This window comes from Neorickettsia sennetsu str. Miyayama (genome assembly GCF_000013165.1).
GTDB lineage: Bacteria > Pseudomonadota > Alphaproteobacteria > Rickettsiales > Anaplasmataceae > Neorickettsia > Neorickettsia sennetsu.
The window spans coordinates 576715-634385 of sequence record NC_007798.1 but is presented as its reverse complement, the minus strand read 5'-3'; the positions used below and the strand labels follow the sequence as shown (position 1 = coordinate 634385).

The following is a 57671-nucleotide window of genomic DNA, read 5'->3' as shown; positions in this document are numbered from 1 at the left end:
GGGAATCGAAATCCATCGTGACTGTTTCTGCAACTTCCTTAGTGATCATTGGTACTGATGATCCGCCTGGTATCACTGCAAGAAGGTTGTCCCAGCCACCTATGACACCACCTGCGTATTCTTCAATAAGAAATTTTAGTGGTATTCCCAATGCCTCTTCGACGTTACACGGCTTGTTTACGTGACCGGAGATGCAAAATATTTTTGTACCACAGCTATTTTTGACGCCAAGATTTGCAAACCAATCGCTTCCCCTACTGAGTATTGTAGGGACCGATGCAATACTTTCCACGTTATTTATTGTGGTGGGCTTGCCATATAGCCCACATCCAGCAGGGAAAGGAGGTTTCATTCTCGGCATGCCTCGCTTTCCTTCAAGTGATTCGAGTAAAGCTGTTTCTTCACCACAGATGTAAGCTCCAGCGCCTCTATGAACGAAAATCTTGAGTTGCTCAGGAATAAGATGCGCATCCATCGCTTCCTGTATGACCTTTTCTAGAACAAGAGATTCGTTGTAGAACTCCCCGCGTATGTAAATATACGATACGTCTATGCGCATCGCATGACTTGCTAATACTATTCCTTCGATGAGTTTATGTGGCTCGAACCGTATTATGTCTCTATCTTTACATGTGCCTGGCTCCGATTCGTCTGCATTTACTACTAGGTACGACGGTTTGCCAGCCTCTTTCTCTTTTGGCATGAAGCTCCACTTTATTCCTGTTGGGAAACCTGCACCTCCTCTTCCCCTTAGACCGGATTTTTTAATTTCTTCTACGATCCATTCAGGCTCCTTATCAAGAAATTTTTTGGTGTCCTTCCAATCACCACGTCTGAGCGCCTCACTTAACGTGATACCTTCTCTTTTTTGTATATTACTAAAGATTCTATCTTCTGGTTTGAGCATGATTCTCTTTGTTTTACAGCGAGATTATACAAAAGGTTAGAGAGAAAGTCATAACATCAAATGTCTTTTTTATGTTCAGTGTCGGGGCGAAGAAGGTGATTTATTTTTGGTAGATCCTTTTGTAATGCTTATGTATGTATACCTGCAGAGCTTCTGCCATGTGAGATTTAACATTCCTGGATGACTTAATTCAAAGTACTGAATCCATGCTCACAGCGCTTATTTTATTATGTGAGCTTAGTGTTTCCATATGACATGATGCTGTTGGGTCGCGCTAGAGGTTGATGTAATGCATATGTATCTAGATAGCACTGCTTTATCTCCCAATTTCTTTCCTTCGGAGAAGTGCACTGGATATAGAGCGGTACTTGATTATTTAAGTTGACGCATCTTCTATGATCACCTGAGGTTTGTTGCTGTATCCCAGGCTATCAGCTTTTATCTTTACAAGAAAATTTGTGACTTCACAATTTAGAATTGCCTCTTTCAGTATAGGGTCTGCTCTAAATGCAATCCCGCGGATGACTGTGTGTGTCCTTACATCTCTCAGTGTACAGGCGATGTGTCCATCCTCTCCGATAATCTTGCTAGTGACGACCCTCACATCCTTGAGCACAAATTTAGGTTCAGGGTTGCCCGCGCCGTGAGGTGCTAAAATTTTTAGGTCATCGCAAAGATCACTGGTGATTGTATCGATGTAGAGCTCGCTATCAATATGGATGGTTTCTTGTGTGTTCACATCTTTGAAGTACTCTTCAAAGAAATCTCTTATTGCTGGAATTTTTCTTGTTTCACATGAAAACCCAGCTGCCATTTTATGACCCCCACCTTCTATTATTAAGCCACTTTCTTTTGCGGCTATAACCGCCATTCCTATGTTTGCGTCCCTTATCGAACGTGCACTTGCTTTGGCTATATTGCCGTCAATGCTGAGAATGATTGTTGGAAGATGGTAACGATCCTTAATCCTTGAAGCAACTATTCCTATTATTCCCTGGTGCCAATTTGCGCTTGCTGCAAGAATTACCTTTTTACTTGTCTTCTCTACTTGGGTAATAACCTCTTGGAGTGCTGCTCTTTCAATTTCTTTTCTTTTTAGATTTAAAACACAGAGAGTTGTAGCTATCTCTTCTGCTTCAGCTGGGTTTTGTGTTGATAGCAACCTACTTCCTAACGAAGATTGGGATATTCTTCCTCCTGCGTTTATATGTGGTCCTATTACATAACCTAAGTGATAGGCCTCCAGGGTACTGAAGAGCTTCAATTCTTTGGTAAGTATACTTAATCCTAAGTTTTTTCTTTGGTCGATAACTTTTAGCCCTTGCTTAACAAAAGCCCTGTTGATTCCGGTAAGTCTAACGACGTCACAGACTGTACCTAATGCAACGAGATCTAGGTAATTTATAAGATTGGGCTCCTTTTTATTATCAAAAAACCCTTTAGCTCTTAGGACAACATTTAATCCTATAAGTAGTAGAAACGATACTCCGACGGCCGCTAAGTGTTCAGTATTAATCACATTAGGTTGATCAATTCTATTTGGATTAATTACAGCCGTGGCAGGAGGTATCACATCCGTGCTTATGTGATGATCCACAACTATTATGTCCAGGCCAATTGTATTTGCTGCTTCTATTTCAGCGTGAGCTAGAATGCCGCAGTCTACTGTAATGCAAAGTGTGTATCCTTCTTTTTTTAGTTGAGTGAAAGCGACTTTGTTTGGGCCATAACCTTCGGTAATTCTATCTGGAATATATATGTCAACCTTTTTGCCTATCTCCCTGAAGTAATTTTTCAAAAGCGCGGATGAGGTTGCGCCATCAACGTCGTAATCACCATAAATAACAATTTTCTCATCTTCAGATATTGCTCTCAGTATCCTTTCTATTCCCTCTTTCATTCCAAGCAGACTGAATGGATCCGGTAAAGTATGCTTGAGTTTCGGGTCAAGAAAAGTTGCGATATCGTCATCTGCTCCAACGCGATTATATAAAACCGATGCAACTGTTAGTGATAGCCCAAATTTTTGTCTTAGGAAGAGTAGTTCTTTAGGTGGTACGTAATTGTGAATCCAGACACTTCCTTTAATTGATTTTCTAGGATGTTGCATTGTCTTTTCAATTTATTTCGATGAAGTGACTTTCCTCTTTATTCTACATAGATCATCCAGGATTTTCGACGCTGTTCTCGGGTCTACAAGTCTTACGCGCTAGAATGAACCCATAGGAGTTTTTTCCTTTTTTCAGTTTAGCTTCTTCTTAGGTGATCACACTCCTGTTGTGTTACACTATGATCCGCCGGTAAATTGTGATTCCCTAATAAAGGCATTTTATGTTTGCCCTGTACATAGTTTTTGTACCATAGTTATTTATTGAACACCTTAGAGCACAATGTCTATCATATCATTGCTGGACATGACCTTGTCATGCTGTGTGATTTTTTAAATGGTTTTAATACTCCCCCACTTACCTAAGGCAGCTATGCAGCCTCTTAATAACATTATGATAGGTTGTGTGCACTACGGTAATTGCTTATAGATGCTATGCTTCCTATCTTGTGGTCCGAGTTATAGGACTGAATTTTAGATATTTACCGCATTGCATCATTTAGATTCTGAAATACGTTTGTACCATTCATTCTCACTGCGAAGTAAAGTTGACGAAATATCTCTCTTTTTAACTAGTACAGGTGAGACGCGTTTTCTATCTACACATGAAATAAATCGGGATCTCATGCATTTGTGGAAGAAATTTTCTCTGTCAAAAAGTGCAAATCTGACTTTTCGAATAATTTCTTTCCAATTTTCCCATGCATGAATTGTCATAATACTGTCCATTCCAGCAATCCATGTGAAATCATAATGCGGATATTGAGAAGTCAACTTCCTAAGAGTCTTATAGGTATATACGTCATCACTATTGATGAGCTTAATTTTCTTATTAATGCCTATCAATGTGCGAGCCATTTCAACCCTAATGTCGCAAGGAATATAATAAATCTGCTTTAGTGGATTCTTCCTACAAAAGAGCCACCAAACTTGATGCAAATTCAGGCGTTTTAACGCCTCCAAAGAAATATATAAGTGTCCAGTATGTGGTGGATTGAAGGATCCCCCTAGTAGACCTATTTTCAGTGACATCGGAAAAGATTATGGTCGGGAAACGATAGGTAAACGTTCGAAAGCGGAGAATATTATCGAAGGTCTGTTTTTACCAAATCCTTTTTAGCGACAATGATAGGTAATGAACATTAGAGCAAAACGGGGTCGATATACGCTAAAGATGCCGAAGAAGTAGCTATACAATTGGTGCTCACGCTTGAAGCATCTAAAGCGCTTGGAACCGTATCATATTTTCTCACATCAATAAAGAAGCTCTTTGTGTCGCTAATGTGATTTTTAAGAAACTCTACTTTGATTGAGTAATGCCTGTAAGGGAGAAGCCATCCGTTATTGCTTTGTTGATGAGAGGTTCGTGTCGTGACCCAAAACAAGATGATAAAAAAGGAAAAACCGCGATTGAGAGTCTTACGTCTCTATTGAGGTAGAAATGACTCAGTTATATCAAAAATGTGCCTATCAAGATCGGCATTATAGCACACATCACTAAGAACCATTCTAGTGACTTGTTTAGAGTCGTCCTCGAAAAGTATTTCCCTTATTTCAGCGGGAGAATGGCTAAGTACTAAGACGTACTTTTTGTTTTTCGAGGATCTCCCAAGATATAAGAGTTCACCACTAATGGATTGTTTATACTTATGTAAGGCTCCGAGATCCGATATTGCTAATAACAGGGGATCCGACTTACCGAGGAAGAAGCTCCTTGATTCCTTTAAAGTAGCATCGCGGTAAGTCATCATGCCCTTGTTCATCACGACAGAGACACCTTCCTTGTGATAGTCAATCCTGAATTTATGAGGGACGGCAAGAAAAAGAGTTCCGGTACTGAGTGTGCCGTCAGGATTATACTGAACGAAGGTAGCACAAAGCGTCCTGAGCGAGGCCAGATAACTGACCAGCTCAGCATTTGCAAGGGCGCAGGACGCCCGCATACAGCAAAAAGCGAGGACACAGAACAAAACCGCAAATCCCCTCACTGACACTGCACACTCAATTCAAAAGAAAAACTAAAACTGTCGGTACTACTTCTTAGACAAGAGCGCCATAATCTCATCAAGCCTTTTATCCATTTTTGCAAGACGTGCGCGCAGTTTTTTCAGTGATTCCTGAACCTCAGTCTTAAATGTATCTTCACCTGCTCCTTCTATCCCAGACATGAGACTACCAAGCTTTTCAGGATCCTTCATATACTCACTCTGGAGCTTCATGAAAGGAGCCAAAGCCTTCTGGAGAACCTCTGGATTTTCAGTGAACTTTTTAATTTGTTCCTGTACGGAATTCATATATTCTTCGGACAAATTCTCAAGATCTAAATCTAGATCCGCGTCATCATTTTTTACATTATCAGCCATGAAACCTCCCTGGATGTTTGAACAGCTAAGATGTTATGTATCAAAACTTCCGCGACCATGTTAACCTTTGGAAGGGTGACTAGTCAATCAGATGTCTATACTTAACAAGGATTGTAAGATTCAAAGTATACTGAATTCATTAATTTCTAGTGTTTTTCATGATCTTGGTAATTGCGTTTCTCTATTGAGCTTGTTGGTCGAGGTTAATAGAGATGACCCAAAAGCCTTTGATTTTAATGAGTTGCTTGAGGTAAATTCTCGAATGCTCATAAACTTGCGTGTTCTGCAGTATATGTTCCTCAGAGGAAGTAAAGGTGCGAGGGCATTAGCAGATATTGAGCAGTATTTGCTCTATAAGGGAAAAAAGGCGGTTTTCCACTTCGGTATTGAGTCTATCCAGGATGAATTCTTTGTTCTGATGCTGCATTCGTTGCTCCTCCTGAGCAGATTGTTTACTGACTATGCTAAAATTGATGTTTTTGCAGCCGATATGGAACTGAAGTTCATTGTAGTTTCTGATACTCCAATAGATGAAGAGCGACTTAAATTGTTTGATATCATTAGTTCTGGTTCTGAGGATGAAATAGAACTTCCAGAGCACTATAGAGCTCACTTGTACTACATAAAGGGGCTTTTGAGGGATTTAGGATTGCATATTAATACCACCTTTAAGCCTAAAGAGTTCATGTTGCGTATTTTTCCTCGTAATTGATGCAATACGTTGTCGTGATCGGCGGGGGTCATGCTGGAGTTGAAGCTGCTGCTGCATCTGCAAGGCTTGGTGTTGAAACGCTCCTTGTGACAAACAATGTAATGAACATTGGTGAGATGTCCTGCAATCCTGCTATAGGTGGTATAGGGAAGGGTAATGTTGTCAAAGAAGTAGATGCCATGGGGGGCGTCATGGCTCTGGCGATAGATAGAGCCAGTATACATTCTAGGATGCTTAATCGTAGTAAAGGGGCTGCTGTTTGGGGCCCTCGTGCTCAGGCTGATAGGAAACTTTACAAGTGTGCGGTACTTGAGCTGCTTACTAAATACGAGAAGCTCAGTATTCTTGAAGACCATATCACTGATCTTATTATTGAAAATGATCGTCTTATGGGTGTGGTTGGAGAAAAAACTGGAACTATCAAATGTAGTGCGGCTGTCTTAACTACCGGGACTTTCTTAAATGGTATCATTCAGACCGGTAGTGAAAGAGTCGAAGGTGGTAGGTTCGGTGAAAAGGCATCCCAGTGCTTGGGAAATACATTAAGGCGACATTTCAAAATTTCTAGGTTAAGAACAGGAACCCCGGCGCGTCTTTACAAAGACTCTATCAATTATTCTGCGCTTGTTGAGCAGCCAGGTGATTCGCCGCCTATACCGTTCTCATATATGAATACTGAAATAACGGTACCACAGGTTTCTTGCTATATAACTCATACAAATGGTAAGACTCACGAGATAATAAGAAATTCACTTAAATTTTCTGCAATTAGAAACGGTGTATCTGCTAGGGGGCCACGCTATTGTCCATCTATCGAGGATAAGGTTGTCCGTTTTGCTGAGAAAGATAGCCATCAAATTTTCCTAGAGCCAGAAGGTTTGGATTCAGAGCTTGTATATCCAAATGGGATCTCCAACTCACTCCCTAAGGAGATCCAGGAAGAATTTATTCGCAGTATCGCGGGTCTTGAAAAAGCAAGTGTGGCAAGGTACGCGTATACGATAGAATACGACTATATTGATCCAAGAGAATTGCGTTCTACCTTGGAGAGTAAGCGGGTAAAAAATCTCTATTTTGCTGGTCAGATAAATGGAACGACAGGTTATGAGGAAGCGGCTGGTCAGGGTATTGTTGCTGGAAGTAATGCCGCGGGTGCAGGTCTGATAATTAGTAGATCTGAGGGTTATATTGGTGTGATGATAGATGATCTCATCACGCTTGGTACCAACGGTGAACCATATAGGTTATTTACCTCCAGGGCAGAGTATCGGCTTAATCTGCGTTCTGATAACGCGGATTTTCGACTCACTGAAAAAGCATATAGAGTAGGTTTGGTCGATGAGGAACGCTACGCAGCGTACAAGAAGAAATACGACACTTTTCATAACTACAAAAGTAAGCTCAATGAGCTTTCAACCACTCCTTACGAACTAGCAAAGATTGAAGGTATTTCAATCGCTCAGGATGGAGTAAGGAAAAGTGCGTGGAATCTTATAACACAACCGCTTTTTGTTTTTGAAGATTTGTTGAGAATTTGGCCTGAGTTATCTGAGGTGCCAGAAAAATATAGAGAAATGCTTACTATTAACGCTAGATATGAGCCGTACTTACTCAGGCAAGAGCAGGATGTCAAACTACTTCGAAATAATGAGAAGGTCGTTATTCCTTCAAACTTTGATTTTGGTGCTATAAAGAGCCTTTCATCGGAAGTGATAGAAAAGCTTGAAGCTGTACGCCCGGAAACACTCGCTCAGGCTAAGAGGATCTCAGGTGTTACACCTGCTGCAATTGTGTCAATTCTGATCCATTTGAGAAGATTAGGCGCTGAGGGATCCCAGCCTTTTCCTAAGGATCTGGATCAGGCTCTTAGACAGCTAAATTAGTTTCAAAAAGAATCCACTTGTTAATGGAATGGCAATGTTTATCAGAGAGAGCGCCGACATTGATATGTGATATAGGATCGAATTTCCTGCTTCAAATTTATGTAATGCATTGAAAATCTTCCAGCTATAGATTGCAGTGATAATGCTTCCAATTATCAGGATCAACAGAGTTAAATAGTGGTGCATGTGTACCGTGAGAAGAAGGAGCTCGAGCTTTCCTAGAAATCCTGATGTCAGGGGGATTCCAGCTAAGCTGAGTGTCGCAACAAGAAGATAGATCTTTCTCATGGCTGACTGCTTGTGTCTTCTTTCAGTCTGATGTATTGCTCCTCCGGCTAGCATGAACAGCCCTGATTTGGTTACTGCGTGTGCAAGCATCTGGAGCATTGCAACTGAAACGGAGTAATCAGATCCAAGTGAAAGTGTCAAGGAGATGTAACCAATTTGTGAAATGCTGGAGTAGCTGAGCATTTGCCTTACATCCTGTGTTGTTATTGCCTGCAGACCGCATACGAAAATTGCTAATGTACTTAAAACCAGTATCACTATATTCAAAGGAAATCCAGAAAGGACTAAGACACGTGCACCAATAATTGTGTACACAAACTTAGCCAATAGATACAGCCCGACTTTTGAGCTCACTCCCGACAAAAATGCTGCTACGGTTGTGCTTGTAGAACTATAACAACGTACCAACCAGAAATGTAGAGGAAATAAAGCGCATTTGCCTATTATGCCAAGTACTACGAGCGTTGCACCTGCCCTACCGATATGTGAACTCAGTATTATGTCTGACATGGAGGTGATGATTCCAACATTTAGGTGTCCAGTGACTGCGTATATGAGTCCGATTCCAATCAAGTAGAACGTTGCAGAAATTGTTCCGATTATCAGATATTCAAATGCTGCTTTATATGATTCTTGTGTACCTTTAGTCGCAACAAGCGTGTAGCTTGCGAGTGAGGACAGTTCGAGAAAGACATAAATATTGAATAGATCGTTCGATATTACCATCCCCGAGAGACCAGCATGACACAGCATCAAGATGCTGTAGAAAAAACTTTCTCTATCTTTCTGGAATGAGTGCAGTACCGTCAGGGCTGTGACCGTATTGAGGAGAAGTAGCATAATTGCCGTGTAGTGATTGGCTGCAACTTCGATTCCGTAGATGGAGTCCCATCCACCAACCGTGAGTGATATTCTTATTCCTTGTGAGGTGTGTGCAAATATCGCGATTGAGCTGCCAACACCAAACGTCTGTGCGATAGGCAAGAGCGTACGCTTATAGACTTTCGCATTTGAGAAGATTAACAGGAGCGCGGCAAGCAGTGGTGAAATCACCTCTAGGATTAAAAGAGTTTGGTACATTCTTAGATCAACTCTTCTTGCATGTGCGATATGTTAAATCAACTTTGAGAAGCAATATACTTATGTCCACCGCTACACTCTCTAAAATCAGTGACTCCTACTGCAGCGTGGATGAGATAGCTACTATCCAATTAACCGCGAAGCTGCACAAACCAATCCGACCTCAATGGGTCTGTTCTATGCAGATAAGAATGCAAATACACTATCTGTCATTCGGACTTCGACAGCTTATCCAGGCAACGCTCTAATACAGCTGCAACAGTCAAACCAAAGTGATTATACACCTTATCATACGGTGCAGATATACCAAACTCCGTGATATTGAAAAGTGATTCTGAATCCACACCAAACATGGAGCTAATCATTAAACCCGAGCTCGCTTCGACAACAAATGGTATGCTTTCAGGTTCAATTAGTTGTTTCCTATTTTGGTTAGTGGAGTTTCTTTTGAGGATGGAAATGCAGGGCACAGATACCAGATCTGTTGGATAGCCCAATTTTTCCAATGCACTTTGAACTTCAGCGCAGATGCTAACTTCGGAACCGCTTGCCAAAAGGGAAACTTTTGCTTTTTTAGATGCTTTCTTTATCAGGTACGCGCCTTTACAGCACATGTTTTCTTTGGGGAATTCCCTTTGCAAGTAATTTACCTTCTGCCGAGACAAAACTATTACTGACGGTGCATTTGTAATGCTCAAAGCAGCTTGCCAGGATTCTGCTACCTCTATATGGTCGCATGGCCTAAAAACATACAAATTTGGAATAAGATTTAAACTATCTAGCTGTTCAACCGGTTGATGAGTCGGTCCGTCTTCACCAACACCTATTGAATCGTGTGTCATCACATATATGGTTTGTAGACCCATCAACGCAGACATCCTGATAGAAGGTCTCATATAGTCCGAGAAGATAAGGAAAGTTCCGCCATATGGAACAAGGTTTCCGTGTAAAGCCATACCATTCATACATGCTCCCATGAAATGTTCTCTGACACCGTAGTGTATGTAATTGCCATTATAATTACTGGCACTTATTGGTTTAAATGGTTCTGGGACCACGTTATTGGAGCCAGTAAGATCGCAGGAGCCCCCAAGCATTTCAGGTATTTTGCTTGTGAGAAATTTTACTACTCTTCCGGAAGACTGCCTTGTTGCTTCAGAGGAAACGTCTTGAGTGTGATTCCTCAGTTCATTGAATATCTCTGTGTACTTTAGTGGATGATATTTTTGGGGTTCAATGCATAAATCTTGCATTGAGTTTTCTGAGTTGAGCTTACCAATATTGCTGTCTGAAGTTGTAGTATGACACAATTCTTGTTTATCTCTGGGTATCAGTAGTTCAGGACTATTACACACACCACTTACATTGTTCTGTTTTTGAGGTTGTCCATTCGAATTGCCCATACCCTCTAAATAAGGTGTTCCTGATGCAGGAATATAATCTTCTTCATTTGTAGGAGTACTGTGTGTTTTGGTTGAGGCTTTGCTACTGCTCAAAAGAAAATCAGTGTTATGATCGGCTCCTGTTCTTCCCAAAGCTAATGAAACTTCCCCAGGAAGATTATTGTAAGCGAGTTGCCATTCCTTATATCTTTCTAGACTGCCCAAGGAGCGCCACTTCCGTAGGACGTCTTCGGGGATAGAAAATTCTTCTAATGGGTATTCCAACCTTTTCCTAAATGCGATTACTTCTTCTCGAGTTAGGCCACCACTGTGGGTCTTACTGGTACCTTCTTTTGGCATGGATTTGCCTATCACTGTTTTTGCCGCAATCAGAGATGGCCTATCAGATGATCGGGCATTTGCTATTGCATTCTCTATTGCAGCAAAGTCGTGGCCATCTATTTGTTGTACATCCCATCCATAACTTTCAAAACGTTTTAGATTATTATCTGATAAGCATAATGATGTGCTCCCGTCGATTGAAATTCCGTTGTCATCAAAAAAAAGTATTATCTTACGGAGTTTCATGTGGCCAGCAAAAGATGCTGCTTCGTGGCTGATTCCCTCCATAAGACATCCATCTCCAGCAATGATATAGGTATAGTGGTCTATGATGTTCCCGAAGCGGCTGTTTAATGTTGCTTCCGCCAGTGCCATTCCTATGCCCGTTGCAAGACCCTGTCCAAGAGGTCCAGACGTATTCTCTATCCCTTTTGCAATCCCGTACTCAGGGTGTCCAGGAGTTTTCGAGTGCAACTGCCTGAAATTTTTGAGTTCTTCAATCGTATAGTCTGGATAACCGGTTAGGTACAATAGGGAATATAACAGCATCGAGCCATGCCCCGCTGACAATACAAAACGGTCTCTATCAGGCCAGTCAGGGTGGTTAGGACAAAACTTGAGGAACTTTGCAAATAGGACAGTTGCGACATCTGCCATTCCCAAAGGCATCCCAGGATGCCCAGAATTTGCACGGCTCACTGCATCTATAGTCAATACGCGTATTGCTGCAGACATTCTCCTCATTATCCTTTGAGCTAGTCACGAGAAAAACCAATTGTAGCACATGCTAATCTCTGAGTCCTTAGTTTTAATACTTGGATAATATTCAGGTATATGCATTTCATTGTTATGCATTTTAATGTGAATACAGAAAAATTGTGAGCGACTATGACGCAAATACCGTATTTCTGGTCCCTGAGTCGTCATTAAAAGGCAGATTTTCACCTGGAATCTTACCACAAACGGGTTAGTTAAGTTGATTCTACCTGCCAAGCTGGTTTTCTGACTTACCTACATTAAAGGTAACTGACTGAATGGTTGGATTGTACAGACGCACGTTCATTGCTGGACCACATCTAGCTTTTGATGTTGGATAAGTCATTGACAGAAAGTGCATAAAACTTATCACGTGGGCTAGCTGTTTTTGGTTCTTCTTGCGTCTTCTCTCGAATTCTTGTTGTTTTTCGGTGTTTATAAACTGATATAAGTAGTAGTGCTGGAATGCGCTTTCCTCGTCGGCTCCACTTAACTTTTCATCTTTCTCATCACGAACTTCAGGCAAAGTAACTTTTGGGAGAGGTATTTTCTCTCTTTCGTACTTTATTAACTGGAGAACTTTGGAAAAGGAATTTTTCTTCCCCTCAACTTTCACAGAAGATATTTTCGACGGCGCAACCGCATTGTAGAAACGTACAAAAATTTTTTTTACAAAAACATGAAGCTTTTCCATATCTTACAAGCTAGCCTACGTTACCGAAGTATTACTGGTTATTTCGTTCTGTAAAGTGCCCAATCTACATTAAGATCTTACGATTAATATCAACTTCGCCGCAGCAGCAGCGGAATTGTTCAATTTTTACGATTGGTAAGTGTCTCAAAACAAAATCACGAAGCACACTTCTTCTCTTTTTTATTTTCATTCTATCTAAGAAGCATCCTCTTTACTGGAGCAAATTTCCTTCTATGGTGATCTGTAACTCCGTATTTTGCTAGTGCTTCAAGGTGTTCCTTTGTTCCATAACCTTTGTTAAACTTCCAACGGTAATATGGATATGTCAGGTCTAATCCTTCCATCAACCTATCCCGAGTAACCTTTGCAACAATTGAGGCAGCCTTTATTTCTCCATAAATCTTATCACCAGAGACTACACTTTTTACTTCTTTATATTTTGCTGCATTATTAATGATATCTCTACCGTCTATGAGTACTGTTGTTGGTACTACAGGAAGTCTTTCAAGTGCTCTTTCCATGGCCAGCAAGGTTGCATTCAGAATGTTCATTGTTTCTATTTCTTTCACACTGCTCATTCCTATAGCATTATAAGAGTTACTAATAATTTCCTCATACCAGGAGAGCCTAACAGCGCGTGAAAGGACTTTTGAGTCCCCTGGAATTGCTAGATTTTCTGTTAAAATAACTGCACATGCCACGACCGGTCCAGCTAAGCAACCTCTTCCTACCTCATCTACTCCTGCGATGAGTCCATTTTCTGATTTTCTGTATACCATGTACTAGATTTGGGTATTGAGCTATTTTCGCAATGACAAATTTGTGAGTGTTCAGAGTATAGTAACTTCGTGATTTTACTTTACAGAGAGTGATTTTAAAATGGCAAGCTGGGCAATCTTTGGTGTGGTGATATCATTTTTTGTTAGTTTAAACCGAGAAGATGGAAATAAAATATGCTCTTGATGAAATAAACCAAGTTGCCAAGATGATCGTTTCCATGTTAGAAGGCAAGCGAACTATCTTGTTATATGGAGACCTTGGTGCTGGTAAGACACACCTTTCTGCCGAAATCATCAGATGTCTTTTTGCAAAGATGGATTTAATCGTGCAAAGTCCGACCTACAGTATCGTAAACATATATCGATCTGATGCTTGTGATATAGCTCACCTTGATCTCTACCGTGTTAAGAGTACAGAAGAATTGTACGAACTTGGGTTACAGGAGATTCTTGAAAACTACTTTTGTCTAATAGAGTGGCCTGAAGTGATGAAGAATTTTTCCCTCAATGCATATGGAATTCTTCATATTACAATCACCATGGTAGGAGACGAAAAGAGAATACTCCGCTTAGATTGGTGAAGTATTGCTGTTTTGGTTTTGCAAGCGCGATTCTGATGATGCTATTGTGTACCGTATTTCTGAGAGATTACAAAGCGCAGCCATGTCAATTGTGTGAATTTTAGAAGGGCGCGTTTTGAGTCCTGTTTACTGGAGGATCAGCTTAGCTCTAATCTGGTTATTTTTTTATCATCGATATCCAATTCATTATGGTGCACGAGAAAAATAATTCCATTGCGTGCTAGTCTTAAATCGAAGAGTTCTGTGAATAGTGTTATACTTTTCTTGTCCAAATGGATAAAAGGTTCATCAAGTATCCAAATCTTTGAGTTGAAGAGCAGCAATTTTGATAGACTTACTCTTTTCTTCCAGCCGCTAGAGAGTTTTCTTACTTCTACGTTCGATATTTTCGTCAAGTCGAAAAATTCTAATGTAGCTTGTAGTAAATGGGTACAATCCCTGAGCTTCGCCCAAAAATATAGGTTCTCTAGTACAGTACGCTCCTCATCACAGGCTAGTTTTTCTCCAATATAAGTGATCTCACTATGAGGCTGAATTTTTTGAGTAAAATTTTCTCCAACACCTGTGCTTATAAACTTCTTGGTTTCTCTTTTCTCATCATGCTTGTCTTTATTGCACAAAGTGTTCTTTACCACATTCGTAGTTTCTAGTGTGTTGTACGTGTCATCCAGGTTTTGATTGTTGGTAACTTTATAAGAACAGTGCGCGTATTCTGATTGTCTAACTGACTTGTTTTCTACCTCAGGGTAGTTTCTGGCTAGGTTTTCCTTTTTTTCAATTCTGTCTGTATTGAGCGTCTTATCGTGTTGTTTTGCTTCTTTATCATAAATATCTTTTAGCTCATTGGCTCTTGCGTCTCCCTGTGAATAAAATGATATGCTTCCAGAAAAGGTTTTGAGCACCCCCGCAATGATGCGTAAAAGTGTTGTTTTCCCCGTTCCATTATCACCTCTAATCCACAAAATCTGGCCACTTTTCACGGAAAAGTTTATATCTGAGAGAATCTGTATTCCCTCCCTAGCAAAACCGATATTTTTTCCATCTATTCTAAGCATATGACAAAAAGTTTTTTATGTGTGGATTGTCGCTGGCGTCTAATGAACCCGTGTTTCCTTGCCATATGATCTTCCCCAAGTGTAGCATAGCAACTCTATCTGAAATTTTTCTGCTGCACTTAAGGTCGTGTGTCACGATTATACTAGAGATCTTTTCTTGCGTGGTATATTCTCTGATCATCTCTGTTATCTTTTTAGCAGTTACCGGATCGAGTCCAGTTGTTGGCTCATCAAAGAAGATGATTTCTGGTTGTGTGATAATCGTTCTTGCGACGGCTATCTTCTTTTTCATTCCTCCAGATAGTGCTGATGGATATGATGTCAAAATCCTGAGCGGTAGCTCAGTCTTGCAAAGGACTTGCTTGGATAATTCAATTGCTTCTTGTTTGCTTATTCCATTCCTTTTGGTCAGCGGGAAACATAAGTTCTCCAGGATCGTCATGCTGTCGAAAAGACAGTCGTTCTGAAAAGAAATTGCTATATTATGTTTGTGCATAATTTCTTCCACATTCTCTTTGATCTCCTCACCGTCGACACGGACTACACCTCTATTTCTCGGTATTAGTCCGATAATTGATTTGAGTAAAACAGACTTACCTTCACCAGACTTACCAATTACGGATAAAGTTTCACCAAAAGAGAGATCGAGGTTTACGTCATTCAAGACACTTCTGCCGCAAAGAGATACTGAAAGGTCACGAACACTGATCTTATTTTTCATGGAATATCGCTAATGTGATCAGATAGTTTGACAACAGTATTAAGACAAAGGATGCCACCACCGAATTTGTTACGGCAATTCCAACCCCTTTTGCGCCATGTGTGGCTCTCAAAGCATTAAAGCAGCTTACACTTGCTGTAATAAAGCCAAAAAAGAACGATTTTGTCATTCCAGCAATAAGATCCTTGGATGTAAGAAAGGTAAGTGTATCTGATACATAAAGCATTTTGCTAAAGGCAAATTTGTATGTTCCTATAAGGTAACCGCCCAGCATTCCAAAGAGTGTAGAGACTATCTCTAACACAGGAAAAGAAATCAGCGCTGCGATGATCTTGGGAAGTACAAGGTACGCATGCACATTGATCGAGAGTGACCTCAATAAGTCCACTTGTTCTGTCACTCGCATTGTTCCTATCTCTGCTGCTATTGTTGAAGCAACTCGTCCTGCAACTACTATACCAACAACAACGGGTCCTATTTCCCGAGTGATCGATTTTGCTAAGATTTGCGCAACCATCGTTTGTGATTGAAAAAGATCAAGGCCAGTATAGGTATGGAACGCCAACATTGCTCCTATGAACACAGCAGAAAATGCAACGATTGGCATCGAGTAATATCCTATCAAGAATAGCTGTTTTATTATTTCCGAAAAATATATCTTCCTACCGCTCAGGAACGTGCTTAGGCTGAAGAGCGTAAAATCGCCGAAGATCTTAATTGTATTTTTAATATGATTATACATTGTGCAATGTCCATATGAACGCGAATGTTCTTTTCTATTTAGAAAAGTAGAAAGAATCGTCCTGCTCTTATATCAATTGAAGATAAGGTAATCAAGTTCACTGTGTTCTAGATGAACTTTCAGATTCGAAAGATATAGGTGATAATTGCGTGAAAATGTAACTAGTATGACTCTGGCAACTCTGAATGAACAGTTTAACTTTGGAATAAAATTAGGGATCGAATTGGAATTCTACAGTAGTGAAAAAATCGGGTTTTTTAAGGAGTTGGTTTCGCAGCACTTTAGTTTGATCGAAGGTGTCTCTAAAGAAAGAGGGGATGGGCAGTATGAAATCTCGACACTTCCGACAGGTAACATATCTCTTCTTTTAAATGAGATAAACAGCTTTAAGAGCCTTGTACGTGGAGTAGCAGATTTTTCGGCCAAACTACGCTTGGACCAGCCTGGAAGTGCCTTGCATGTTCATGTTAGTTTGCACGATAAAGGGTCTCAAAAAAATATCACCAGGTTGGAACCTAAGCTAAGAAGCTTTATTGTTGGTGGATTTTGTCATTTAATGCGTTCTTCTATGCTGTGTTTTGCTCCTAGTATTGAGTCCTATAGGCGCTTCCAATATTACGATAAGTTCACACCTAGGTTTATAAATTGGGGTTTTGAAGAGAACAAAAGTAATGCTGTACGGGTTACTTATGACACGATAGAGCATAGAGTAGCGGGGGCAGATGCAGTACCCTCAAAAGTATTAGGACAAATAATGCGGGCGATCAAGTACGGCATTTGCAATGAGGTCGTTCCAAAGGCGCCAAATTTTGGAGAGAGTCAATATGCAGAGGCATTTCAGGATAGGCTGCCACTTTCATACTCTGAAGCTATAATTCATGGCGGTGAGCACGGTTGTTTCGAGGGTATGATGTGTATGAATAGTGTTGGAATTCAGAACCATGCAGGCGAGGTTGGTGTGGGAAAGTGTTTATGCTGCCATTAGCTAAATTCCTCAGAATCGCTGCTGGATAAACTTGGTTTGTAAGGTGTGTTTTTCTTCAGAGTGTGACCGGTAGATGAAGTAAAGCGTGCGGGACACAACAGGGCGGTGTGTTCATAGAAATAAAGAATATCAAGCTGGTGCCGTAGGAACAGAAGAAGGCGTGCCAGCGGAGGGACTCGAACCCCCAACCTACTGATTACAAGTCAGTTGCTCTACCAATTGAGCCACGCAGGCAGCACTTGGAATCTTACTACAATCTTGCTTTGCAAACAATACTAACTTCCTAAGGTATACTGGCCGGGTTGTAGCAGGGGCAATTAATGTATATAGCTGAAGTGCCTCACTTATCTTCGAAAATATGTTTTGAGGTTCACTTTGGTCGTAGTCGCGTTGGTGTTTTCTGTTGAGTGTTTGTGTCCAATTGGTATCAAGTATTTTTGGTTTTAGGTCAGTTAGATCATGTTCTGATGACTCACTTAGCCTAAAAACGGATTCTATGAGTTAGCACTTTTGCTTTGCGGATTCTTAGAGCGATCCGTTGATAATTAAGGTAATTAGTTCGTCTATAAGTGTCTTTTTTTCAAGCAGAAATGTTGTATCAATAATTCTCTTAATTTTTTTTAGAGAAACAGTGATACTCCTTTGAGGGTCATTTTTAGCGTCTCCATCTTTTATGTCATCCACAGCTTGAAAAATTATGCCTATTTCGTACCCAAATGCTTCTAATACAGTCAGCTCACTTTGTCCACTATTCGCGAGGTGACCAACGCTAGAACAACTCAATGCAAAAAGTGAGCCAGATTTCATTTTATTGATTTCATCCGCGGTGAGTGTAGAACTGCCTATGACGTCATGAACCTGTCCTGTGATCATTTCTAATACATATTTGGAAGTACATTGTACAAGCGGTGTGCCATAACGACTGAGCATCTGATAAGCTAAAACTAGCAAGGCATCTCCTGCGAGTATGGCGGTGCTCTCTTGGAAAGCAATATGGCATGCAGGCTGATTCCTTCTTTCATCTGAGTTATCCAGGGCAGGGAGATCATCATGGATGAGTGAAAAAGAGTGGATCATTTCAATTGCAGCAGCAACTTCTATAGTGTCCACGTATGGGATATTGAATAATGTGCCAAGTTCTAACACTAAAAATCCACGAATATGTGAGCTCTCTGCAAGGAGGGAATATCTGATTGCTTGAAAAAGTTTATCTTCACTTGGAAATAGAGACAGATTCTCTTTTAGAGTCTCGCGAATCAATCTTGATGCTTTTTGCAATTTCTTTTTAACTGTCATATCTGATTTTGGTGTGCATTACGAATAAAAAATGTGGAGAATAGGGTAATCTAACAGAGCAATCTCTTACTGTCGATGATCAAGATCACGCAGCTTTCGTTGAGAATCAATGTATCGCTGTATGATTCTCCAGCTACACCAGCCTAATAATCCAATGTATACAAGGTATGCGGTAATTACGTAGTACATATAGACCCCGAATAAAATTTTTTTTGCTCTTTAGTGTAGAGATCTTCAAGCACGAGAGCTCCATCTGGTGCTACATCAATGAAAAGACCTCTTTCTAATTTTCCGTTTGTATTAAAGTCGATTTCTTTTCCCAGTAAGAATGCCTTGCTTCTCAATATTTTAATGATTTGTTCAATTGGTTTGCTCTCGTGTTCTCTGAGTGAGGCTAGGATCTGCAGTGAAAGTTCATCGAGTGAAATCTGGTGGTATTTATCTAAACAGGTAGTCCATTCATATGGTGAATGTAATACATTCATCCCTATCCCTATAACTAATTTGCCAGAATTATATTCCAGTAATATTCCGCAAATCTTCTTTCCATTGACTAGGATATCATTAGGCCACTTATATTGAATATCCTTTATCCAGTTTGAGAGTAGCTCACCTACTGCAACAACCACCTTAAGAACGATTTCTCCAGTTTTTACATCTTCGTTGAATAGACCGATACTCATGAAAAGATTACCTTCCACGATTTTCCAATCTCTTTTCCCATTTCTTGTTTTTCCAAAAAGCGGTTTTTCTCCAATGAGGAGTGTACAATTGTCTTTCGAGATGAAGTCTTTTACAGCATCATTCGTATTTTCTGGAGACTTGAGGCGTATTAGGTTAAGAGGGCGCGAAAACATTAGAGGAGAGCAAATTAGTAGAATAGAACATACTTAAGGAGTGTCCTTAAAATAGCTTAATATCGAACCGATGCTGCTGCAACGAACAGACCAGTCACGACGGAACGTGTGAAGAGAGAATGTTAGGTATGTACGCGGTACAATTGTAATCCTGGCTACGACCATACAGACGCAGTAGCAACTCCTGTGTACAAGAAACTGATGTTAGGAATGATAATGACACGGATTAGCAGATCAGAAGTACAAACCCAAATGTTGAGAACAGTGCACACAAAACGACTATCGACGTGAGAAGTGTATTATGTCCCAAGCTTACTTTGATGCCCTCTTCTGCTATGTTTGTAAAGTAGGTTTCCTTAGCTATTCTTGCGTAGTAGAAAGCAGAAATCACGCCAGCAAGCATTGAAAAAAGGGCTGTGGGAACATGATCTGTTTCAACGAGAGTCTTCACTACATATGCCTTGCTCCAGAACCCTATAAACGGTGGTACTCCAGCGGAGGAGAAGAGCAAGAGCACAAATGCGAGAGCAACCAAGTTATTCGAGCATCTAAGCTTTTTCAGAGAAGTGATATGTTTGTCTTTTAGCATCAATACGACAGAAAGAATGCCAAGGTTTGTAAAGGAATATACCAGAGCATATGCAACTCCTGGATTTCCAAACGATAGACTTGCTGAGCTACTTACCCCAAGCAGCATATAACCCACGTGTGTGACAGATGCAAATCCTATAAATCTCTTGATATTCTTTTGTCCAAATGCAGAAAAAGTACCAAAAGCAATGGATAGAATGCCAGAAATAAATAATATGTTCCTAAGATACTGAGAATTCTTTATTAGCTCAGTAGGGTGAGTAGATCCATCGTATGTAATAGGTTCTAAGTTAGAGATAAGTGAAACTAACACCACGATGAGTGAAAGCTTCGGTAGTACAGCAAAAAATGTTGTAGAAACCGTAGGAGATCCCTCGTAAATGTCACCTACCCACGAATGAAAGGGTGTAGCAGCAATCTTAAACATCAGTCCTGAAATGAATAGCAGAACTCCTATAGAGTGGATCTTATTGTCCGCTATAAAAAGGCTTTTTAGTGAAAGGTCACCGGAGACCATGAAGATTAACGATATTCCATATATCATTACTGCTGACATGAATGTTCCCAGAAGTGTATACTTCACACCAGCCTCTGCACTCTTAATCGATTTATGTTTTATACAAGCTAGTATGTATTGTCCTATGCTATGAAGTTCTACAGCTAGATATAGGGATGCCAAAGTGTTGGACGAAACAGAAAGCAGCATTCCAAGGAGTGAAAGCAGTACCAAAACCGAAAAGTTTTTTGAATATGACTGCTTTACAGCGATGGCCTGTATGAAAAAGATACATGCAAAAGCGAGTATTACAAGTTTGACAGTTTGTGTGAAAGGGGAAATTAGTAGCATCCCGTTTAAGATTTCGGCTGATGCATAAGTTTGACTGAAAAATGTAGCTGCTAAAGCGATCAATACTGCAATTAGTCCAAATTCATTCCTGCTCTTTAAGAAAAGCAGTAAACAGGAAAGAGTAAAAAGTGTAATTTCAGGTAGTAAAAACAGGTATTGATTCATCTCAAAAAATTAAGAAGAAAGCTCGGGCGGAGACCCAGAAACATCACTAGGATGATTAAAGTAATGAGTGGTATAGACTCGTGTAGGTGAATATCTTGAAAGATTTTGCCTTCAGGAGTGCCCCATATGATTCGTTTGCAAAGGTAGAGCATATAACAAGCTCCTAAAACTACACCAGTAGCACAGAGTATCGCAAACGTCTCCATGCTTTGAAATAGCCCTGTAAATGCTAGGAACTCACCCACGAAACCTGCGGTACCAGGAAGGCCAATTGCCGCAAGTGAAAAGATCATAAATGCAAACCCTAGCCTGGGAGCAAAATTCATTATACCGGAGTGGTCGGCGATTTGTCTTGTTGCACTGCGGTCGTAGATGTAGCCTATGCAAAAAAATAACCCTGAGGAGACCAAACCATGACTTAGCATTTGAAATACCGCTCCTTTGTATCCCTCAATATTGAATGCGAAAAGACCAGCAGTCACGATTCCCATATGTGCAATCGACGAGTATGCAATGAGTTTCTTTATATCTGTCTGTGCAAGTGCAACTAACGAGGTATAGATCACTGCAATTGCGCTTAGTGAAAGTACTAAAGTAGAGAATTCTCTGCTAAGTGAGGGAAAAATTGGTAACAAGACTTTGAGCATTCCATATGCCCCTAGTTTTATCAGTACACCCGCAAGCATCACTGAACCTTCAGTTGGTGCCTGAACATGCGCATCCGGCAGCCAAGTATGAAATGGGAACATCGGTATTTTGACGGCAAATGCCAGGAAGAAGGCAATCCAAATAAGTTTTTGTGCTGCAATCGGGATTGTGTTCTCTACCAAATGTACCAAGGAGCTAATTTCGAGTGTCCCTAGTTCTGCAAATAGATACAAAATCGATATCAAAAATCCAATCGATCCAAACAGTGTGTATAAAAAGATCTTAAACGCTGCATATACTCTCTTCTTTCCTCCCCAAAGACCAATAATGAAAAAAATTGGGATGAGCGAAAGCTCAAACATTATGTAGAAAGTAAGTAAATCCGTTGCTAAGAAGAACACCGTAAGGACGAATTCAAGCAAAAACAACAGGCTAAAGTAACCAGGGGGTTTATCCTTTGCCATGATCATGCAGAGCATCGTAAGCAAGGACGTCAAAAGCAGCATTACGCAGGAAAGTTCATCCGCTTTGAGTGTGATCGTCCCCAGTTGAAAGACTATAAACTCAGAACCAGCACGCGCGGTTACGATGACCGAAGCCAAGAATGTGGATACAGAAAAGAGAATGGAAAAATAGTATTTGCTGTTCGACACAAAGAACGGTACAAGCAGTGATGCAAACAGGGGAAGCAGTAGAAACAGCGGTGTCATTATTTGGCTAGGGATAACACCTTTTGAACAACGAATGAGCATAGATTGTACCATCCTTGATATTGCAAGTAAATAAATTCTGTCATCTCAAATGTGGTCTTGTTTGGGCTGTAGTCATTTTGCTTTGGATTGAGTGATACTCTCTCTTGCAGGAAGAGCGTTTCTTACATTTGATCTTGAATGCATATAATGTCTAAATCCGTTTATCGGTGGCGAATCACATGGCCAACTTGTTTGATCCAATAGATAAGATTTTTCTACTCGAAGAGAGAATGCTTGAGGTGGTACGTAACCTTGTTTCTGGGAGTAGAGTTGTCGATCTGTTGCTGCATAAGCCAAGGGGATTTGTCAATAGGTGTAACTTTAAGGCGATTGCAAATTCAGTCGAGGGAGAATTTGTAACGATCGAGGCAAGGTACGAGGGATCAAAAGAGCATTTTCATAGATCTAGACGAGTAAAGCGACTTCATAAGTTTTTCTTCAAAGATAAAAATGAAGATTCTTTAGAAGTGATTTTTTTCACAAAAACTTACTTACAGAGGAAGCTAAAAGTAGGAGAATGGTATCTCATAAACGGGAGAATGGGAGTGAGTGCTCAGATGTTTCATCCCGACAAGATATTAAAACTTAGTGAGCGAGATAAACTGTCGGCGTTTGAGCCAAAATATCGCCTTTCAGACGGTATAACTAACTACCAGTTTTTATCTTTGGTTGACAGTTTACTTAAGTCGTCTAAACCTCCAAAAGAGTGGCTAGAGCAAACATCTGTAAGAAAGAGAGGGCTAATATCATGGGGAAAAGCAATTGAGCAGTTACACCACCCATCATCCGAGGTTGAGTTCGAACAGGCATGCAAAAGGCTTGCTTATGATGAGATTCTTGCAATGCATTTGGTGAACAACAGTCTGCATACTCAAGTCTTAAATCAGAAGAAGGAGCCTATAAAAGGAGATGGCAGAATTACAGCTCTTTTGCGTTCACGGTTGCCATTCAGTTTAACAGAAGGTCAAGAAGAGGTGATAAAAAAAATATATGCGCTGCAGGGGCAAGATGTAAGAATGGTAGCCCTACTACAAGGTGATGTTGGAAGTGGAAAGACACTTGTTGTGATTTTTGCCATGCTTAATGCAGTGGAGGTGGGTAAGCAAGTTGTTCTACTGTCACCAACCATCGTGTTAGCTAAGCAACATTTTGAGGTTCTGCAAAAATTACTTCCGGAACTCAAACCTGTGCTTCTAACCGGGGAAAAGATTGCTTGTTCTAGGGAGCAATTCTTACAAGACATTAGATCTGGGGATGCGAAAGTCATTGTTGCCACGCATGCAATTTTGGCTGTTGGGATACTTTTCTTTGATCTGGGGCTCTTGGTCATAGATGAGCAACATAGGTTTGGAGCAAATCAAAGGACGAAGTTGATCAGAGAGAATCCTGGAGCTGACCTGGTGCTTGTAAGTGCTACCCCGATTCCCCGGACAATAGGACAAGTGTTGTTTGGTTCAATCACCTTGCTGAACCTTAGGGAAAAACCCAAATCTAGACCAGTCGTAACTACCTCTACAGTAACAAAAAGCAAAATTGCAAAGCTCATTGAGAGGATTAAAGTGATTCTCGGAAAAGGGTCCAAAGTATTCTGGATTTGTCCCGTGATTGAGGAAAGCGAAAATTTAAAAGTTATTTCTGTAACAGAAAGGTTTCGACTGCTTAAAAAACACTTTGCCGATGAAGTAGATTGTGTTCATGGTGTGTTATCGGCGCAAAAAATGGAGGAAAAACTCACTGCTTTTCGCAATGGTAAAACGAAAATACTACTTGCTACAACCGTTGTTGAAGTTGGTGTAGACATTCCTGATGTAGACGTAATAGTTATTGAAGATGCAGATCATTTTGGATTAGCTCAGCTCCATCAACTTAGGGGTAGAGTAGGTCGCGGAAACAAAAAGTCTTTCTGCATTCTCCTTTATGATTCCCAGAAAATCACCGAAAACGGAAAGAAGAGGCTAAAGATACTTAGAGAGTCCAGTGATGGTTTCTTCATAGCAGAAGAAGATTTTAAACTACGGGGTGTTGGTGATATTTTCGGGGTCAGACAATCCGGATTTTACAAGTTTAAGTTTTTAGATAGACCTTTCGAACACTCATTTTTTGATAGCGCATCAATGGAAGCACAGGATGCTATAAATATGGGCAGGATAGCTCAATATGAGGTGTTGATAAAAGTATTTTTTTCAGATAATAATTATTACCTGTAGCTCGGCCCGAGTCCGCGCTGTGTCTTATTTTCGGAAAAGTTTTGTTTTCGGTCTAAATTATATTTGATGCCTACGATCAATCAGTTGGTTAGGAAACCCAGGAAGACTCCTGCTAGGATAAACAGGGTTCCGGCGCTTAATAAGAATCCATTGAAAAGAGGGATATGCTCTAAGGTTTACACGACAACACCTAAGAAGCCGAACTCTGCGCTTAGGAAGGTTGCAAGGGTGAGGTTGTCCGGTGGTGCTGAGGTGATTGCGTATATTCCTGGTGAGGGGCATAATCTTCAGGAACACTCTGTTGTTTGCATACGTGGTGGACGTGTAAAGGATTTGCCTGGTGTCCGCTACCACATAGTCAGAGGGGTTTTTGATACCGAGGGTGTCAAAGGAAGAAAAAAAGGAAGATCTAAGTATGGTGCTAAGAAGAGTTGACAGGAGTTTAGATGTCTAGGCGGAATGTAGCCAAAAAACGTGAGGTCTCTGCGGATAGAAAGTATAACAGCAAGATCGTCGCGAAGTTTATAAATCACGTGATGAAAAAAGGTAAGCGTGCGCTAGCGGAAAAGATAGTCTATGGTGCTATGGAGAAAGCTGAAAAGCAACTTGGTGTTCCAGCGATGGATGTGCTAACGGGTGTGCTGGCGAATATTTCTCCGGCTGTCGAGTTACGTTCCTTCAGAGCTGGGGGTGTGAACTATAGGATCCCAGTTCCAATAAAAGAGGAGAGATCTCGGTTTATTGCATTTGGGTGGTTGCTATCTGAAGCGCGCAAGCGCAAAGGTATGTGTTCAAGAGATAGGATAGCGCTGGAGCTCTTGGAAGCTCATTCTGGTCACGGCGGTGCATTCAGAAAATTTGAGGAGAATGTGAAGGTTGCTGAATCTGGCCGCGCGTTCTCACATTTTAGATTTTTCAATACTGGGGGTGCTAGAAGAAGCAATCCTAGTAACAATATTGGTGGTAATAGGTAGGTGTTTTCGTGTCGGCTTCGTCTGTTGAGTTAGAAAAAATAAGGAATATAGGCATCATGGCTCACATTGATGCTGGTAAAACCACCACGACAGAAAGGATACTCCTTTACACTGGTGTAAATAGGACCGTTGGGGAAGTCCACGAGGGCGCTGCAACGATGGACTGGATGGAGCAGGAGAAAGAACGTGGCATTACTATCACTTCTGCTGCGACCACGTGTTGGTGGAAGGGCGCGAAGATTAATATTATTGATACACCTGGCCACGTTGATTTTACGATCGAGGTTGAGCGTTCGCTCAGGGTCTTAGATGGTGCCGTTGCAGTTTTTGACGGTGTAGCGGGTGTGGAACCTCAGTCTGAAACCGTCTGGAGGCAGGCTGATAAGCACAATGTGCCGCGTCTGTGTTTCGTCAATAAAATGGATAGAATGGGTGCGGATTTCTATCGTTGTGCTGAAATGCTAGTGAGCAAGCTCAGTGCAAATCCGGTAATACTACAACTACCTATCGGTGTGTCCGAGTCCTTTGTTGGGGTTGTAGACCTCGTAAAGATGCAGGCTATCTACTGGCAAGGCGATGATTTCGGCGCAAAATTTGAGTACAGGGAGATTCCTGCAGATTTAGCCGAACAAGCCGCTTTGTATCGGGAAAAATTAATGGAAAAGATTGCCGAGACAGATGATAAATTCATGGATAAGTACTTCGGTGGAGAGGAGATTTCTGAGGAGGAGATAAGGGCTGCAATTCGGGCTGGGACGATTGGTTATCACTTTGTACCTGTTCTTTGTGGCTCTGCGTTTAAAAATAAGGGTGTGCAGCCATTACTTGATGCGGTTGTGGATTATCTTCCCTCTCCGGTTGATACAAAAGATATCATTGGTGAGAATGAAAAGGGTGAGGAAATAAATATAAAGCCGGATCCGAAGGCTCCCTTTGTTGGGCTCGCGTTTAAGGTGATGAACGATCCTTATGTTGGTTCGTTGACATTTGTGAGGATTTATTCGGGCACCCTGAACAGCGGAGACGTAGTGATTAATTCTCATGGAGATAATAAAGAAAGGATCGGGAGAATGCTTCTGATGCATGCTAACTCGCGAGAGGACGTGAAAAGCGAAACAGCCGGCAATATTGTCGCGTTAGCAGGACTTAAAAATACGAGTACTGGTGATACACTTTGTGCTTCTGGGAAGGTACTGACATTAGAGAGGATCTCTGCGCCTGATCCAGTGATTGAGATTGCGGTTGAGCCGAAGTCCACGGCTGAGCAGGAGAAAATGGCGCTGGCTGTAGCTAGGTTATGCGCAGAGGATCCTTCTTTGAAAGTTGCAAGTAACGAGGAAACAGGACAGACCCTACTTAGGGGTATGGGGGAATTGCATTTAGAGATCATTTTGGACAGACTGAAGCGTGAGTTTAATGTCAACGTGAATGTTGGTGATCCTCAAGTTGCTTATAGAGAAACCATCACGCAGTCCTACGAAATAGATTATACCCATAAGAAGCAAACCGGTGGTGCAGGTCAGTTTGCTCGTGTGAAAATGTTGTTTGAACCGTATGATGATGGGGAGTTTCTCTTTGAAAGTAAGATTACTGGGGGTGCTATACCAAAGGAATACATACCTGGTGTTGAAAAAGGTTTGGTTTCTGTAAAGAACAAAGGGCTGTTAGCTAATTATCCAATCATCGGATTTAAAGTAACGCTAATGGATGGAGCTTTCCACGATGTGGATTCTAGTGTGCTTGCATTTGAGATTGCAGCAAGAGATGCGTTTAAGGAAGCGGCTAAAAAGCTAGGGCTTAAGATTATGGAGCCGCTTATGCGTGTTGAAATCGTCACACCTGAGGAGTATACTGGTACGGTTATTGGTGACCTGAATAGCAGAAGAGGAAAAATAGCCGAAATGGAGGCTAAGGGTAATGCACGAGTTATCTCTGGTGTTGTGCCGTTGTCTAGGATGTTCGGTTATGTCAATGATTTGCGTTCGTCTACCCAGGGGCGCGCTAGTTACTCGATGGAGTTCAAAGAATATGCAAAAATGCCCGACCATATAGCTGCTGAGCTGGTTGACAAGCGTGTTGCTAATTAGATGTTGTAAAGATAATAAGGAGAAGTAGAAATGGCTGTTAAACAGAAGCAGGTCTTCGTCAACGATAGACCGCATTTAAATATAGGTACGATAGGGCACGTTGATCATGGAAAGACGACCTTGACTGCTGCGATTACCAAGTTTTGTTCAGAGGAAGGTGGTGGCTATGAGGCTGATTTTAGGGCGTATGATAATATTGATAAGGCCCCAGAAGAGAGGCAGCGTGGTATTACCATTTCCACTGCGCACGTTGAGTATAAGACTCCGGAGCGTCACTATGCACACGTGGACTGTCCGGGACACGCGGATTATATCAAGAATATGATCACGGGTGCTGCACAAATGGACGGTGCTATACTTGTGGTTGCGGGTACAGATGGTGCCATGCAGCAAACAAAGGAGCACATCCTTTTAGCAAAGCAGGTTGGTGTCGGGAGTATAGTTGTTTACATCAACAAGTGTGATTCTTCTGAGCTTGATGAGGAGCTTCTGGAGCTTGTTGAGAGTGATATCAAGGATCTTTTGATATCACATGGATTCGATTTGCCAGAGGATGAGGAAGATGGAAGTAATCCGGCAATCATAAGGGGTTCCGCACTATTGGCGCTTAATGGCGAGGAAAGTGAGCTTGGCAAGGGTTCTATTCGCAAGTTGCTTGCTGCGTGCGATAAGTATATTGCGCTTCCTGAAAGGGCGGTTGATGGTGATTTTCTCATGTCTATTGAGGATGTCTTTTCCATTTCCGGACGTGGAACTGTTGTTACAGGAAAAATTGAGCGGGGCTGTATCAAAGTTGGTGATGGGGTTGAGATTGTTGGTATAAGGGATACACAAAAAACTACCTGTACTGGAGTCGAAATGTTTAACAAGCTTGTTGAACAAGGTGAGGCTGGATTTAATGTTGGTATCCTTCTCCGTGGTTCGAAAAGAGAAGATGTATGTAGGGGACAAGTTCTCTGTAAGCCGGGTTCGATTACTCCTCATAGGAAGTTGAGGGCGAGGATCGTGACTCTTACAAAAGAGGAAGGTGGCAGAAGGACAGGGTTCGTGTCTGGGTATAAGCCGCAGTTTTATTTCCGTACGACAGATGTTACTGGCACGGCGTACTTGCCTGTAGATGGGGCTGAAATTGTCATGCCAGGTGATGATTTGGAGATTTTTGTGGAGCTCTTGAATCCGATTGCGATGGAGAAAGGGTCTAGGTTTGCAATCAGAGAGGGGGGAGTGACAGTAGGCGCTGGTCAAGTGTTGGAGATTATGGATTCTAAGACTGATGCCGAAATAGCAAAGATGTTCAAAATTGTGAGAGCTGTGAAGAATTGAGTCTTAGGAGCGTAGCTCAATTGGTAGAGTTTCGGTCTCCAAAACCGATGGTTGTAGGTTCGAGTCCTATCGCTCCTGTTCTTATGTGTATGTTTTGGATAAGTTTTTTTCGCAGCGTCTTCGCGGAGTTTAGAGGTATAACTTGGCCTTCTAGGAGGGAGGTTGTCTCTTTTTCCCTTTTTGCGCTTTCCATTACGTCGATTTTTGCACTGCTTTTTGCATTTGTGGATTATGTTATCTTTTTGATGATCCGGTTTTTTTACTAAACTTTTGGCTTGTATGAGTAGTAGTTCCGATCATACTTGGTGTGTTCTGCGTGTAAGGTCCGGCAGTGAATCGAAGGTGTGCGACCTTATCAAAAGTCGCTGCAGTGATGAGGTTGTTGATCTCTTCTCGCCGGCTCTTGTAAAGTTTGATGCTTCTGCTTCCAAGAGGTTTCTTCCAGGTTATGTGTTTGTTAAAGTTGTTCCGGGTTCAGCTTTTCTGAGCGAGATCTCCGTAATGCGCAGTTTGTATGGCATTCCTTGTAGATTTCTCAATCAGGCCGGCTCTCCGAAGTTTTTGTCAGATAAAGATATCGACGAAATGAGAAATTTTATGCTTTCTCCTGAGGTTACACCAGAATCTGGGAAAATATCGGTTGGTTCGCGTGTTGCTATTCTCTGCGAATACTTTGAGGCGTGTGTGGGCGAGGTTGATGAGATCGATGAAAGAACATCGAAGGCTAAAGTAAAGATAGTGTTTTGTGGCCAGGATGTGGTAGTGTCTTTCAATCTGGATCAGCTAAAATTGGTTGAATAGTGTTGTTCTTTGTGTTTGGTCTTACTATATGAAGAAAGTTGTTGCTAGGTTAAAGTTACGTGTTCCAGCGGGTAAGGCTTCTCCGACCCCTGCTATAGCTTCGTCGCTTGGACCAAAAGGGGTCAATCTTATGAAGTTCTGTCAGGCATGTAATGAGTTGACTGGTGCGCTCGCAGGTAACATAAGGGTAAGGGTTCTTGTATATCAGGATAAAACTTTTGATGTTGTCGTGAGGGGTAAAAATTCTACGGATGTTATAAAATCTTTCTTGCAGTTTAGTAAAGGTTCTGCTGCTCCAGGAAAAAGTTTTGTGGCTTCGGTTGGGCAAAGTAAGATATCTGAGATTGCAAGGGAATTGATTGGTTGCATGAACACTAGGAATTTTGATGCTGCTGTTCGGATGGTTACGGGAAAAGTGGCCTCGATGGGCATAAAAGTGTCAGGAGATTAGAATGAGAGAGATAGTAAGTGCAGATGATGCTCTAAGAAAGTTGCTTGAAAAAGCGTGCAAGTTTAATGAGTCAGTTGACGTTGCGGTTCACTTTTTTTCAAAAGATTCTGTTAAAATAGGTTGCGTTTTTAAGTATCCTTTTTATTTTGGGCGTGTTCTTGTCTTTTGTGGTGAACCGCAGATGGCTCAAGTGATTGATGAGAACGTGACGTACGGTGGCGAAGAGCTTATAGAGAGGATTAAGGCCAAGAAGAATTTTGTTAAGGGGTATAAGTATTCTTTAGCTAGTCCTCCGATGATGTCAAAATTAAGTAAGATAGCTCGAATTCTGGGTCCGCGTGGTTTGATGCCGGACAGTAAGTATGGTTTAGTAACGCACGATATTGCTGCTGCGGTTACTGCGATATTAGGGGGCAAAGCACTCTTTAAAACCAACAAGGCGGGTGTTATGCACTCTAAAATTGGAAATTTGGGTATGGGCTTCGACAAGCTCAGGGAGAATTTTCAGATTTTTTGTGAATCTGTCTTTGCGACTCGGCCTAAGAATGTTAGCTTGCAGAGTTATGTGCGTAGCATTAGTGTGAGTAGTACCATGGGAGATGGGTGCTTTGTAGATTTTCTAGCATTATAGTGGGATTTGTTATGAACGAGAGAAAAGCGGCTTTTTTGGCGAAGCTTGAGATGATACTTGAGCAGAAGGTTGTACTTGTCGTGAAAGTTTCCTCGCTTAGTGCTCAGGAAGTGTTTAGTGTCCGTGAAAGGTTGTGGGATTTTGGGGGTAACTTCAATTTTGTAAAGAATTCGCTCGCTAGAATTGCTGTTGAAAATTCGAGTTTGTCCTTTCTGTCTGAGTACTTTTCTAAGAGTGTTGCTTTTGTCCACTGTAGTCAGAATGTTCCGGAGTTCCTACGTTGTATCCTTAAGTTTTCCGGTGAGTATGGGAAAGATAGATTGGAAATTCTTGGTGGCAAGTATGATAAGGTCGTCTTTGGGCGTCGGTTGATGGATGAGTTTTCTAAACTGCCTAACGAAACGCACGTGTACTTGTCGCTCATCAATGCTATAAATGCTGTTCCTATTGCACTAGTGAACTCTCTTGATGGTCCCGCAAGGCTTTTGGCAGGTTATTTTGATTCCTATGTGAAAAGTGCTAATGTTAATTGCTGATTAAAAAGTTGTTGTCCTTACCTGTTTTTTTGGAGGTTTTTGTGTCTAAAGTTGAGTGTTCTGAAATTGCTCAAAAGATTTTATCTTTGAGCCTTGTTGAAGCAGCTGAGCTCGCTGCTGAGTTGAAAAAGGTTTTAAACTTGCCTGATGTTGCTATGGCTCCTGCTGCTGTGGCTGCTGCACCTGCAACATCTGAGTCCGTTGAAAAGAAGGGTGAGGCGTCCAAGTTTACCTTGATCTTGAAGAGTTACGGTGAGAAGAAGACAAACGCCATCAAAGCATTGAAGACGATCTTTAAGCAGGAGTTAGGTCAAGATATGGGTTTAAAGGAGCTTAAAGATAAAGTTGAAGCTGTCCCTGTGGATGTTCTTTCCGGTCTCACAAAAGAAAAGGCTGATGCATATGCAAAGATCTTAAAGGAAGCTGAATGTGAGCCTGAATTGAAAGGAGAATAACTCTTCTGCGTAGATCGTTTTCTTGTTTCTTCTCTTATGTCTGAATTTCACAGGTTATACTTCGATGAGCTGCTTTTTGACTTTCCTGATCTGGTGAAAGTCCAAAAGGATTCTTATGCTTCGTTTGTAGGTGGAGGTGATACTGTATTTTCAATCAGCGATATTTTTGCATCCGTTTTTCCGGTGAATGATGGATATGGTAGGGCTTCCCTTGAGTTTGTGAGCTGCAGGATGGGTGAGCCTAAGCATGACGAATATGGCTGTGTTGAAAGAGGTATTACGTACTCGGCGCCGCTCAGGGCAATACTTAGGCTAGTTGTTTTTGGTGATGAGACATCTGGCGAAGGTAGTGAGGGGGTGTCAACTGAACCAGCGGTAAAGGATGTACGAGAACAGGAGATATACATGGGTGACATACCCATTATGTCTAAGAACGGGACGTTCATAATAAATGGTGTGGAAAGGGTTGTCGTATCTCAGATGCATCGTGCACCTGGGGTGTTTTTCGATAATGACAAAGCTAGGTCAATCTCCGGCAAGCTCAATTATATTGCGCGTATCATACCTTATAGGGGTTCTTGGTTGGACTTTGAGTTTGATGCTAAGGACGTATTGTATTTTCGAATAGATAAAAAGAGAAAACTTCCAGTCACTTTTTTGCTTAGGGCTCTGGGGTTGTCGAATAAGGATATTTTTGCTCAGTTTTGTGAGGTCTCGGAGTGTCGCTTAACGAAAGATGGTAAGTGGACTGTTTGCTTTGTTCCGGAAAAGTTTAAGGGGGTTCGTCTTCAGTATGATCTTATCAATGCGGAGACAGGTGAGTTAGTTTTGGCAAAGGGCAACAGGATTTCCATAGTATTGGCGCGAAATCTATATGCGAAAGGGTTACGTTATTGCTACATGGACTTAGAAGTCATGAAGGACATGTACCTTGCTGATGATCTTGTCTCGACTAAAGGAGAAGTTCTTCTTCCACATGGTACGAAGTTGACCAAGGAGCATGTTGCAAAGTTGGAATTTCTTGATGTGGATTCTATTAAGTTGGTTGAACTGAAGGGTAATTATGTATTCAGTACTGTTTTGCAGTACGATTGCTCTTATGAAGAAGCAATGCTCTCGATATATAGAGTTGTTCGGCCAGGTGAGATTCCTTCTGTTGAGTCTGCAGAGAAGCTGTTTGAGTCGCTCTTTTTTTCTCCTGAGAGGTACGATCTCCTGAACGTCGGTAGGATCAGGCTAAATGCCAAGTTTAATCTAAGTCATGATGAGAGTCTGACTGTTTTGACTAAGGAGGACATTTTTTGCACGGTAAAGGAGTTGGCCCTTTTACAAAGAGAAGTTGGGGACGTCGATGACATAGATCATCTTGGCAATAGGCGGGTTAGGTCTGTTGGGGAGTTTATGGATAATCAGTTCCGCATCGGGCTTGTGAGGATGGCCAAGGTTATTGTCGAAAATATGGCGACTGCCGACTTTGATACGGTGATGCCGTGTGAAATGATAAATTCTAAGATTCTTGGGGCTGTCATTCGTGAATTTTTCATGTCTTCGGCACTTTCGCAGTTTATGGATCAGACTAACCCACTCTCGGAAATTACGCATAAACGCCGTATATCAGCTTTAGGTCCTGGGGGATTGAATAGAGGTAGGGCGGGATTCGAGGTGCGAGATGTGCATACCACGCATTACGGTAGGATCTGTGCAACGGAGACCCCGGAAGGTGCGACTATTGGGCTGATAAATAGTCTTGCTATATATGCAAAGATTAATAAGTATGGCTTTATAGAGACCCCCTACCGCTATGTGCGTGATGGCCGTGTTACCGACGAAGTCACATATCTTTCTGCGATCGATGAAATAAAGGCAAATATTTGTCAAGCTAGTGTTCGTGTCGATGAAGAAGGCTATATAGTCGACGATTTGGTGTACTGTCGTAGGAATTATGAGAATGTTTTTATTCCGCGTAGTGAGGTTCAGTTTGCGGATGTATCGGCTAAGCAAATAGTCTCGGTTGCTGCCTCTTTAATTCCTTTTCTGGAAAATGATGATGCAAATAGAGCTCTCATGGGTTCCAACATGCAAAGACAAGCTGTACCACTTATCATGCCTGAGGCACCATTGGTTGGGACTGGGATGGAAGGCTATGTAGCGCGTGGTTCTGGTGCCGTAATAGTTGCCAAACGTGCAGGTGTTGTGCAGTATATAGATGCCAGGAATATCGTTGTTGCGTCGGAGTCGAAGGACGATTTCTGGATTGATTCTTATACGTTGTGTAAATTCAGAAAGTCGAATCACAATACATGTATACATCAGCGTTGTGTTGTCCATCAGGGACAGCGTGTTAAAAAAGGTGATATTCTTGCTGATGGACCAGCGATTCAAAAGGGTGAACTAGCTCTTGGAAGGAATTTGGTGGTGGCTTTTCTCTCGTGGCGTGGCTACAACTTTGAGGATTCCGTTGTCATTTCAAGTAATGTTGTCCGTGATGATCTTTTCACTTCAGTGCATTTAGAAGGTTTTGAATGTGTTGTTCGCGATACAAGGTTAGGTCCTGAGGAAATAACAAGGGATGTTTCTGGTGTGGCAGAAGAGTTTTTACACTGTCTTGATGAGTTTGGCATAGCATGTGTTGGGGCAAACGTCGAGGCTGGAGATGTTCTGGTAGGAAAGGTGACGCCTAAAAGTAGTTCACCTGTGACACCCGAAGAAAAGTTGCTTCGTGCTATATTTGGAGAGAAAGCGATTGATGTGAAAGATTCGTCTCTGTACTTACCACCTGGTGTATCTGGTTGTGTAGTGGATGTAAAAGTACTGCAGCGTCGGGGTATAGAAAAGGTTGGTAGGGCATTGTTAATAGAGAAACAGGCGATCGATGCCGAAAAAACGAGGCGTGACCATGAGCTTGCGGTGTTGACGAACTATATTTACTCGCTCCTGAAGGAGATGCTGGTTGGTAAGGTTGCTCTTAGTACTTTAGCACCAATCTCAAAGGGTGATTTGATTACAGAAGAGGCTCTTGAAAAGATAGATAGGGAGAATTGGTGGAAGATTAGTGTTGATGGAATCTCTTCGATAAAGCTTTTGAGGCAAAGGTTTGTTGATCGCTTTGACGAAATTAACAAGACCTATGAGGAGAATTTCGAAAAAATTCGAGGTGATGATGATTTGGCGCAGGGTGTCCTGATGGTGGTAAAGGTTTTTGTCGCTGTGAAGCATACCCTTCAACCAGGTGATAAGATGTCTGGTAGGCATGGAAATAAGGGTGTTATTTCCAGGATAGTCCCAGCTGAGGATATGCCTTACTTAGCTGATGGTACGCCTGTGGATATCATACTTAACCCTTTGGGTGTGCCTTCAAGAATGAATGTGGGTCAAATTCTCGAGACACATCTTGGTTGGGCTGCATACAATTTGGGTAAGAAAATCTCGAAATTGCTTGATGAAGGTAACTACTCTGAGGTGAAGTCATTGGTTCTTGAGATTTACAAGAACGATAGGAAAATGATGGCAAGACTTAATGAGATGACGGATGCTGAAATAGTCGAGTATTCGCGTTCTTTGAGAGGCGGAGTTCCTGTTGCGGCTTCGGTTTTTGAAGGTCCTAAAACAGACGAGATAGAAAGGCTGTTAGTTCTCGCAGGAAAAGATCCTTCGGGTCAGGAAGTCTTGTATGATGGTGTAACTGGAGAGAAGTTTGATAGGAAGGTCACTGTTGGGTGTAAGTATATGCTGAAGTTACATCACTTAGTGAATGATAAGATTCATGCGCGTTCTATCGGTTCCTACAGTTTGATAACGCAGCAACCACTCGGAGGAAAATCACATTTTGGTGGACAGCGTTTTGGTGAGATGGAATGCTGGGCGTTGCAAGCTTATGGTGCAACATTTGCATTACAGGAGATGCTTACTATCAAATCTGACGATGTGGTAGGTCGCGTCAATGTATATGATTCGATAGTGCGTGGTGATAATGATTTTTATTATGGTGTTCCCGAGTCCTTTAATGTAATGATGAATGAGTTAAGGGCCTTATGTTTGAACGTGGAGTTTTGTTCCGATTTGGAAAAAAAGAAAGATTTTGGTGATCTTGCATTAGCAGCATCGGGACAATAGGTGGTTAAAAAGAATATTTGCTTTCGGTTTCTATAGGGGTGGTCCTTTTTGTTTATGGGAGATTTTAGGAGTTTTCGCCAGAATGGGGGCAGCTCGGTTGATTTTGATGGTATCAAGATTTCCCTTGCGAGTGCTGATAAGATACGGTCTCTTTCTTATGGGGAGGTCACTAAGCCCGAGACTATCAATTACAGGACATTCAAGCCAGAAAAAAATGGTCTTTTCTGCGCAAAAATTTTTGGTCCTACAAAGAGTTACGAGTGTCTTTGTGGGAAATATAAAAAGATTAAGTACAGTGGGGTAATTTGCGAGAGGTGTGGTGTAGAGGTTACTTCCTCAAGAGTACGCCGTGAGCGTATGGGGCATATAGAGCTGGCTAGTCCTGTTGCACATATATGGTTTTTAAAATCTCTTCCATCGAAGATTTGCATTTTGCTGGACTTGACGCTTAAAAATGTGGAGAAAGTGCTCTACTTTGAGTTGTATATAGTAATCGATCCGGGTGTTACTACATTTACTAAAAACGAGCTCATCACTGATGAAGCCTATATGAATGCAGTTCGTGAATACGGTCCCGACTCGTTTACTGCGATGATAGGTGCCGAGGCTATTAGACATATGCTTGCTTCACTGGATCTGGAAAAGATGGCAGTGAAATTACGCTCTCAGGCAGCTGCAACGAATTCTGAAGTAAAGAAAAAAAAGATCATTAAGACGCTCCGTCTAGTAGAACAATTTCTTGGATCAGACAGTAGGCCGGTTGATATGATTTTAGATGTCATACCAGTAATGCCACCTGATCTTAGGCCGCTTGTTATGTTGGATGGTGGAAGGTTTGCGACCTCTGATTTGAATGCGTTGTACAGATCAGTGATCAACCGGAACAATAGATTGAAGAGTCTGATCTATCTGAAAGCGCCCAATATTATCATAAATAACGAAAGACGGATGTTACAGGAAGCTGTAGATGCACTTTTCGATAATGGGCGTCGTGCAAAAGTTATTAAGGGTAGTAACAAGCGACCTTACAAATCCATTAGTGATATGCTTAAGGGGAAACAAGGTAGGTTCCGGCAGAATCTCCTTGGCAAACGCGTAGACTATTCTGGGAGATCCGTGATAGTTGTTGGTCCGGCCCTAGAGCTTCATCAGTGTGGGCTGCCTAAAAAAATTGCGCTGGAGTTGTTCAAACCTTTCATATATTCCAAACTGGAACTTTATGGAATTGCTCCGACGATCAAGACTGCTCGGAGGATGGTACAAAATGAACAGCCAGAAGTCTGGGATGTACTTGCTAAGGTTATTCATCAGCACCCTGTTTTCTTGAATAGAGCACCTACCCTTCATAGGCTGAGTGTCCAAGCGTTCGAGCCAGTTCTTATTGAAGGTAAAGCAATACAATTGCATCCGTTAGTTTGCACTGCATTCAACGCTGATTTTGACGGTGATCAGATGTCTGTGCACGTTCCTTTGTCTATTGAGGCACAAGTTGAAGCTAGGTTGCTTGTTATGTCGACGAATAATGTCCTCAATCCAGCCAATTCACGCCCGATTATTGTCCCATCTAAGGACATAGTTTTAGGCGTGTATTATCTTAGCCTCGAGGAGAAAGGGGGCGTTGTCCATCCGGTGACTTTTTGTGCTACATGGGAGGCTGAGCATGCTTTCGCAAATGGTGATATTGGGCTTCATACTAAGATCAGATGCGGAATTGAGCTAGAAGATGGGGTAAAAGTTTATACAACGACTTTTGGTAGATTACAGTTGCTCAAAATTCTTCCAAAGGGTGTGCCGTTTGAAAGTATAAACATGGTGCTTACGGTTAGAGATATAAGCAATCTTGTTGATTTGGTATATAAGACTTGCGGTCATGGTAAAACTGTTGAGTTTGCAGATGGCATCATGGAATTGGGTTTTAGGTATGCGACGCTCTCGGGTATTTCCTTTGGGAAAGATGATATGGTTGTACCTCCAACAAAATCGGAGCATGTGAGAAGAGCAAACGAAGAGGTTAAGGAGTACGAATTTCAGTATCAAGAGGGTTTGATCACCAAACACGAAAAATACAATAAGGTTGTTGATGCGTGGCAGAAATGTACGGACCTTGTCGCAAAAGACATGATGGATGGAATTTCTGGGTATGAAAGCGTTGCGGAGATGAATTCCATCTTTATGATGGCACAATCTGGTGCTAGGGGTTCCGCCGCGCAGATAAAGCAGCTTGCTGGAATGCGGGGGCTGATGGCGAAGCCATCCGGTGAGATTATCCCGAATCCAATCATATCAAATTTAAGGGAAGGACAGGGCGTTTTAGAGTACTTTAACTCTACGCATGGCGCACGTAAGGGACTTGCAGATACAGCATTAAAAACTGCGAACTCTGGTTATCTGACTCGTAGGCTAGTTGATGTAGCACAGGATTCTATTATCGTTGAAGAGGATTGCGGCTCCTCCAATGGGTTAGTGGTTCGCGCCACCGTTGAGGGTGGTGTGGTGATTATACCGCTCAGTGATAGTATATTTAGTAGAGTTTCTGCGACTGATATTATAGACCCATCGGATGGTTCCGTGATAGTGCGTGCAGGAGAGATGTTCGATGATAAGTCCATTGAAAGAATAGAGTCGCTTGGTATAGATTCGGTTCGGATTCGTTCGGTTCTCACATGCAAAAGTAAACACGGTATATGTCGCAAGTGCTATGGTGCGGATCTTTCAAATAGGAAGTTGGTTGCCCTTGGTGAAGCAGTAGGTGTAATTGCTGCCCAGTCGGTGGGTGAACCTGGCACACAGCTCACAATGAGGACATTCCACGTTGGTGGTGCAGCGACGCGCAGAGTGGAAAACTCGAGTATGGTTGCGTTTTGTGGGGGTAAGGTTAAGTTTACGAACGCGAACTTGATTACGGACCGTGATGGCAACTATGTTGTCTTGAGTAGGTCGTTTGAGATCTTGCTTGTTGATTCTCTTGGTATAGAGCACTTTCAAGGTAGGGTGCAGTATGGTGGGACCGTATATGTCAAAGAGGGTGAAGTTGTTCCAATTGGGAAGAAGTTAGCAGACTGGGATTTGTACACTGTACCTATAGTAGCAGAGGCGTCTGGCACGGTATCTTATGCGGATATGATAGAAGGTGTCTCGTACAATGAGGTTCATGATGAAAGTACCGGCATTCTAAATAGAATGGTTGTTGATTGGCGTCAAGCAGAGTCCTCTTCGGGGTTGCGTCCACGTGTTGAGATACTCGATGAGAGTGGTTCAGTTGCAAAGTGTCAGTACTCTAAAGATGCGGTTTATCTACTGCCGCTTGGAGCGATACTCAATGTGTCGAACGGCGATGTTGTTAAAGCTGGGGATGTGATTGCGAAGATCACGAAAGAGTCAACAACTACCCGTGATATTACTGGTGGTCTGCCTCGCGTGATCGAGCTGTTTGAAGCAAGGAAAGCTAAAGTTAACGCAGTGATTAGTGAAATTGATGGCTACGTTGAATTCGCAAAGGATTACTATAAATCAAAAAGAAAAGTTATTGTCAGGTCGCGTGAAGATAAGGAACGGATTTATGAGTACCTTGTACCAAAAGGTAGACATTTGATTGTTAGTGAGGGGGATTTTATTAGAAGGGGTGAGCCCCTTATGGATGGTGATCCAGATTTGCACGAGATTCTCAGGGTGCTTGGTTTGGAGGCCCTTGCGGAGTATATGATTAGCGAGATACAACGCGTCTACAGGTTGCAGGGGGTTAAAATCAATAATAAACACATAGAAGTTATAATTCGTAAGATGCTGCAAAAAGTTGAGATCACTGATGCTGGTGATACAACTTTCCTTATTGGGGAGCAGATTGATAAGTCTCGTGTAGAGCGGATCAATGAGGTTATGGCGTCACAGGGGTTGAGATGCTGTTCTTATGTACCGGTCCTGTTAGGTATTACAAGGGCAAGTTTGCAGACAGAGTCGTTTATTTCAGCAGCCTCATTCCAGGAAACTACTAAGGTGTTAACTGAGGCTGCGGTTGCCGGTAAGGTTGACAGACTAAGAGGTCTGAAAGAGAATATTATAGCAGGCAGGTTGTTACCTGTTGGCGCTGGGTATTTTATCGATAAATTAAAGCGCGAGTTTACTGGCGAACGGCAAGGTAAACAAGTGTCTGTTGGCGTAGGTGGTGATTTGACCTCCACCTAGTGAGCTGTTTATTGTTTTTCGAGGTGTAGTTGAATATGAGTAAAGGTGCTTTCCATGTTTTGAGTCCTAGTCCTTGGCCTATTTTTACAGCTGCTTCTTCTTTTGGGATGCTTGCATCGGCTGCGTTTTTCATGCATTCGTTCCCCTATAGCCAATTTGCGCTTTTTTCTTGCACGGTGCTCCTTTTGGCTTGTATGTTTTATTGGTGGCGTGATGTTATAGCTGAAGGTGTCACAGGTAAAGCGCATACCTCCGTTGTTCGGAGAGGATTGAGGATAGGAATGGTGTTGTTCCTCTTTACGGAGGTGATGTTCTTTTTTACGTTTTTCTGGTCGATATTCAAGGCTTGGCTTGACCCAGCGTATGTTATGGATGGTCCGTGGCCGGGAGTCAGATTAACTTGGCCTCCCGAAGGTATAGTAGCTGTTAATCCATGGAATTTACCACTTCTCAACACGATGGTTCTTCTTCTCTCAGGTGCTTCTATGACGTGGGCGCATCATTCTGTACTTAAGGGTGATAACGATGGTGTGGTCAAAGGGCTCTTGTACACTGTGGTGCTTGGTTTGATTTTTACTTGCCTGCAGGGCTACGAGTATTACCATTCTGCTTTTGCCCTTGCTGAGGAAGGTTATAAGGCGATTTACTCATCTAACTTCTATATAGCTACCGGTTTTCATGGTCTTCATGTGATTATTGGTACGATCTTCCTTGCAGTTTGCTACTTTCGTGCTAGAGATGGGCAGTTCACTGCTCAGAATCATTTAGGGCTCGAGTTTGCTGCTTGGTATTGGCACTTTGTTGACGTAGTCTGGCTTTTTCTCTTTGTCTTTTTGTACTGGCTGAGTGTCGCTTTTTAGTCTGCACTGATGGATCAGGCGCTGTATACGTGTTCTCTAGTTCATCCTCCTTGCCCTCCCTGTTGTGGGGCTTGGCTTCTTTCGAGTTTTAAGTCCTCCAGTTCTCCGAGGTTTGGTCCGTGTTTCAGCTCTACTAAGAGTGGGATTCCGTGAGATTCTTCCATTATTCGCTTTATTTTTTTTGCTAGTTGTTGGATTACGTCTGTTTCAAGCTCGAATACAAGTTCGTCGTGTACTTGCATTACCATATGTGAGAGTAGTTCTTTTTCTTGTGCCATCCTAACCATTGCTGTGCGTATTATATCCGCGGCAGTACCCTGTATAGGAGCATTTATAGCAGACCTCTCTGCTACGAGTGAAATCGTACGATTATTGCTATTTATATTTTGAATAGGGCATTTACGGTTCATCATCGTTTTAACATAAGTATCTTTTCTTGCTTGGTTCCTTATGTGATTCATATAGATTTTGATTTCTGGGTACTCATCGAAATATTTTTGTATGTATGAGGCTGCCTCCTCTTTTGAGATCGCGAGCTGTTTTGATAATCCGAAGTTTGTTATTCCATAGACTATGCCGAAATTAACTGCCTTGGCTTTGTTGCGCAAATCTGGTGTAATTTTATCCGTTTTAAAAATCTGACTTGCTGTAAGTGTGTGCAGATCTGTGCCACTGGCAAGAGCGCATTTCAAACGCTCTACGTTTGCTATGTATGCAAGAATCCTTAGTTCAATTTGAGAGTAATCTGCACATAAAAAATGATGTCCTTCTTTTGCTGTAAAAATTTTTCGTATTTCTTTTTCTCTTGGTATGTTTTGAAGATTTGGATTGGACGAGCTCAGCCTGCCAGTGAGTGTAAGTGTTGCAGAATAAGTAGTGGAAATACGATGTTTTTCTTCGTTGGGATTTACCTTCAGAAGAAGTGGATCTATGTACGCAGTTTTCAGTTTAATATAATGTCTCCACGAGAGAAGGTAATCTGCTATCTCATATCCCTGAATGCTCAGGCTGGTTAACACTTCGTTGTCTGTACTGGACAAACCACTTTTTAGCTTTTTCTGCACAGGTATTTGCATTTCTTCGAATAACACCTTCCCGAGTTGCTTCGGTGATTGCAGAGAAAAAGTCTTTCCGGCAATATCAAAAATCTTGCTTTCTATCTCCTCTAATTTACCTGATATTTGCGTAGATAGTGAGAGGAGTTGTTCTACGTCCAGGGATATGCCATTTTTTTCCATGTGTTTTATGGCATTAATCAGAGGTTTGTCCACCTTATAGTAGAGGGTCAATACCTTTTCTGTGAACATTGCGTTGCATAGTTTTTCATAGAGCTCATTTAGTCTTTTATGGAACGCTTCTCGGGAAGTTTCTCCAAGGTAGTGTGAGAACAAGTACTCAAGATCCGTGTTCAAGGTATTCAGAGGATAAGCGATTACCTTTAGATCCTCAAAAGAGTCATTTGTAGGGTCGGGATGTGGTATGTTGTCGCTATGAAAAATTTTCTTTATTGATCGATCTGTAAATAGATCTTGGAGCATGTTTAGGTCACCTATGATTGAGGCTTCTCGCGTACTAAAAATGGTTTTCTCACCATTTTTATAAATGGTTATCTGGCCTTCATATTTGGCACTAAGACTAAAATCATTAATTTTATTTGTTGATTTTGTAATATGTAGTAACTGTTTAGGAGTACTTTTGACTAGCTTTGGAATAAGGTTTTTAAAGCCATATTTTTCTAGAAAGGCTAATAGTTTTGTACCGTCTTGTTGCTGATAGCGTATGCAATCGAGGGAACACTGAATGTTTATATCATCTACAAGCGAGACCAGTCTCTTTGATAGTGTAAGCTGATCGTGATGTCTAAGAAGACTTTCTTTAATTCTTGCTGGGGAAATTTCGTTAAGTCTGAAGTTTTCTATTGCACCGAACGTGTTAAGAAGTTTTGCAGCTGTTTTTACACCAATTCCAGGCACTCCTGGAATATTATCAGATGTGTCACCAACAAGGGAGAGAAAATCTGTCATTTGTGTTGGAAATACACCAAATTTTTCCTTAACTTCGTTAACCCCTATGATCCTGTTCTTTATTGGGTTTATGACATGTACATTCTCATTGACAAGTTGCATAAGATCCTTGTCGGTTGAAAGTATTTTTATTTTTAGGTCACTTTTAGAAAACTTTCTTACCAGAGTTGCTATGACATCATCAGCTTCAAAGCCTTCAATTTCGAGTGGATTAAGATTTAAAACGTCTACACATTCCCTAAGAAGAGCGAACTGTGGGGTCAGGTTTCCAGGAACTGGAGGTCTGTTTGCTTTGTAGTTGTTGTATATAGTCTCCCTAAATGTCGATTTGCCATGATCCAGCGCAACCACTAAATATTCTGGTTTGGTTCGAAGGTGTTTTAGCAATATGTTTAGGAAACCGTATACTGCTCCTACGGGCAGTTCATTATGTGTAAGGTTTGGTAGAGCAAAGTACGCACTAAAAAGGAAGTTATATGCGTCTATTATCATCAAGGTTTCAGACATTGAGTACCTTTCCCTAGTATCAGAGTGTGAATTGTACTACATATGGATGGTTAGTCACGTTTTATATTGTATAGGATTCTCGGCTTGTACTGTTGGCTCCTCACTTGATGGAATTGCCTCAATTTTAGGAAGGTTTTCTTAGTTTCTTAATTAATTTGATTCTTCGTTGTGATGAACTGCGTGTGGTTTTCAAGATTTGCTGTGTTCTCAAGTTACTGCATTTTTTTATAAAAAAAATAGCATCTTTATATGAAACCTCGATGTTCTCAAGATTATTTGATGCTATAATTCCGCGAGTAGCCCTGGGTTTATATGAATAACAAGACTCTAAACATAGCCGTAATTGCTCACGTGGATCACGGAAAAACAACGTTAACTAATAATCTGCTTAGGCAGGCCAATGTTTTGGATGAGGTCGGCATGGACAGAAATCCATTGGAACAGAAACGTGGTATTACAATGTTCTCGAAGGTTGCTTCTGTATCTTATGGGAATGTGAAAATCAATCTTATAGATACACCAGGACACTCGGATTTTGGAGGTGAGGTAGAGCGCATCCTGTCAATGGTAGACTCTGTTATGTTACTTGTTGATAGTGCAGAAGGTGTTATGCCGCAAACAAAATTTGTCCTCTCAAAGGCGCTTAAGGTAGGATTGAGGCCTATAGTGATAATAAACAAAGTTGATCGTCCAGATAGGAGAATTGAAGAGGTCATCAATGAAATATCTGACCTTTTTCTTGCTCTGGAAGCGAATGATGAGCAACTAGATTTTCCTGTTCTGTATGCCTCCGGTAGAGATGGTTGGTGTGTCCGTGATCTCAATGATCAGCGAGAAAGCCTCGTACCACTGTTGGAAACAATAATAGGGTACACTCCTGTCCGGAAATATGATAGAGAAGCACCTTTTTCAATGCTCGTTACGATGCTCGAAAATGACAATTTCCTTGGAAGAATTTTAATTGGAAAGATAGAGCAGGGTTCTATTTCAGTGAATGCACACGTAAAGGCAATAAATTTAAGTGGGGAATTGTTAGAGAATTCCCGCATAACTAAGTTGCAAATTTTTGACGGTATGGTGAAGAAGGTTGTTGAGAATGCAGAAGCAGGCGAAATAATTGCTATCGCTGGTTTAGCAGATACATCGGTCACTGATACTGTATGCGATCCATCGGTGAATACACCAATTGATGCTATTCCAATTGATCCCGCTACTATCTCTATCAACATTTCCGTTAATACTTCCCCTTTCACTGGTAAAGAGGGGAATAAACTAACTTCTCGTATGATTTTGGCGCGCCTCCTACAAGAGGTGAAGACAAATGTTTCCATAAAAATGGAAGAAAGAGGAGAAGGACAATTTGAAGTGATGGGACGTGGAGAATTACAGCTCGGTGTTCTGATCGAGAACATGAGAAAAGAGGGCTTTGAATTATCTGTTTCACGGCCAAAGGTAGTGATAAAAATCGACGAGAATGGTCAAAAAATGGAGCCGATCGAAGAGCTTACAATCGATATGGATGAAGAATACGCAGGGATAGTAATGGAGACCCTAAACACAAGGAAAGGGATCATGCAATCTATGGAAAACTACCCGGGAGGAAGGGTAAGGTTGGTATATCATATTCCTGCACGTTCGTTGATTGGATATCATGGGAAGTTCTACTCAGATACCAGAGGAAGTGGTATACTGAATAAAGTATTTTATGGCTACGCACCATACTCTGGGAAGATAGATAGTAGATCGAATGGTGTTTTGGTATCGAATGGACAAGGGGAAGCTGTTGCTTATGCACTCTTCAATTTACAGGATAGAGGCATAATGTTTGTAAAGCCACAGGATCCGGTCTACTGTGGAATGATAGTAGGTGAACACAGCAGGGGTAATGACCTTGATGTAAATGTCCTCAAGGGTAAGCAGCTCACAAATATTCGTGCTGCTGGTAGTGATGAGGCAGTCAGGCTTAGTCCACCCTTGCTAATGACGTTAGAAGAAATGATGGCTTATATTAATGATGATGAACTTGTTGAAGTGACACCGTTGTCTTTGAGGTTGCGTAAAAAGGTATTGGATTCCAACATGAGGAAAAAACAGAACGTCTAAAAATGAAGTGTACAAAGGGCAAGAAAAACGTACGGACTAAGTATTGTGGAGTGTTCGTAGAAGTCCTACTTATAGCAATATTGAGGGGCGCAGCCATGGCCTTAAGCATGGTTCGGGGGCAAAAGAAAGTTACTTATATACTCCTGGTAACGAGCATTTTGCTGCAGGTTTTTATTTCTTTTTCTGTACTATACGTAAGTTATACAAGAAGTAGCACGTGTAATAATATAAAAACTGCATACGAAAAAGCTTGTATAATTTTGTCTTCCTCAGAAGATAGCGGTATTCCATCTAAAAAGCTAAACAAATTCACTCAACCTACTTTCGTTGCTGAAGTAGCGGCTCAGGTGGCCAGTACTGTTGGTGTTACAGTTGTTACCTTTTTTTACAAAGAGGGAAGGCTTGCAGTCCCCGGCTACGCTACCTTAATGGTTTTTTTCTTTATTTTAGGATCATTTTCTTCTTTCCCTTCGGTTGTGGACCGTAGAGAGTCGTTGTTCTACGCTACCAAACTGAATTCAGTTCTAGACAATGTGCTCGCTAGCCAAAGTTCTGTAACGGAAACACTTTCTACGATGACAGATAGAGGAGAAATTGCTCTACGACACGCAACGAACAAACGCACGCCAGGCGAGTGGATTATAAAACAAACATATACCAGGTAATTCTGACCTGGAATGATTAGAAATGTATTGGCTTGAAAAATGCTCCTAGAGCGGCTTCTTTCATTGCTTCGTTTAGGTCTGGGTGAGAGTGGCAGGTTCTCGCGATATCCTCCGCTGAAGCACCATATTCCATTGCCAGGACGGCTTCGGCTATAAGTGAAGAAGCAGATGGTCCGACTATGTGCACACCGAGTACGGTGTCGTGCTCATCAACTAACATCTTTACAAAACCTCCTGTGTCGTTAGTCGTTTTAGCCCGACTATTAGCTGCAAACGGAAATTTGGAGGCTTTGTATTTTATACCTATGACTTTCAATTCTTCCTCGGTTTTTCCTACACTTGCAACTTCTGGGTGAGTATATATTACAGATGGAATCCATCCAATGTGGCCTGTCCTACCTGCTAGGATTTCTGCTACAGCTACCCCTTCTTCCTCGGCTTTGTGAGCTAGCATTACCCCCGGAATTGTGTCCCCTATGGCATATACTCCAGGAACGCTGGTTTGGAAATTTTTATCTACCTTTATGAAACCAGACGGGTTCCTCTCCAGCTCAACACCAATATTGGCTGAGTATGGACGCCTGCCAACGGCGACTAGAATTTTTTCTGCTGATATACTTCCTATTTTTTCATCTTTCTCAAAGGTTGCAGAAAGAAGCTTTCCTTTTTTTATCTCTGTAATCCTACTGGAGAGATGGAACTTTATACCTTGTTTTGTTAGTGATTTCAGAAGATAGTCGCTGACTTCACCATCTGAGGCTGCTGCGATTCTGTCCGCGTATTCCATAAGGGTGACCTCAGTGCCAAGTCTTGACCAAATGGAAGCCATTTCCAGTCCTATTGCTCCCCCTCCAATGATAATCATGCTTTTAGGGACAGCGTCCAGCTCTAATGCGCCACGTGATGATAAGATGCTTTTCTCATCACACTTCGCGAACGGAAGCTCAGCTGCCTCGGAACCAGTTGCAAGAACAACATACTTTGTGTGTATGGTCTCAGTTTTGTCAATAATGACGGATTTTTTTTTTGTATCACCATTGGCTAGTATGCTGCCCGTTCCAGTAAACCGAGTAACCTTATTTTTCTTGAATAAAAACTCGATGCCTTGGGATAATTCCATCACTATTCTGGATTTATTTCCCATCATTTTTGTTAGGTTCAACTTTACATCAGAGCATTCTACTCCGAGAACATCAAAGCACTTTTTAGCAGAATAGTAAGCGTAGGATGAGTGGAGTAACGCCTTGGAAGGGATACATCCTTCGTTCAGACATGTCCCACCGAGAGAAGGGCGTTTTTCTACACATGCAACCTTCATACCGAGTTGTGCCGCTTTTATACTACACACGTATCCAGCGGGGCCGCCGCCTATGACAACTACATCAAACTCTTTCTCGGACATTCTCACAAAAAAGTGACACAAGCCTAAATGGTATTACAAAAATTTTGTGCTGGAAATCTTTTTCTATTCTTTATTATGCCGAAATTACTTTTTGGGTAGTTCTCTGCTGCGCAGACTTGCTCTAACAATGGCAAAATCCCTGGTAGGGAAACTTGTGTACCATCCCTTTTATTGAGTATTTTGGTCCAGGGGAAATCCATGATTTGTGTACTCTTAGAGGATTTTGGTGTAGAATCACGGCGCTTGCTTTTATTTTGTTGGCATAATATTTGTCTTTGGGAGGGTACAAGATGAGAAAGTTACCTATCACTAGGGAGGGGTATTGTAAACTTCAGGAGGAACTAGAAAAGCTTGTCAAAGTGGTGAAGCCGTCAGTTGTAGCCGCAGTTGCTCAGGCTAGAGAATTAGGTGATCTTTCTGAGAATGCTGAATACCATGAAGCACGAAAAGAGCAAAGTTTTGTTGAAGGGAAAATACGGGAATTGCAGTTATGTCTTTCAGAGGCAGAAGTGATAGATGTTTCTCAATTTACAGGCGAAAGGGTAAAATTTGGTGCCTCCGTGACGCTAGAAAATATGGAAAGTAAGAGCGTGCTAATCTACCAAATTGTAGGTAACCTCGAGTCTGATATAAAGGAAGGAAAAATATCTGTGTCCTCACCAATCGGAAAGGCAGTAATGAATAAGGAAGTTGGTGAAATCGTGGAAATAGATCTCCCGAGTGGTAAGAAAACCTATAAAATCTTGGGTGTGGAATTTAGACAAAGTTGAAGCGTCTCTTCGATACAAGAGCTATAATTGCTCGCAGGAAGCGTTTTGCGGGGGTGGATGCGTCCCATTATTATCTTTTACTGGAGATATATGCCCTTCTGCTTGAGAAGATAAGTGGTAGCTTCAGTGACGTGCTCAATTTTGGTGCCCACAGGGGAGAACTTCTTGTCAGTTTGAAAGAATTTGAGGATCTTTCTTTTGCAAATGTTGTTCACCTGGACGTGTGTCACGAAATGCTAGCGTCCGTATCTGGTAAGAAAATTGTCGTCGAAGATGATAGTTTTGAGCTTGGGGAGAATAATTTTGATCTTGTCATAAGTGGCATGTTTATGCACCATGTGAACGATTTGATAGGCGCCTTTTCAGCTATATACAGGTCTTTGAAGGTTGGGGGTATGTGTCTTGTTAGTCTTTTTGGTCCTGAGACATTGATAGAACTCAAACAAGCTATCTTCAATGCAGAGGGTGGGGATGGTTTTGTGCCTAGAGTTTCTCCTTTTATTCACATTAAGGATGCAGGAAGACTTATACAAAGAGCTGGGTTTGTGCTTCCCATTGTGACAAGTGAAAAAGTAGTCGTCGAATACTCGAGTGTATATAAGCTTTTCACTGACATACATGCTACTGCGCAAAGTAGTGCAATCTCAGGGATCAATTATGGTATGACTACCATGGGCACTCTCAAGAGAATCATAACGGAATATGAGAGACTTTGTCTTGATGGAATCAAAGCCACATTTGAAGTACTAGTGCTTGTCGCAATGAAAGGTGCCTGAATGTCTGCTTTCATTACTTGCCCTGTTACAGGTGTGGGTCATACGGGTGATCTAATCAAAATAGGACACAATGTGTTAGGATAGTGCAGAAATAGATAGCGTCAGTGCTGTTGTCGAATTAGACACGTAGTTCAATCCGAATGGGCTACATATATTTAGAATTTAGACAGCGCAAAAAAGGATAGTGTATAGACTGCTGTTGTTGAGCTAGATGAATAATAATTCTAGCCCGAATGTGCTGCTCATTTGTTGAGACACCATGGGATGGAGGATAGTATGTTCATTTCAAACGATATTTTGTCAGTGCTGAAAAAGCTATGTACTTGTTATGGTGTGGGTGAGTTATCAAGTTATGCACATGAAAAAGGATAATTCGATATCATTGTTCATTCCGAGTTGATAAGATATTGACGATCTAGGGTTTTAAGTATGGAAGAATACGTGATATACACCGACGGTGCATGTTTAGGTAATCCAGGTCCTGGTGGTTGGGCTGCAGTGATAATTCAGAGAGGTACCAACGAAAAGATAATTTCCGGGAGAGAGGCAGATAGTACAAATAACAAAATGGAGTTGCTTGCAGTAATAAAAGCTCTGGAGTCGTTTGAACAAAAAGGAAAAAGAGTCACTGTATACACCGATAGTACTTATGTCTACAAAGGTATCACTGCTTGGATAGAGAGTTGGATGAAAAATAAGTGGCGTAACTCATCAGGAGGAGCTGTAAAAAACAAGGAAATGTGGGTCAGGCTACATGGAATTGCAGCCGCACATACTGTACGATGGTTGTGGGTTAAGGCTCATAATGGTGATCATTATAACGAAATTGTTGATAGAGTAGCACGAAAAGAAGCTGCCTCTTTTACGAATTGCGAACCTGAATAAAGTTTTTGTTGTGTTAAGTGTGTCGTTGGTAATTAATTTCTTCTAATGTAGAGACTACGGCGCCCTATTGGGACTTTCCAGTGTTCAGAATTGCAGTCTGATTTTATGTGGTGTGGATGATGAAACGGTCTTTTAATACTATCTCTGCGTAGTCTTTGAATGGGGCAAGGTTTCAATAAGCAAAGTGTGCAAGCTATATGAATTAGATGTCTATAAATGGTGTAAAGCAGTAGAAAGGATTTGACGACCTATGATTGCTACGGATGGTTAGTTTACGTGATTGGAACTCGCCCAAAAGCTATTTTGCTTTTCCAATGGTTTGTTAATATGAAGTTTTGTAAGCAGTTGTATATAATTCTCGATTTGTTCTTGTTTTTCGCGCACGCATGGTGCTAAACTGCCTCCTGGTTCTATTTTATTAGTCTTGAGATGGGTTTTAGTCTCCGTGATAAGCGCATACTGGTCACCGGGGCATCTGGAGGTATAGGAGAAGCTTTAATTAGGTATCTTCATGCCTTGGGAGCCAGACTTGTTATTTCGGGCACTAAAGAGGCGAAATTGCACGCCCTGAACGCAAGTATTGATTGCGGAGCACATGTTATTGTGCAGGACCTTTCAGATTTGGAGAATGTGCACCTGCTCATAGAAGGCTGTAAGGAAAAACTAGGTGGTCTGGACGGCTTAGTTTGTAATGCTGGAATCACGGATGATAAATTGTCCTTACGTATGGGGCTAGATTCGTGGCAGAAGGTTATCAATGTCAATTTAACGTCAAGTTTTATACTCAATAAAAATGCTGCAGTGCTGATGATGCGTCAAAAATATGGGAGAATAGTGAACATTTCTTCAGTCGTTGCGGTTATGGGTAACTCAGGTCAGGTGAACTATTGTGCCGCAAAAGCTGGGATCATAGGTATGTCAAAAAGTTTTGCTCGTGAGTTTGCATCTAAAGGGGTACTGGTGAATTGCATTGCGCCTGGCTTCATCAAGACTAACATGACGGATAAGCTCACCGAAGAGCAACTTGCACAAGTACTTCCTACCATTCCGATGAAGCGGGTTGGATTACCTGAGGAACTATGTGGTATTGTCGCTCTTCTACTCAGTGATATGGCAAGTTATATTACAGGGCAGACTTTCCACGTGAATGGCGGAATGTTGATGGTATAGTTCTGTGTGCCCCTGAGGACTTTCGCTGTTTAATCCAAGTTGTGCATTAAGTCTGGCTTCCCTCGCCGTCTGTGCTGGCTTTTTCTAATAGAAAGTTACCTGTTGTTTTCTTGGGAAATTGTTTTTATTACGAGTGGTTTTGGATGATATTATCGTGTATACTTCCACCTATCTTTAAATGTCCCTTGTGTGATGCGTAAGCTTCATTTTTTATTCGTAGCTTTTTTACTGTCTGCTAATTCAGCGCTTGCCGATCTAAAGATTGCAGTGGCCGATATAAATGTCATCTTCGAAAGCTCTTCGGAAGCGTCGGCACTTATGGAAAGCATAAAGGCGAAGCAGCGCGTTGTCAGGGAAAAGTTTATTTCTACTAGGGCTGCAATAGAGGAAAAATATAAAGAGCTTGAGAAACAGAAAGATGTCCTTTCAAAGGAGGCATTTGATGAGAAGGCAAAGGCTCTTTCAGACGAGGTTTCTTCAGCTGAAAAGGATGCTGCCAAAAGCGCTTCCGATATTGAGAATGAGTATATGTCACGTATAGAGGACATAGGAAAGAAAGTGAAGCTATTTGTGGATGACTATGCTGTCAAAGAGAAATTCGACCTGATCTTGAGTGCAAATCAGGTGTTATACCATTCTGGTGCAATTGCTGATATCACAGGTGAGCTTGTTGCAAAACTTGATGCGAAGAAAGCTGATGAGGGCGGTGTGAAATCTAGCTCTGCACCTTCTGATATAAAATCCGATGTCAAAGGCAGTCCCTCTGAGCAGGCTGATTCAGGAACGAAGTCAGCTAAATCTAAGAAAAAGTAGACTGTGATGGGTGCTGGGGATGTCTTGTTATCTCGTGAGGAGATAAAAAAGAGGATCCCTCATAGGGATCCTTTCCTTTTTTTGGACGAAGTAGTTAAAATTGACAGGGAGTCTCAGTCTATAGTTTGTCGTTGGAAGCCTGCTTCTAATGCTTGGTTTTTTCAAGGGCACTTTCCTGGTTTCCCAATCACCCCGGGTGTATTGCTCATTGAGGCGCTTGCTCAGGCTGCTGGTGTATACGCTATGATGACTGTCGAGGAGAAATACCATAAGAAGCCGTTCTTTTTTGCCTCCATTGAGAAAGCGAAGTTCAAGAAGCCTGTTTTGCCGGACACTCAACTTCTCCTAAATGCAACTTTATTAAAGAAATCAATGAATTTCTGGAAGTTTGAAGCTGGGGCTTATATAGCTGATGAGCTCTGTGTAGAGGCGACAATTATGGCGACAATCCAGTCAGAATGATGAATGCAATAAATTGTTCGTTCTCTTAATTTATTTGAACAAACAGGTATGTTATTCAGGTGCGCTTCTTCGTTTGAGCGAGCTTTTCACAAGTGTCTGACTGTGGTTTTCCTTTAGCTATCTTCTTGCTAAAGATGTGCAGATTTTACTGTGAGAGCATTATTTTCCTGACTTAAGCAGGAAAGAGCGCTGTGTTAGAGTTTTGAGGAGTGCTACACTGGAGAAGCTGATTGAACGTTTTTTATTAGCACGAATTTTTTCTTCTAACTGTAATGTCTTTTGGGCGCAATCTTCCAAAGGTTGATGAACTGTATGATACCGAAAGATTGGCAGTGCTACATGCGAAATTCTTATCTTCACTTAAGAAGCCAGTGGGAGATACAGTTTTACTTGCATCTGCTTTAGAAGCCTTTATAGTGAAACTCTTCTGTATAGAAGAGACATTTGAAGAAAAATCTAATTCCATAAAAAGAGCGAATGTAATACATCTCTGCAAGCGAAGTTTTATTGAGAGGATCGCTTTAAGAGAATATACAAAAACAATACCTTTTCCTACAGTAAAACAAAAACTAAAAACTATTCTAAACGTACCCAAGTTTGATGGACTCTTGTATGCAGAAAAAGCACTTGAATGGCTTAGGGAGCGAGAAAAATATTCAGTAGAGTTGAATCTTGCTGCTCAGTATGCACTCTATATGGTCGAAGCCGTAGACAACGCAGATGGTGCTTTCTGTGCTCTAGGGGAAACTTGCCAGTGCCACGGTACTGTATCTCTATCAAACTGTTCTTCCAGAGAATATTGTGGTGCTCTATTTCATTTGCCTAAAAAACTTAATTGCGAATCGCTTATACAATTCGAGCGTGCTGAAAGGGATGGATTAGTTATTCTAGAAAAGAGAGGGTATCAACCACGTGATGGTTTCCAGCTAATTGATGCTGGATTGGATGAGGTGTCCAGTGTGGATCAAGCTTGTTATTGCTTAATATGTCATTTCCGTAAAAAGGATACCTGTAGGAGCGGATTTTCTTTGCCAGAAGTAGGATATAAAAAGTCGGCATTTGGAATAATACAAAAAGGATGCCCGCTGGGACAAAGAATTTCTGAGATGAACAAATTATACTCAGAAGGTAAGATTATAGCTGCGTTGGCTGTTGTAACGCTCGATAATCCGATGTGTGCTGCTACTGGACACAGGATCTGTAACGATTGTATGCGTTCATGCATTTACCAGAAACAGGAGCCAGTTAATATTCCAGGAATAGAAACTGCAATTCTGGATGCTGTTCTGGAGTTACCATTCGGTTTTGAAATCTATAGCCTTCTAACAAGGTGGAATCCTTTACGTCCTGAAAACCAGTTTCCAAAGAAGCTCTCGGGTAGGAAAGTACTTATCTCTGGCTCTGGTCCAGCTGGTTTCACTCTAGCGCATTATCTCATTAATGAGGGACACACAGTAGTTTTAGTAGATGGTGTCAAAATAGAGTCTTTACCATCAAAGTATACAGGAAGGTCGGGTTGTGAATGCAAAAGTTCTTGTTCAGGTAAGTGTTCTGGGCATGCTTTAGCAGGGCTATGCACACTAGATTATACTGAAGATCTTACTACAGCAGGGAAAGATTTGTGTTCAGCAGGGGTTTTTCCTATTACAGATGGGTGCTCGGTCAAAAATAAGAAGGATTTTGCACTAATTAGGGACATTAATGAACTCTACGAAAATCTTGATGAAAGAGTTGTTCAAGGGTTTGGTGGCGTTATGGAGTATGGCATCACGGTTAGATGGAATAAAAATTACCTAAAATTGATAAGGTTACTCCTTGAGAGAAGAGAAAACTTTCATGTTTTTGGTGGAGTGAGATTTGGGTCTAACCTTACCATTGAAGACTGTCACAGGCTAGGATTTGGGCATATAGCACTGTGTGTTGGTAGTGGTAGTCCCAATATTCCTAATATAACTAATGTTCTTGTTAGAGGTGTACGGTTTGCCTCAGATTTTTTAATGACACTTCACCTTGGGGGAGCATTTAAAAAGGATTCGATGACCTGCTTGCAGATGCGTATGCCCGTAGTTGTTGTAGGTGGGGGGCTTACTGCTGTGGATTCTGCAACAGAGGCTCTCGTTTACTATAAGGTTCAGGTCGAGAAATTTCTACAAAGATATGATTACTTAATCAGTACATACGGTGTTCTAGAAATAGAAAAAAATTGGAACGAAGAGGAAAAGCTAATAGCATACGAATTTCTCTCACATGCTAGAAAGCTTAGAACAACACAAAATAAGACACAATTTCTTAAATCGCTTGGCGGTGTGAAGATAGTTTACCGTAAGCGAATACAGGATAGTCCAGCATATCGTATAAATTTCGAGGAACTAGATAACGCACTACGTGAAGGTGTAGAATTCATCGAAGAAGTTGAGCCATTAGAAATTCTCCTGGATGAGTATGCGTCTGCAAAGGAAGTAATGTGTCTTAAAGATGGTAAGAGAATTATAATAAAAGCAAGGAGCGTTATTATAGCGACGGGGACTAAGGCCAGTACAGCTCTGAAGGACACATTTCCCTCATGGTACAACAACTTGGAGGGTAATATCAGTTTTTTTGGTGATCTAGATCAGAATTATGCTGGGAGCGTTGTTGGTGCGATGGCTAGTGCAAAAGATAAGTACCGCCTCATAACAGAGAAGCTGCTGAAAACTCCTCTCTCAGAAATATGTGAAAATTTCTCCGCTTACTATGAATCCAGTGTTAAGTATAGCAATGGTGAGGCCTCTAGTGAGTCAAGAGCGAGTGATACACGTTGTCATGGATCAACAGGTTCCATGATAGGATCTTGCACTGTACATAAATCTAGTGATGTCAGTGTGGGTGGTTCGGATATTACTTTGCACGTCCCAAATACCAAGGGAGGCGATGAAAATCAAGGTGAGCTTAAGATTACCGAAAACGATAGCGCTCTAGGTTGCGGTGAGGCCGATAACTATCGTGTAGTCCCTGCAAAAGAGCCTACTTTCCACAGGCACATTGTTAATGATTACTCTCCCGAGATTGCTAATAGAAGATTTCTACGGATGATGGAGCAGCTGCTAAAGGCAGAGGTGCTGGAAGTAATAGCTCTCACAAATAATATTTATGAGCTTCGTATTTGTGCGCCACTTGCTGCTAGGAATTTCATGCCCGGACAGTTCTATAAACTGCAAAACTTTCACTCTCCTTTCCAGATAGAAGCTATTGCTTTAACAGGATCTTGTGTTGACAAAAATAATGGTGTTATCTCGCTTATTGTTATAGAGGTAGGTGTATCTTCCTATCTATGTAAGTTTCTGAAAGTAGGGGAAAGGGTTGTTCTTACCGGTCCACTTGGCACGCCTACTGAGATTCCAGTAAATGAAAATGTTCTTCTGATCGGAGGGGGAGTTGGTAATGCGGTGCTGTTCTCCGTAGCTGAGGCAATGAAAAAAAATGGCTGTAACGTGCTTTATTTTTCTGGTTACAAAAAGCTGAACGATCGTTTCAAAGCGGATATGATTGAGGCTTTTTCAGACTGTGTTGTCTGGGTTTGCGATGAAGGGAAATTTCCTTCTAACAGGACTTGTGATGTTTCTCTTATGGGTAACATGATAATGGCTCTCGAAAAGTATATCAGAGGAGAAATATTACTTCCCATAAAAGCTGGAGCGCTTGATCGTATTGTTACTATAGGTTCGGATTCTTTAATGTCTGCTGTACAAAGATTTATTGATAAGCATAGACATATCCTCAAACCCAACCTAAAAGCGATTGCATCAATTAATTCGCCGATGCAATGTATGATGCAAGGCATATGCGCTCAGTGTATACAGAGGAGACACGTCAATGGGAAAGAAGAATACGTATACAGTTGTGTCAATCAAGATCAGAATATGGAGATTACGGACTTTTATTTTCTCTCTCAAAGACTAAAACAGAACTCCCTAACAGAAAAATTAAACTACTTGTATTGTAAGTCCCAGATGGAACAAAAATAATGTGGTGCTTCCGTTGTGTAACCTATACAAAATGCGGAAATTCACATTATAAGGCTCGGGTGGAACAAAATAGTGCGTATGTTCCCGCTTCAGAACTTATTAAACCCAAAATGATTTGTGCACAATAGTGCATGGCGATGTGTTAGTGGAGATAGATCGGTTGTTCAAAATTTTCTTGTCTTTCTCATTTACATAAGAGGTGGTCACTTATTTTTCTCACTTACACTTTGGTAAGAGGTAACAGCTTTGATCTTCTTTTTATTTGTACGCAGTGAGAGATAGCTTATCTCTCCCATTTACCAGATCAATGAGAGAGGATAATTGCGGTTTGTTTCTACATGCTATACGTTCTAGAGTGTAGTTCTTAGAGATGTTTAGCGCAAAAGGTGGACGTATTTAGGAGATTTTTCATTGTCACTATGGTAAAATTTGCACGAGCGTTTTCGACGATTTAGTTAAGGATTATGGAAGGTTCAGATGGCGGTGGCATGGGTGCAGTGCAACAAGCGATGCTCCAATCCAAGATGGCTAAAGAAAGTGGCGGTGGAGGTGTCGTAAACCTTGTTGAGCCAGTAAAGGGTGTCAACACGAGTGTTCTTTCCGCACAAACTGGTAACGTAGAGCAAGTTGGGCAGCAGCTCGGCGGTGCAATGGGCCTTTTATCAGGAAACTTTTGTGAAGGGATATTAAAACTTTCCGATCTGAACCCATTTGGTTTGCCAGATGTAGTTAACCAAGCTCGAGAGTTGCAATCAGAATTGGCTCAGCAAGCTGGCAGGGTGGCCGGTGTATTAAGACTTGAGGGCGTTTCTCCGCCTTCCCCTCAGAGTGAGAGTATGATTTTATCACCTGATTCTACACCTAGTATGGGACAGAGCGCGAGTCGAGGTATTGATCATTAACTCGGCGAAGATCTGAGTCCTGTAAACTATGAGTG

The 57671-nt window shown here is 41.6% G+C and carries 48 protein-coding genes and 2 tRNA genes (2 of these 50 only partly in view); 31 read left to right on the top strand and 19 right to left on the bottom strand.

Annotated features, from left to right (window positions below):
- The 3 genes from nuoF to NSE_RS02890 form a co-directional block, all read right to left on the bottom strand.
- Positions 1-907: the 5' portion of an NADH-quinone oxidoreductase subunit NuoF gene (gene nuoF / locus NSE_RS02900; protein WP_011452096.1), read on the bottom strand. It extends 335 nt beyond the left edge of the window; only the first 907 of its 1242 coding nucleotides appear in the window; the start codon lies at positions 905-907; its stop codon lies off the left edge, out of view.
- 376 nt (positions 908-1283) lie between these two features.
- Positions 1284-3017, bottom strand: a complete 1734-nt coding sequence (recJ, locus tag NSE_RS02895; RefSeq protein ID WP_011452094.1) for a single-stranded-DNA-specific exonuclease RecJ — start codon at positions 3015-3017, stop codon at positions 1284-1286.
- Between the two features lie 492 nt (positions 3018-3509).
- Positions 3510-4046 (bottom strand): nicotinate-nucleotide adenylyltransferase, encoded by a 537-nt coding sequence (locus NSE_RS02890; RefSeq protein WP_011452093.1) that lies wholly within the window; start codon positions 4044-4046, stop codon positions 3510-3512.
- A 284-nt stretch (positions 4047-4330) separates the two neighbouring features.
- On the opposite strand from NSE_RS02890, the gene NSE_RS04160 reads away from it, so the two are divergent.
- On the top strand, positions 4331-4453 hold the full coding sequence (locus NSE_RS04160; RefSeq protein WP_264370743.1) for a hypothetical protein: 123 nt from the start codon (positions 4331-4333) through the stop codon (positions 4451-4453).
- Here NSE_RS04160 and NSE_RS02885 read toward each other — a convergent pair.
- Together NSE_RS02885 and NSE_RS02880 are read right to left on the bottom strand one after the other, a co-directional pair.
- A complete protein-coding gene (locus NSE_RS02885) occupies positions 4442-4957 on the bottom strand; it encodes an outer membrane lipoprotein carrier protein LolA (protein ID WP_011452092.1) in 516 nt (171 codons plus the stop codon). The genes NSE_RS04160 and NSE_RS02885 overlap by 12 nt on opposite strands.
- 90 nt (positions 4958-5047) lie before the next feature.
- A complete protein-coding gene (locus tag NSE_RS02880; protein ID WP_011452091.1) occupies positions 5048-5377 on the bottom strand; it encodes a hypothetical protein in 330 nt (109 codons plus the stop codon).
- 91 nt (positions 5378-5468) lie between these two features.
- Between NSE_RS02880 and NSE_RS02875 the strand changes: the two genes are divergently transcribed.
- Positions 5469-6089, top strand: coding sequence for a hypothetical protein (locus tag NSE_RS02875; RefSeq protein ID WP_011452090.1), 621 nt, complete (start codon positions 5469-5471; stop codon positions 6087-6089).
- Positions 6089-7972: a tRNA uridine-5-carboxymethylaminomethyl(34) synthesis enzyme MnmG gene (gene mnmG, locus NSE_RS02870; RefSeq protein ID WP_011452089.1), complete on the top strand. Its 1884-nt coding sequence runs from the start codon at positions 6089-6091 to the stop codon at positions 7970-7972. Before NSE_RS02875 ends, mnmG begins: the two co-directional genes overlap by 1 nt.
- Here mnmG and NSE_RS02865 read toward each other — a convergent pair.
- From NSE_RS02865 to NSE_RS02850, 4 genes are all read right to left on the bottom strand, one after another.
- Positions 7964-9340 (bottom strand): Na+/H+ antiporter subunit D, encoded by a 1377-nt coding sequence (locus NSE_RS02865; protein WP_011452088.1) that lies wholly within the window; start codon positions 9338-9340, stop codon positions 7964-7966. The genes mnmG and NSE_RS02865 overlap by 9 nt on opposite strands.
- Positions 9341-9549: 209 nt before the next feature.
- Complete coding sequence (locus NSE_RS02860; RefSeq protein ID WP_011452086.1) at positions 9550-11808, bottom strand: transketolase family protein; 2259 nt, start codon at positions 11806-11808, stop codon at positions 9550-9552.
- Positions 11809-12046: 238 nt separating this feature from the next.
- Positions 12047-12514 carry a hypothetical protein gene (locus NSE_RS02855; RefSeq protein ID WP_011452085.1) on the bottom strand — a complete coding sequence of 156 codons (468 nt, stop codon included), beginning with the start codon at positions 12512-12514 and terminating at the stop codon, positions 12047-12049.
- 191 nt (positions 12515-12705) lie between these two features.
- The gene (locus tag NSE_RS02850; protein ID WP_011452083.1) at positions 12706-13293 is read right to left on the bottom strand and encodes a ribonuclease HII; all 588 of its coding nucleotides are present in this window, start codon (positions 13291-13293) and stop codon (positions 12706-12708) included.
- Between the two features lie 161 nt (positions 13294-13454).
- On the opposite strand from NSE_RS02850, the gene tsaE reads away from it, so the two are divergent.
- Positions 13455-13874, top strand: a complete 420-nt coding sequence (gene tsaE / locus NSE_RS02845) for a tRNA (adenosine(37)-N6)-threonylcarbamoyltransferase complex ATPase subunit type 1 TsaE (RefSeq protein WP_011452082.1) — start codon at positions 13455-13457, stop codon at positions 13872-13874.
- A gap of 137 nt (positions 13875-14011) precedes the next feature.
- Here tsaE and NSE_RS02840 read toward each other — a convergent pair whose 3' ends face one another.
- From NSE_RS02840 to NSE_RS02830, 3 genes are read right to left on the bottom strand one after another with little or no spacing between them, the layout of a single operon-like run.
- Positions 14012-14929, bottom strand: a complete 918-nt coding sequence (locus tag NSE_RS02840; protein ID WP_011452081.1) for an ATP-binding cassette domain-containing protein — start codon at positions 14927-14929, stop codon at positions 14012-14014.
- Positions 14922-15650, bottom strand: a complete 729-nt coding sequence (locus NSE_RS02835) for an ABC transporter ATP-binding protein (RefSeq protein ID WP_011452080.1) — start codon at positions 15648-15650, stop codon at positions 14922-14924. Before NSE_RS02835 ends, NSE_RS02840 begins: the two co-directional genes overlap by 8 nt.
- Positions 15640-16392: an MlaE family ABC transporter permease gene (locus tag NSE_RS02830; RefSeq protein WP_011452079.1), complete on the bottom strand. Its 753-nt coding sequence runs from the start codon at positions 16390-16392 to the stop codon at positions 15640-15642. Before NSE_RS02830 ends, NSE_RS02835 begins: the two co-directional genes overlap by 11 nt.
- 145 nt (positions 16393-16537) lie before the next feature.
- On the opposite strand from NSE_RS02830, the gene NSE_RS02825 reads away from it, so the two are divergent.
- Positions 16538-17377 carry a glutamine synthetase gene (locus NSE_RS02825; protein ID WP_227028938.1) on the top strand — a complete coding sequence of 280 codons (840 nt, stop codon included), beginning with the start codon at positions 16538-16540 and terminating at the stop codon, positions 17375-17377.
- A 161-nt stretch (positions 17378-17538) separates the two neighbouring features.
- On the opposite strand, the gene NSE_RS02820 is transcribed toward NSE_RS02825, so the two are convergent.
- The 5 genes from NSE_RS02820 to NSE_RS02800 form a co-directional block, all read right to left on the bottom strand.
- Positions 17539-17611: transfer RNA gene (locus NSE_RS02820), tRNA-Thr, on the bottom strand.
- Positions 17612-17902: 291 nt separating this feature from the next.
- A complete protein-coding gene (locus NSE_RS02815) occupies positions 17903-18673 on the bottom strand; it encodes a polyprenyl synthetase family protein (RefSeq protein WP_011452077.1) in 771 nt (256 codons plus the stop codon).
- 176 nt (positions 18674-18849) lie between these two features.
- Entirely contained in the window at positions 18850-19530 is a 681-nt protein-coding gene (locus NSE_RS02810) for a biotin--[acetyl-CoA-carboxylase] ligase (RefSeq protein WP_011452076.1), read from the bottom strand.
- A 226-nt stretch (positions 19531-19756) separates the two neighbouring features.
- Positions 19757-21133: an NADH-quinone oxidoreductase subunit N gene (locus NSE_RS02805; RefSeq protein ID WP_011452075.1), complete on the bottom strand. Its 1377-nt coding sequence runs from the start codon at positions 21131-21133 to the stop codon at positions 19757-19759.
- Positions 21130-22491 carry a complex I subunit 4 family protein gene (locus tag NSE_RS02800; RefSeq protein WP_011452074.1) on the bottom strand — a complete coding sequence of 454 codons (1362 nt, stop codon included), beginning with the start codon at positions 22489-22491 and terminating at the stop codon, positions 21130-21132. The genes NSE_RS02805 and NSE_RS02800 overlap by 4 nt, the downstream gene beginning before the upstream one ends.
- 209 nt (positions 22492-22700) lie before the next feature.
- Between NSE_RS02800 and NSE_RS02795 the strand changes: the two genes are divergently transcribed.
- The 15 genes from NSE_RS02795 (at position 22701) to NSE_RS02725 (ending at position 41153) form a co-directional block, all read left to right on the top strand.
- A complete protein-coding gene (locus tag NSE_RS02795; protein ID WP_227028937.1) occupies positions 22701-24740 on the top strand; it encodes an ATP-dependent DNA helicase RecG in 2040 nt (679 codons plus the stop codon).
- A 66-nt stretch (positions 24741-24806) separates the two neighbouring features.
- Complete coding sequence (gene rpsL / locus NSE_RS02790) at positions 24807-25175, top strand: 30S ribosomal protein S12 (RefSeq protein WP_011452072.1); 369 nt, start codon at positions 24807-24809, stop codon at positions 25173-25175.
- Positions 25176-25186: 11 nt separating this feature from the next.
- Complete coding sequence (rpsG, locus tag NSE_RS02785) at positions 25187-25714, top strand: 30S ribosomal protein S7 (RefSeq protein WP_011452071.1); 528 nt, start codon at positions 25187-25189, stop codon at positions 25712-25714.
- Between the two features lie 8 nt (positions 25715-25722).
- Positions 25723-27801, top strand: a complete 2079-nt coding sequence (gene fusA / locus NSE_RS02780; RefSeq protein ID WP_011452070.1) for an elongation factor G — start codon at positions 25723-25725, stop codon at positions 27799-27801.
- A 30-nt stretch (positions 27802-27831) separates the two neighbouring features.
- Positions 27832-29124, top strand: a complete 1293-nt coding sequence (gene tuf / locus NSE_RS02775) for an elongation factor Tu (RefSeq protein ID WP_011452069.1) — start codon at positions 27832-27834, stop codon at positions 29122-29124.
- Positions 29125-29129: 5 nt separating this feature from the next.
- Positions 29130-29202 (top strand) — tRNA-Trp (locus NSE_RS02770).
- A gap of 11 nt (positions 29203-29213) precedes the next feature.
- Positions 29214-29390 (top strand): preprotein translocase subunit SecE, encoded by a 177-nt coding sequence (gene secE / locus NSE_RS02765; protein WP_041917516.1) that lies wholly within the window; start codon positions 29214-29216, stop codon positions 29388-29390.
- A 13-nt stretch (positions 29391-29403) separates the two neighbouring features.
- Positions 29404-29925 carry a transcription termination/antitermination protein NusG gene (locus tag NSE_RS02760; protein ID WP_041917515.1) on the top strand — a complete coding sequence of 174 codons (522 nt, stop codon included), beginning with the start codon at positions 29404-29406 and terminating at the stop codon, positions 29923-29925.
- A 28-nt stretch (positions 29926-29953) separates the two neighbouring features.
- Positions 29954-30376 carry a 50S ribosomal protein L11 gene (locus tag NSE_RS02755; protein WP_011452066.1) on the top strand — a complete coding sequence of 141 codons (423 nt, stop codon included), beginning with the start codon at positions 29954-29956 and terminating at the stop codon, positions 30374-30376.
- Position 30377: 1 nt separating this feature from the next.
- The gene (locus NSE_RS02750) at positions 30378-31007 is read left to right on the top strand and encodes a ribosomal L1 domain-containing protein (protein ID WP_011452065.1); all 630 of its coding nucleotides are present in this window, start codon (positions 30378-30380) and stop codon (positions 31005-31007) included.
- Positions 31008-31018: 11 nt separating this feature from the next.
- Positions 31019-31543: a 50S ribosomal protein L10 gene (gene rplJ, locus NSE_RS02745; RefSeq protein WP_011452064.1), complete on the top strand. Its 525-nt coding sequence runs from the start codon at positions 31019-31021 to the stop codon at positions 31541-31543.
- Positions 31544-31584: 41 nt separating this feature from the next.
- Positions 31585-31998: a ribosomal protein L7/L12 gene (locus tag NSE_RS02740; RefSeq protein WP_011452063.1), complete on the top strand. Its 414-nt coding sequence runs from the start codon at positions 31585-31587 to the stop codon at positions 31996-31998.
- A gap of 36 nt (positions 31999-32034) precedes the next feature.
- A complete protein-coding gene (gene rpoB / locus NSE_RS02735; protein WP_011452062.1) occupies positions 32035-36111 on the top strand; it encodes a DNA-directed RNA polymerase subunit beta in 4077 nt (1358 codons plus the stop codon).
- 54 nt (positions 36112-36165) lie between these two features.
- Positions 36166-40293 carry a DNA-directed RNA polymerase subunit beta' gene (gene rpoC, locus NSE_RS02730; RefSeq protein WP_011452061.1) on the top strand — a complete coding sequence of 1376 codons (4128 nt, stop codon included), beginning with the start codon at positions 36166-36168 and terminating at the stop codon, positions 40291-40293.
- A 35-nt stretch (positions 40294-40328) separates the two neighbouring features.
- Entirely contained in the window at positions 40329-41153 is an 825-nt protein-coding gene (locus tag NSE_RS02725; RefSeq protein WP_011452060.1) for a cytochrome c oxidase subunit 3, read from the top strand.
- 41 nt (positions 41154-41194) lie between these two features.
- Here the strand turns inward: NSE_RS02725 and NSE_RS02720 are convergent, their stop codons facing one another.
- On the bottom strand, positions 41195-43684 hold the full coding sequence (locus NSE_RS02720; RefSeq protein WP_011452059.1) for a DNA polymerase I: 2490 nt from the start codon (positions 43682-43684) through the stop codon (positions 41195-41197).
- Between the two features lie 312 nt (positions 43685-43996).
- Here NSE_RS02720 and typA point away from each other — a divergent pair, with 312 nt between their 5' ends.
- Entirely contained in the window at positions 43997-45787 is a 1791-nt protein-coding gene (gene typA / locus NSE_RS02715) for a translational GTPase TypA (protein WP_011452057.1), read from the top strand.
- Between the two features lie 2 nt (positions 45788-45789).
- Positions 45790-46452, top strand: a complete 663-nt coding sequence (locus tag NSE_RS02710; protein WP_157858679.1) for a hypothetical protein — start codon at positions 45790-45792, stop codon at positions 46450-46452.
- A 16-nt stretch (positions 46453-46468) separates the two neighbouring features.
- Here NSE_RS02710 and lpdA read toward each other — a convergent pair whose 3' ends face one another.
- A complete protein-coding gene (lpdA, locus tag NSE_RS02705; RefSeq protein WP_041917514.1) occupies positions 46469-47854 on the bottom strand; it encodes a dihydrolipoyl dehydrogenase in 1386 nt (461 codons plus the stop codon).
- Between the two features lie 290 nt (positions 47855-48144).
- On the opposite strand from lpdA, the gene greA reads away from it, so the two are divergent.
- The 9 genes from greA to NSE_RS02660 all read left to right on the top strand — a co-directional run.
- Positions 48145-48624, top strand: coding sequence for a transcription elongation factor GreA (gene greA, locus NSE_RS02700; protein ID WP_011452053.1), 480 nt, complete (start codon positions 48145-48147; stop codon positions 48622-48624).
- Positions 48621-49400: a class I SAM-dependent methyltransferase gene (locus tag NSE_RS02695; RefSeq protein WP_049821606.1), complete on the top strand. Its 780-nt coding sequence runs from the start codon at positions 48621-48623 to the stop codon at positions 49398-49400. The genes greA and NSE_RS02695 overlap by 4 nt, the downstream gene beginning before the upstream one ends.
- Before the next feature lie 429 nt (positions 49401-49829).
- The gene (gene rnhA / locus NSE_RS02690; RefSeq protein WP_011452051.1) at positions 49830-50285 is read left to right on the top strand and encodes a ribonuclease HI; all 456 of its coding nucleotides are present in this window, start codon (positions 49830-49832) and stop codon (positions 50283-50285) included.
- 429 nt (positions 50286-50714) lie between these two features.
- The gene (gene fabG / locus NSE_RS02685; RefSeq protein ID WP_011452049.1) at positions 50715-51455 is read left to right on the top strand and encodes a 3-oxoacyl-ACP reductase FabG; all 741 of its coding nucleotides are present in this window, start codon (positions 50715-50717) and stop codon (positions 51453-51455) included.
- Between the two features lie 192 nt (positions 51456-51647).
- Entirely contained in the window at positions 51648-52268 is a 621-nt protein-coding gene (locus tag NSE_RS02680) for an OmpH family outer membrane protein (RefSeq protein WP_041917513.1), read from the top strand.
- Between the two features lie 6 nt (positions 52269-52274).
- Positions 52275-52730 carry a 3-hydroxyacyl-ACP dehydratase FabZ gene (gene fabZ / locus NSE_RS02675; RefSeq protein ID WP_011452047.1) on the top strand — a complete coding sequence of 152 codons (456 nt, stop codon included), beginning with the start codon at positions 52275-52277 and terminating at the stop codon, positions 52728-52730.
- A 272-nt stretch (positions 52731-53002) separates the two neighbouring features.
- Positions 53003-56734 carry an FAD-dependent oxidoreductase gene (locus NSE_RS02670; RefSeq protein ID WP_011452045.1) on the top strand — a complete coding sequence of 1244 codons (3732 nt, stop codon included), beginning with the start codon at positions 53003-53005 and terminating at the stop codon, positions 56732-56734.
- Between the two features lie 464 nt (positions 56735-57198).
- Entirely contained in the window at positions 57199-57636 is a 438-nt protein-coding gene (locus NSE_RS02665) for a hypothetical protein (RefSeq protein ID WP_157858678.1), read from the top strand.
- Between the two features lie 28 nt (positions 57637-57664).
- Positions 57665-57671: the beginning of a GNAT family N-acetyltransferase gene (locus tag NSE_RS02660; protein ID WP_081430825.1), read on the top strand. 758 nt of this gene lie beyond the right edge of the window; only the first 7 of its 765 coding nucleotides appear in the window; its start codon is at positions 57665-57667; the stop codon falls past the right edge of the window.

Coding starts and splice junctions, on each gene's coding strand:
- recJ (WP_011452094.1), bottom strand. CDS start 3,017: ATGCAACATCCTAGAAAATCAATTAAAGGAAGTGTCTGGATTCACAAT.
- NSE_RS02890 (WP_011452093.1), bottom strand. CDS start 4,046: ATGTCACTGAAAATAGGTCTACTAGGGGGATCCTTCAATCCACCACAT.
- NSE_RS04160 (WP_264370743.1), top strand. CDS start 4,331: ATGCCTGTAAGGGAGAAGCCATCCGTTATTGCTTTGTTGATGAGAGGT.
- NSE_RS02885 (WP_011452092.1), bottom strand. CDS start 4,957: ATGCGGGCGTCCTGCGCCCTTGCAAATGCTGAGCTGGTCAGTTATCTG.
- NSE_RS02880 (WP_011452091.1), bottom strand. CDS start 5,377: ATGGCTGATAATGTAAAAAATGATGACGCGGATCTAGATTTAGATCTT.
- NSE_RS02875 (WP_011452090.1), top strand. CDS start 5,469: ATGTCTATACTTAACAAGGATTGTAAGATTCAAAGTATACTGAATTCA.
- mnmG (WP_011452089.1), top strand. CDS start 6,089: ATGCAATACGTTGTCGTGATCGGCGGGGGTCATGCTGGAGTTGAAGCT.
- NSE_RS02865 (WP_011452088.1), bottom strand. CDS start 9,340: ATGTACCAAACTCTTTTAATCCTAGAGGTGATTTCACCACTGCTTGCC.
- NSE_RS02860 (WP_011452086.1), bottom strand. CDS start 11,808: ATGAGGAGAATGTCTGCAGCAATACGCGTATTGACTATAGATGCAGTG.
- NSE_RS02855 (WP_011452085.1), bottom strand. CDS start 12,514: ATGGAAAAGCTTCATGTTTTTGTAAAAAAAATTTTTGTACGTTTCTAC.
- NSE_RS02850 (WP_011452083.1), bottom strand. CDS start 13,293: ATGGTATACAGAAAATCAGAAAATGGACTCATCGCAGGAGTAGATGAG.
- tsaE (WP_011452082.1), top strand. CDS start 13,455: ATGGAAATAAAATATGCTCTTGATGAAATAAACCAAGTTGCCAAGATG.
- NSE_RS02840 (WP_011452081.1), bottom strand. CDS start 14,929: ATGCTTAGAATAGATGGAAAAAATATCGGTTTTGCTAGGGAGGGAATA.
- NSE_RS02835 (WP_011452080.1), bottom strand. CDS start 15,650: ATGAAAAATAAGATCAGTGTTCGTGACCTTTCAGTATCTCTTTGCGGC.
- NSE_RS02830 (WP_011452079.1), bottom strand. CDS start 16,392: ATGTATAATCATATTAAAAATACAATTAAGATCTTCGGCGATTTTACG.
- NSE_RS02815 (WP_011452077.1), bottom strand. CDS start 18,673: ATGACAGTTAAAAAGAAATTGCAAAAAGCATCAAGATTGATTCGCGAG.
- NSE_RS02810 (WP_011452076.1), bottom strand. CDS start 19,530: ATGTTTTCGCGCCCTCTTAACCTAATACGCCTCAAGTCTCCAGAAAAT.
- NSE_RS02805 (WP_011452075.1), bottom strand. CDS start 21,133: ATGAATCAATACCTGTTTTTACTACCTGAAATTACACTTTTTACTCTT.
- NSE_RS02800 (WP_011452074.1), bottom strand. CDS start 22,491: ATGACACCGCTGTTTCTACTGCTTCCCCTGTTTGCATCACTGCTTGTA.
- rpsL (WP_011452072.1), top strand. CDS start 24,807: ATGCCTACGATCAATCAGTTGGTTAGGAAACCCAGGAAGACTCCTGCT.
- rpsG (WP_011452071.1), top strand. CDS start 25,187: ATGTCTAGGCGGAATGTAGCCAAAAAACGTGAGGTCTCTGCGGATAGA.
- tuf (WP_011452069.1), top strand. CDS start 27,832: ATGGCTGTTAAACAGAAGCAGGTCTTCGTCAACGATAGACCGCATTTA.
- secE (WP_041917516.1), top strand. CDS start 29,214: ATGTTTTGGATAAGTTTTTTTCGCAGCGTCTTCGCGGAGTTTAGAGGT.
- NSE_RS02760 (WP_041917515.1), top strand. CDS start 29,404: ATGAGTAGTAGTTCCGATCATACTTGGTGTGTTCTGCGTGTAAGGTCC.
- NSE_RS02755 (WP_011452066.1), top strand. CDS start 29,954: ATGAAGAAAGTTGTTGCTAGGTTAAAGTTACGTGTTCCAGCGGGTAAG.
- NSE_RS02750 (WP_011452065.1), top strand. CDS start 30,378: ATGAGAGAGATAGTAAGTGCAGATGATGCTCTAAGAAAGTTGCTTGAA.
- rplJ (WP_011452064.1), top strand. CDS start 31,019: ATGAACGAGAGAAAAGCGGCTTTTTTGGCGAAGCTTGAGATGATACTT.
- rpoB (WP_011452062.1), top strand. CDS start 32,035: ATGTCTGAATTTCACAGGTTATACTTCGATGAGCTGCTTTTTGACTTT.
- rpoC (WP_011452061.1), top strand. CDS start 36,166: ATGGGAGATTTTAGGAGTTTTCGCCAGAATGGGGGCAGCTCGGTTGAT.
- NSE_RS02725 (WP_011452060.1), top strand. CDS start 40,329: ATGAGTAAAGGTGCTTTCCATGTTTTGAGTCCTAGTCCTTGGCCTATT.
- NSE_RS02720 (WP_011452059.1), bottom strand. CDS start 43,684: ATGTCTGAAACCTTGATGATAATAGACGCATATAACTTCCTTTTTAGT.
- typA (WP_011452057.1), top strand. CDS start 43,997: ATGAATAACAAGACTCTAAACATAGCCGTAATTGCTCACGTGGATCAC.
- NSE_RS02710 (WP_157858679.1), top strand. CDS start 45,790: ATGAAGTGTACAAAGGGCAAGAAAAACGTACGGACTAAGTATTGTGGA.
- lpdA (WP_041917514.1), bottom strand. CDS start 47,854: ATGTCCGAGAAAGAGTTTGATGTAGTTGTCATAGGCGGCGGCCCCGCT.
- greA (WP_011452053.1), top strand. CDS start 48,145: ATGAGAAAGTTACCTATCACTAGGGAGGGGTATTGTAAACTTCAGGAG.
- rnhA (WP_011452051.1), top strand. CDS start 49,830: ATGGAAGAATACGTGATATACACCGACGGTGCATGTTTAGGTAATCCA.
- fabG (WP_011452049.1), top strand. CDS start 50,715: ATGGGTTTTAGTCTCCGTGATAAGCGCATACTGGTCACCGGGGCATCT.
- NSE_RS02680 (WP_041917513.1), top strand. CDS start 51,648: ATGCGTAAGCTTCATTTTTTATTCGTAGCTTTTTTACTGTCTGCTAAT.
- fabZ (WP_011452047.1), top strand. CDS start 52,275: ATGGGTGCTGGGGATGTCTTGTTATCTCGTGAGGAGATAAAAAAGAGG.
- NSE_RS02670 (WP_011452045.1), top strand. CDS start 53,003: ATGTCTTTTGGGCGCAATCTTCCAAAGGTTGATGAACTGTATGATACC.
- NSE_RS02665 (WP_157858678.1), top strand. CDS start 57,199: ATGGAAGGTTCAGATGGCGGTGGCATGGGTGCAGTGCAACAAGCGATG.